Consider the following 52,638-nt stretch of genomic DNA (forward strand, 5'->3'; position numbering starts at 1 on the left):
TTCCAGGAGCGCGGCCTTCGGGTTGCAGTGATCGACCTGGACACCCAGGGCAATGCGAGCTGGACGCTGGCCGGCCACGACTCGGGCTATCCCGCCAGTCGCATGTTCACCGCCGGCGGCGACGAGCTGCGCGCCTGGTTCGCTGGCCGGGAAGATGACGGCCTGGCGCTGATCGCGGCCGACGCCAGCCTGGCGAACCTGGACAAGATGGACTTGGCCCAGGCCGCCGGCGCGCTGCGGGCCAGCATCGAGGCGCTGGGCGAGTTCTTCGACGTGTGCCTGATCGACACGGCCCCTTCCCTTGGCGTTGCCATGACGGCGGCCGTGCTGGCCGCCGACTACATGCTTTCGCCGGTCGAAATGGAGGCGTATAGCTTGCAGGGCATGAAGAAGATGGTTGCCGTCATCGGCAACCTGCGCAAGCAGAACCCGAAGCTGCGCTTCCTCGGCATGGTGCCCAACAAGGTGGACGCGCGGAAGCCGCGCCACGTCAGCAACCTGGCGACCTTGCAGCAGGCATACCCGCAACTGATCTTGCCGTTCAGTGTCGGCGCGCGAGACAGCATCGCGGAGGCGCTGGGCGAGCAGATGCCGGTGTGGAAGATCAAGAAAACCGCCGCGCGCAAGGCCACGCAGGAAGTGCGCGCCCTGGCGGATTACGTGTACACGAAGATGGAGATCGCGCAATGACCAGCGCCGTAAAGACCAACGCCACGAAGAAGGCCCCGCAAGCGGCCGCAGAGAAGCCCAAGGGCGGCGGGCTGGGCCTGGATGGCCTCGGCGACCTGTCGAGCCTGCTGGACGAGCCACAGGCCGCGAATGCGGCCCCTGGCGGCGGCCCCCAGGAGCTGCTGCTTGACCTGATTGACGAAGATCCACACCAGCCGCGCACGGCCGACAATCCCGGCTTCTCGCCGGAGTCCATCGCCGAGATCGGCGAGACGATCAAGGCCCGAGGCGTGAAGTCGCCCATCAGCGTGCGCGAGAACCCGGACGCGCCGGGCCGCTACCTCATCAACCACGGCGCACGGCGCTACCGTGGCTCGAAGTGGGCCGAAAAGACCAGCATCCCGGCCTTCATCGACAACGACTACAACGAGGCCGACCAGGTAATCGAGAACCTGCAACGCAACGAGCTGACGGCCCGCGAGATCGCGGACTTCATCGGCCGCGAGCTGGCGAAGGGCAAGAAGAAGTCGGAGATCGCCAAGGAGATCGGCAAGTCGCCGGCATTCGTCACGCAGCACGTCACGCTGCTGGACTTGCCGGAGCCGATTGCCAGGGCGTTCAACGCTGGCCGCAGCAAGGACGTGACCGTTATCAACGAGCTTGCCACGGCGTACAAGAAGAACCCCGAGGAAGTGCGCGTATGGCTGGAGGACGACAGCCAGGAGCTGACGCGCGGATCGGTCAAGATGCTGCGCGAGTACCTGGAGGACAAGCGCAGCCAGGACGGCGAGCGCGACCCCAACACCGTCGATGCCTTCACCGGCAAGACGGACGGCGAGGCCGAGGGCGACGGCGACGGGCAAGGCCCGGATGATGACGCCAAGAAGAAGGAGCCGAAGGAACCCGACCCGGACAAGCTCAAGAAGGCGATCATCCAGGTCAAGCACGATGACCGCCCTGCCCGCCTGATCCTCAACCGCCGGCCGCCGGCCGAGGGCTGGGCCTGGCTCAAGTACGAGGATGACGGCCAGGAGTTCGAGGCCGACCTTGGCACCGTGCAGCTTGTCGCGCTGCTGGAGGGCTAGACGCCCCTGCACGAGACCCCGCCGACCCCCCACACCCCTGCGCCCCGCCATCGAGCGGGGCTTTTTTTGCCTGCGTGCCCAGCGCCGGGGCCGGCCGCGTTTTAGCCGCTAAAAAAGTTCAGCTAAACCCTTGCGCCTTGTTGTATGTTGTAGTATGCTACACGCTACAACATACAACACCGGCCAAAAGGAGGCCCAATCATGGCAATCACGAAAGAGCAGATATTTGCGGTCGCCGACGACCTGGACGCCGCCGGCCAGAACCCCACCCTGGCGAGCGTGCGCAAGCAGCTCGGCGGCGGGAGCTTCACGACCATTTCCGAGGCGATGAACGAATGGCGGGCGCGCAAGGCCAGCCAGGCGGCCCCGATCCGCGAGCCGGCCCCGGCTTCGATCACCGAGAAGCTGGCCGAGCTGGGCGGCGACTTGTGGGCCGTGGCCCTGGACATGGCGAACAACCGGCTGGCCGCCGAGCGCGAGGCGCTGGAAGCTGTCCGCCAGGAAACCGAGGCCGCGCGCCAGGAGGCCGCAGAGCTGGCCGACCAGCTCACCGTCGAGCTGGACGAGGCCAAGGGTCGTATCGCGGCGCTGGAGGCCGCAGAAGCCACCGCCAAGGCCGAGGCCGAGGCGCTACGCGAGAAGCTGGCAGCGGCCGGCGAGAAAGCGGCCACGGCCGAGGCCCGCGCCGGCGAGCTGCGCACGGAGCTGGATCACGCCCACCAGGAGGCGCGCCAGGTGCGCAGCGAGCGCGACAAGGCCCAGGAGAAAGCGGCGGCCAGCGCCGACCAGGTGGAGGCCCTGCGGGCCGAGCTGGCGGCCGCGAACAGCAAGGCAACCGAGGTCGAGCGCCGCGCCGGCGAGCTGCGGGCCGACCTGGAGCGTGCGAACCAGGCAGCGACCGAGCAGCAGAAGGCCGCCCAGGCGCTGGCCGGTCAGCTTGACCAGGTGCGCGGCGAGCTGGCGAAGGTGCAGGCCAAGGCCGACGCCGCCGACCAGGCGCACCAGGAGCAGCGCAAGCAGATCGCGGCCGAGGCGCACCGCCAGGCCGAGCGACTGACGGCTACTCAGGCCGAGCGCGATGCGGCGCGCAAGGAGGTCAGCCAAGCCCGCGAGGAAGCGGCTACTCTGCGGGGTCGCCTGGAGGCCCTGGAGACCGTCATGGCCGCCGGGAAGGGCAAGGGCAAGGGCGATAGCACGAGAAACGCCTGACGGCTATGCAGATTTTCAATAAAATGTAGCTTTAGTCGTATCTCCCCGGCCCCAAGGACGAGCCGGCCTCGCGTGCCGAGGTCGGCTTTTTTATTGCCGGAGACGGAACACCTAGAAGGCCAAAGGAGGGATTCCAACATTTTGCGAAACACTAACGATAGGAGCGCCCTATGAAACAACGCCTCTTGGTCATGAACGGACAGCGGATCGTTCAGACCGAGCAAGAAGGGGCTTGGGCCAATCAGAAGGTTGATAAGGCGGGCGCGTTAAAGCCTGGCATCTACAACCTATACATGGCCCAGCAGGCCGACAAGAAGCAGACTCATGATGGCGTGATCGTTCATGCCGACAACAATCAGGTGTTCCAGCAGATCGGCAAGAACTTTGTCATGCACGCCCGGTCAGATTTCGATAAAGTACCTGAAATCGGGAGTGCGAAGAGCATCAGCTACAGCGCACAAGGCAAAGCAGTAGTTGCCGCCGAGGCCCCGAAACTCACGCGAGGCCGATCCCGATAGCTTTTAGCGGCTAAAAGGAGGGCCACGCCTTGAGACGACTCACACCCACCGCCGGCCGGGCAGACGCCCGCCGCATTCAGCCGGCATCCGCCGGCTTCACGACCAGCACGACCAGCAGAACCGACGCCACCGGCGACGGCCTGCTGGCTGCTGCCGAGGCCACCGAGGCCGAGCAGCAGGCGGCCTTAGAGGCCGCGCCGCTCGACCAGACCTACCAGGAAGCCCTTGCCCTGTACGTTCAGGCCAAGCACGACCAGGTGGAGCGCATCGAGGATCGCCTTGAAAACCTGATCGACCGGCAGCAAGCGCGCTTGCAGCAGACCCAGGCCAACCAGCCGGGCCTACTGTCCCGGCCGGGCGCGAAACGCGCCTGGCAGAACCAGCAGATGCAGCAGCAGGCGCGCTTGCAGTCCCTGCACGTTCGCCTGGAGGCCGTCCGCGAGATCAAGGAAGGGATGGGCCTGCACTCGCCGAAAGTCGAAGAGCTGGCGACCCGGAAGATGCGCGCCGAGAACCCCGAGCTGGCATCCGATTGGGATGCCATGCGCGAGGCGGCACGCCGGCACCAGGCGCTGCAACGCCGCGAGGAACAGGAGCGCAAGCAGGCGCAGGCCCTGGAGCAGCGACCAGGCCGGTCGCAGAGCTTGGGCCTCACCCGGCCCGTCTAAAGCGAAAGCCCGGCAACTGCCGGGCTTCTTTCTCGAGCCTCGCCGTTTCCGACGATGCAGGCCCGCCGACGGCGGGCATCCTGCAGCATCGTCATTCCCGACGATGCAAGGGGCTGGCCAGCCTCGCCAGTTCCGGCGATGCCGCCGGCGCGGTCGACCATCGCCATTTCTGACGATGAGATCCCGCATCGCCATTTACAGCGATGCCCACAGCGCCAAGGCCGCCGCGAAAACGGCCATGCCGGCGGCGACGATGTTCATGTACGCGACCCGCCGCGCCTCGCGCACCGGGGCCGCGAACTGGACGGCTGCCGCTTCCAACTCGCGGCGCACGGCCTCGGCCGCCGCCTTGCCGCCGTCCTGCATCCCCTTCGCCATTGCCTCTTTGGAGGCCGTCAGGGCCGCGTTGAGCGTCCTTTCGGCCTTCCCCTTGGCGTCATCTCCCCAGCGGTGTGCGATGGCTTCCAGCTCTTCCTTGAAGCGATCCAGGATTTCTTGCTGCGCGGCCTGGCTGTCCTGCATCAAGCGGGTGTTGATCGTCTGGAGAATCAAGATCGGGTCATCGCGGCCCACGGCGATGCCGTGCTTGACCGCGATTTCCCGTATCAGCTCTTCGATCTTGTCGTCGCTCGCCATCAGAGCACCGCCGCGTTGTCGAGCTGCTGGAAGAGCTGCGACTTCACGATCTTGAGCCGCTGCCGCGTCATGATCGTGAGCGCCGAATCGGCCAGGGCCTCATCGAACGTCCGGCGATCCTGGAGCATTTCCGAGAAGTCGCGGCCGTAGGTTTCTTCCTTGAGCGCCGGAATCTGGATGATGGCCGACACGCGCGCCTTGTTGTCGGTGTACGCCTTCATCTTCTCGAAGCCCTTGCCTTCGTGCTCGATAGGCCCCCAGTACGGGTTCAGCCAGACCACGAACACGCATTCGGCCGGGAACTGCCTGGCGAGCGTGCTAAAGCCGTTCAGGGTGTCGAGGAAGGCTTGCCCGCCGGTGACGACCGTATGCACCACAAGTTCGTGCCCCATGTCCTGGAGCAGCGCCGGCACCTGGTTCCCGATCAAGTAGCTGGACAGCGGCACAAACGAGCTGGCCCCGTTGTCGATGATGACGTCGCCCTTGGTCGAGGCGATTTGCTCCACCAGGGCATCGAAGTTCCGGGTGTTGATCTCGTCGCCGTCCATGATGTTCAGACGCTGCACGTTCAGGGCCTTGTACCCCTCGAAGGTGCTGTTGACCGGATCGGTGTCGATGCAAAGCGGCGTCTGCCCTTTGCTCGCCTTGTACTGCGCAATGGTGGCCGCGATCATCGACTTGCCGACGCCGCCCTTGCCCTGCAAGACCATGTGAATTTTCGCCATTACAGTAAATCCTCTTTATTCGGTTTCGGGTTGAAGTTGAAGCCGGCGATCCCTGCCGGCTCGGGTTTCTTCGGCTCGGGTGCCTTCGGCTTCTTCGCCTTCGACCCCCCTTCCTGTTGCGCCGGCTTTCCCCCCTTGGCCTGGTCGGCCGCCGTGGGGGGCACCGGCGCGGGTGCTGCTGGGGCCGCCTTGATGAACCGCTGGACGTGCTTGCGGAACGTCTCGTAGCTGCACTTCACCCGGCCGGTTTCGCGCATGTGCTCGTAGATCGTCGTCACCGCATAGCCCGAGTCCATCGCGGCCTTCACATCCCCACGCACCGCCAGGAACGCGACTGCGGCCGCGTCCTGTCGGCGCTTCTTGGCCGCTCGTTTCTCGATCCACGCGGCCAGCTCGTCGGGGTAGCTGCTTTCTGCCATCGCCTCGCTTCCGTGGTTTGTAAATAGCCGTCATTTTCATGTATCGACCCGTGGAAAGTCTATGTAAAGCGCGTGGATAGCAGCCTGACACCGCTGCATCTAGCGCGCTTTCCAGGCATTGTACGCCTTCATTCGATATATCCGCCATCTTTTCGCGCTGAATGCAGACAGATGCGAAGGTTTCGGTATAGACTTTCCTTGGTGTTATCAACGCCGTAAGGCGGGCAGGATAGGCGAAGTTAGCTAACCGGCGAGCCGGTTATCTATCTTCGCTGTCCCTTATTCGCGCCTGCGGCACTCAACGGGCATCCTGCTCTGCGAGGCGGCCGGCTACCGCCGGCAAGAAACGAGAGACGAACGACATGGGCTACATCAATCCGCTGCTGGAGCTTCCAGCAGGCCGCGAACTCCAGGCGCTGCCGGTGGCCGACCGGCAGCGCCTCGCCCGCGTGCTGCGCGAGCTGCGCACGCAGGCCAACGACGAAGCCGAGAAGGCATGGGCACGCCGCAAGGGGCCGATGGCCGCCTACTGGCGAGCCGTGGCGACCTACGCGCGGCACACGGCGCACGCGCTCAAGGGGTGACGACATGGAAGCCGACGAACAGCCGACAGCGAAGCGGCGGCAGCACCTGCGGGTGCCGGTGTTCCCCGAAGAGAAGGAACTGATCGAGGCGAACGCCAAGAGGGCCGGGGTCAGCGTGGCGCGCTACCTGCGCGACGTGGGCCAGGGCTACCAGATCAAGGGCGTCATGGATTACGAATACGTGCGCGAGCTGGTGCGCGTGAATGGCGACCTTGGCCGGCTGGGCGGCTTGCTCAAGCTATGGCTGACCGACGACCCGCGCACGGCTCGCTTCGGCGACGCGACGATCCTTGCCCTGCTGGGCCGGATTGAAGCCACCCAGGACGAAATGAGCCGCCTCATGAAGTCCGTGGTGCAGCCGAGGGCCGAGCCTTGAGCGTTTTAGCGGCTAAAACGCCGGAGGCCGGCCGATGATCGTCAAGCACGTACCCATGCGCTCGCTGGGCAAGTCCGACTTCGCCGGCCTGGTGAACTACGTCACCGACGCGCAGAGCAAGGATCACCGGCTGGGCCAGGTGCAGATCACGAACTGCGATGCCATGTCGGTACAGGACGCCATCACGGAGGTTCTGGCGACCCAGCACACGAACACGCGGGCCAAGGGCGACAAGACCTATCACCTGATCGTCAGCTTCCGGGCTGGCGAGCAGCCCAGCGCCGACACCTTGCGGGCGATAGAGGAACGAATCTGCGCTGGGCTTGGCTTCGCCGAGCATCAGCGCGTCAGTGCCGTTCATAACGACACGGACAACCTGCACATCCATATCGCCATCAACAAGATTCACCCCACGCGACACACGATGCACGAGCCGTTCGGCCAGCACCGGACGCTGGCCGAACTTTGCACGGCCCTGGAGCGCGACTACGGCCTGGAGCGCGACAACCACGAACCACGCCAGCGCGGGGCCGAGGGCAGGGCGGCCGACATGGAGCGGCACGCCGGCGTGGAAAGCCTGGTCGGCTGGATCAAGCGCGAATGCCTGGACGAGATCAAGGGCGCGCAGTCCTGGCAGGAGCTGCACCAGGTCATGCGCGACAACGGCCTGGAGCTGCGCGAGCGTGCGAACGGCCTTGTGATCGAGGCCGGCGACGGAACGATGGTCAAGGCAAGCACCCTAGCCCGCGACCTTTCCAAGCCGAAGCTGGAGGCGCGGCTTGGCCCGTTCGAGCCTTCGCCCGAACGGCAGACACGAACCAAAGCGAAGCGGCAGTACCAGAAAGACCCGATCCGCTTGCGCGTGAACACCGTCGAGCTGTACGCCCGGTACAAGGCCGAGCAGCAGACCTTGACCGCGACACGTGGGCAGGCGCTGGAGCAGGCCCGCCGCCGCAAGGATCGGCTGGTCGAGGCCGCGAAGCGTTCCAACCGCCTGCGCCGCGCGACGATCAAGGTGGTCGGCGAAAGCCGCACGAACAAGAAGCTGCTGTACGCCCAGGCCAGCAAGGCCCTGCGCGACGAAATCCAGGCGATCAACAAGCAGTACCAGCAAGACCGCCAGGCCCTCTACGACAGCCACAGCCGCCGCACGTGGGCCGACTGGCTCAAGAAGGAAGCGACCCACGGCAACGCCGAGGCGTTGGCTGCCCTGCGCGCCCGAGAGGCCGCGCAGGGCTTGCAAGGCAACACCATCCAGGGCCGGGGCGATGCACGCCCCGGCCACGCCCCGGTGACGGACAACATCACCAAGAAGGGCACGATCATCTTCCGCGCCGGCCTGTCGGCCGTCCGGGACGATGGCGACAAGCTGCAAGTCTCGCGCGAGGCCACGCGCGAGGGCCTGCAAGAAGCTCTACGGCTGGCGATGGAACGCTACGGCAGCCGCATCACCGTCAACGGCACCACGCAATTCAAGGCGCAGGTCATCCGCGCGGCCGTTGATTCCCAGCTACCCATCACGTTCGCCGATCCGGCCCTGGAGAGCCGGCGGCTTGCGCTATTGAAGAAGGAGAACACCCATGAGCGACCCGACCGAACCGAGCGAGCCGACCAGCGACCCGCAGAACATCGAGGACGAGCTGGACGCGGCCCTGGCGGCCCTGGACAGCGAGCCGCTGCCCACGACGACGCTGCCCGACCCGTCGCCATCGCCCGAGCAGGCTTCGGGCGACCAGGTGCCGGGCGAACCGACGCCGCCGGCGTTCACGCCGGAGCCGTCCACCGGAAGCCCGACATTGGACGCATTGGACGAGTCCCGCCGCCCCAAAGCCAGCACCGTTTGCGAACGCTGTCCCAACTCGGTGTGGTTCGCATCGCCGGCGGAAGTGAAGTGCTATTGCCGCGTGATGTTCCTCGTCACCTGGAGCAGCAAGGAACCCAGCCAGATCACCAACTGCGACGGGGAATTTCTCGGCCAGGAACAGGGGTAGCAACCGCGCCGCCGGGCCTTGCTGCGGCGGATAAGTACATCGCGGAACGCGAGGCGAAACGCTCAAAAGGTTTCGATATACCGAAGCACGCGCGATATACTGACGGCGACGGTGCCCTTGCTTTCCAGGGCGTCCGCAACATCGAGGGCCAGGCGCTGGCCCTGTTGAAACGAGGCGATGAGGTCATGGTGATGCCCATTGACCAGGCCACGGCCCGGCGCTTGTCGCGCATCGCGGTCGGCGATGCCGTGACGATCACGCCGAAAGGCTCCATCAAAACGTCGAAAGGAAGGAGTAGATGAAAAAAGCACTGTTGCTTGCCGTTCTCGCGGCGGCCCTGCTGGCCGGCTGCGATAGCAAGCCGACCGGCTCGCCGATGCCCGAGGTCAACGATGCCAATTGCCAGATCGAGGCGATCAAGAGGATCGAGGACAGGGCGACCCGCGAGAGCTTCGCCGGTCTATGCGCGCGCCGTTCGCCTGCTGGCGGTGGCATCGCGCCGACCGAGAACCCGAAGAACTGGCTTGAACTGATCGACAAGAACACCCCGAAGGGGCAGGAGGCGAAGCCATGAAGATCAAGATGAACAACGCCGTGGGGCCGCAGGTTCGCAGCGCAAAGGCAAAGACCCCCAAGCTCTTGCCGATCCTCGGCGGGGTATCCCTGGTCGGCGGCCTCCAGGCCGCGACACAGTTCTTCGCCTACACGTTCCAGTATCACGCGAGCCTCGGGGCCAACCTTGGGCACGTGTACGCGCCCTGGTCGATCCTGAACTGGTCGGCGAAGTGGTACAGCCAGTACCCCGACGAGATCATGCGGGCCGGCAGCATCGGCATGGTGACTGCCACCGTGGGCCTGCTGGGCGTGGCCGTGGCGAAAGTCGTCACGTCCAACAGCTCGAAGGCGAACGAGTACCTGCACGGTTCGGCCCGCTGGGCCGAGAAGAAGGACATTCAGGCCGCCGGCCTGCTGCCGCGCGAGCGGAACGTCCTGGAGATCGTCACCGGCAAGGACGCGCCCACCGCCACCGGCGTCTATGTCGGCGGCTGGCAGGACAAGGACGGCAATTTCTTCTACCTGCGACACAGCGGCCCCGAGCACGTGCTGACCTACGCCCCGACCCGAAGCGGCAAGGGCGTCGGCCTGGTGGTGCCGACCCTGCTTTCGTGGGGCGCAAGCAGCGTCATCACCGACTTGAAGGGCGAGTTGTGGGCACTGACCGCCGGCTGGAGGCAGAAGCACGCCAAGAACAAGGTGCTGCGCTTCGAGCCGGCCAGCAGCTCGGGCGGCGTGTGCTGGAACCCGCTGGATGAAATCCGCGTCGGCACCGAGGCCGAAGTCGGCGACGTGCAGAACCTAGCAACTCTGATAGTTGACCCGGACGGCAAGGGCCTGGATTCGCACTGGCAAAAGACCGCCTTCGCGCTCCTGGTCGGCGTCATCCTGCACGCGCTCTACAAGGCCAGGAACGAGGGCGGCACGGCCACGCTGCCATCGGTCGATGCCATGCTGGCCGACCCGAACCGGGACATTGGCGAGCTATGGATGGAAATGACCACCTACGGGCACGTGGACGGTCAGAACCACCACGCCATCGGATCGGCGGCCCGCGACATGATGGATCGGCCCGAAGAGGAAGCGGGATCGGTGCTGTCCACGGCCAAATCCTATCTGGCCCTGTACCGCGATCCCGTGGTGGCGCGCAACGTGAGCCGGTCGGACTTCCGCATCAAAGACCTGATGCACTCCGACGACCCGGTGAGCCTGTACATCGTCACCCAGCCCAACGACAAGGCCCGCCTGCGGCCGCTGGTGCGCGTCATGGTGAACATGATCGTGCGCCTGCTGGCCGACAAGATGGACTTCGAGAACGGCCGGCCGGTGGCCCACTACAAGCACCGCCTGCTGATGATGCTGGACGAGTTCCCGAGCCTCGGGAAGCTGGAGATCATGCAAGAGTCGCTGGCCTTCGTCGCCGGCTACGGCATCAAGTGCTACCTGATTTGCCAGGACATTAACCAGCTCCGCAGCCGCGAGACGGGCTACGGCCACGACGAAAGCATCACGTCGAACTGCCACGTGCAGAACGCCTACCCGCCCAACCGCGTCGAGACAGCCGAACACCTGTCCCGACTGACCGGGCAGACCACCGTGGTGAAGGAGCAGATCACGACCAGCGGCCGCCGCACGGCGGCCATGCTGGGCCAGGTGTCGCGCACCTACCAGGAAGTGCAGCGCCCCTTGCTGACGCCCGATGAGTGCCTGCGGATGCCGGGGCCAAAGAAGAACGACAAGGGCGAGATCGAGGAAGCCGGCGACATGGTGATCTACGTCGCCGGCTACCCGGCCATCTACGGCAAGCAGCCGCTGTACTTCAAAGACCCGGTGTTTCAGGCGCGGGCCGCGATCCCCGCGCCGAAGGCCACCGACCGGCTGCGTCAGGTTGTCGAGGCAGGGGAGGGCATCACGATATGAGCCGCATCCTGAAACGCATCACGACCGGCGTTGCCATCGCCGGCGTGGCCGCCCTGGTGCTGGCCGCTGGCGGCTATGCCGCCGGTGCCCGCATCAACACCACCAAGAGCATTCCGGTCGGCCTGTACTGGACGAGCAGCGCGCCGGTGGAGAAGGGCGCTTACGTGCTTTGGTGCCCGCCGAAGGTCGGCGTGTTCGATGACGCCAAGGAAAGGGGCTACATCGGGGCCGGGTTCTGCCCTGGCGACTACGGCTACATGATGAAGCGCGTTTTAGCCGCTAAAGACGATGCCGTATCGGTGGCCGATGACGGCGTGCGTGTGAATGGCGAGCTGCTGGCCCACAGCAAGCCGATCCAGGCCGACAAGTCCGGGCGGCCCCTGCCGCGCTTCCAGGCCAGCACCTACACGCTGGGCAGCGCCGAGCTGCTGCTTATGTCGGACGTGAGCGACACGTCTTTCGACGGGCGCTACTTCGGCCCCATCAACCGTTCTCAAGTTCAGACCGTGATCCGTCCGGTCATCACCTGGTAGGGGAGGAAACCACCATGCGACTGTTCATCGCGGAAAAACCATCTGTCGCCAAGGCCATCGCCGGCGAGCTGGGCGTCACCGGCAAGGGCGACGGCTACATCGAATGCGGCGGCGACAAAGTGACCTGGTGCTTCGGGCACATGCTGGAGCAGGCCGACCCGGACGAGTACACGCCCGACGACGTGCCGACCGGGAAATCGGGCAAGAAGCTATGGCGCGTCGATGATCTGCCCATCATCCCGCAGACCTGGATTCTTCACCCGAAGGACGATGCCAAGAAGCAGCTCGCCGTGATCGGCAAGCTGCTGAAAGAGGCCAAGGAGATCGTCAACGCCGGCGACCCCGACCGTGAAGGCCAGTTGCTGGTCGATGAGGTGCTGGAGCACTTCAAGAGCAGCAAGCCGACGCGCCGCTTTTGGGTGTCCGCCCAGGATTCGGTTTCCGTCAAGCGCGGCCTGGCCGCCTTGAAGGACAACACCACGTACAAGGGCTGGGCCGACGCCGCACGCGGCCGGCAGCGGGCCGACTGGCTGATCGGCATGAACCTAAGCCGCGCCTACACCTTGCGGGCGCAGCGCGGCGGTTCCAGGGCCTTGCTGACCGTGGGCCGGGTGCAGACCCCGACGCTGGCCCTGGTCGTGAATCGTGACCGTGAAATCGAGGCTTTCAAGCCGGTGCCGTATCACACGATCCGCGCAGCGATTCAGCACGAAGGCGGCACGTTTATGGCCGCCTGGAAGGCGAAGGAAGATCAAGCCGGCCTGGACAGCGAAGGCCGCCTTGTCGATACCGCCGTCGCCGATGCCCTGGTGGCCGCCGTCAAGGGCCAACCGGGCACCATCGCCACCTACAAGCAGGAAGCCAAGAAGAAGAACCAGCCGCTGGCCTTCGCGCTGTCGGACATTACGGCGCTGGCGTCCGCGCGGTACGGCTACAGCGCCGAGGACGTGCTGAACACCTGCCAGGCGCTCTACGAGACGCACAAGCTGACCAGCTACCCGCGCACCGACTGCGCCTACCTGCCGGAGTCGCAGCACGCCGACGCGCCGCGCGTCCTGGAGGCCGTCAAGCACGTGAACCCCGAGCTGGCCGGCCTGGTCGATGGTGCCGACCCGCGCATCAAGTCCAAGACGTGGGACGACTCGAAGATCACGGCGCACCACGGCATCGTGCCGACCATGCAGAAGGGCAGCAAGGCCGGCTTGAGCGAACGCGAGCGCAACATCTACGAGCTGATCGTCCGCGCCTACCTGGCGCAGTTCTATCCGCTGCACGAGTACATGCAAACCACGGTCGGCGTGGAGATCGCCGGCGAAAACTTCGCCGCGTCCGGCAAGGTGGTCACGCGCAACGGCTGGCGTGACGTGTTCGACCAGGCCGACGAAGAGGACGCCAAGGAAGGCGACGACGAAAACGGCGCGCAGACCCTGCCGGTGATGAAGCAAGGCGACGGTGTGACCTGCACCGAGGCCACCCGGCGCGATGCGAAAACCAAGCCGCCGGCGCGCTTCACCGAAGGCACGCTGATTCGCGCGATGGAGAACATCCACAAGTTCGTGAGCGACCCGGAGCACAAGAAGATGCTGCGCGAAGGCGACGGCATCGGCACGTCCGCCACGCGCGCATCCATCATTTCCGAGCTGAAACGCCGCGCGTTCCTGGAAACCAAGGGCAAGCAGATCGTCAGCACGACGCTGGGCCGCAGCGTCATCGACGCGCTGCCCGAGGTGGTGCGAAGCCCGGTGCTGACCGCCCTTTACGAACGCATGTTGAAGGGCGTCGAGCTGGGCACGGCGGCCCTGGACGCCTTCATCACGAAGCAAGAGCAGTTCATCCGCGACCAGGTGACGAAGGCCAACAGCGGAGCCGTGAGCATCGCCGGCGGCAAGGAAGCCGCGCCGGTGTCGTCCCTGCACAAGTGCATGGCCTGCGGCACCGGCTTGTCGCGGCGGCCCAGCAAGAAGAAGGGGCAATTCTGGTGGGGCTGCGCCAACTTCCCCACGTGCAAGCAGACCTATCCCGACCTGAAAGGTCGGCCCGACTACAGCAAGGGCCGCAACGGCCCCGCTGCCGAGTAACCACCGAGACGAAGGAGCATGACCATGAACCAGCAAACCACCACCCAGGCCGATGACGTGCTGCCCGAGCTGCCCGCCATTGACGACAACGCAGCAGCCGCCGGCGCGCTGCGCGAGAAGCTGACCGACGCGGCCACGCCCGGCTATCAGGCCGAGTTCGACCCGGAGGAAGCGGAACGCGCCGGCGCGTTCGTGGAGGACGCCTTGAGCGAGCAGGACGCCGCCGAGAGCGGCGACGACCTGGCCGCCCTGGCCTCGCAGGGCGACGACCAGGCCCCGGCCTTCATCACCGAGGGCGAGCCGGCGGCCGACCTGCCCGCCTTCGTGGATACGGCCAACGTCCGCAGCCTCTACGACTGGAAGCCGGGCGAGTCGCTGGACGAGGCCATCGCGCGCAAGAAGCCACAGGAGGGCTAACCCATGCCAATCATCCAGGCCGAGGCGCAGGCCGCCACCCTGGCGTTCACCCGAGACTATCCGGGCGCGTTGGAGCTGATCTACCACTTCCGCGAGAGCACCGGCGAGCTGTACGGCCACCGCGCAGCGGAAGTTCCGGCAGACCTCAAGGGCGGCTATCTGTCGAAGGAGCAAATCCACAACGGCCGTTCGTACCGTGGCCGCGTGGACGTGCCCCTTGGGAACATGGACGACGCCGCCGACCTGCTGGTGACATTGCGGCATGAAGTGCTGGGCCACTACGGGGCCAACACCTTCGCGCCGGCCGAGAAGCGCGCCCTGCTGGACGGCATCATCGCCGCCCGCGAACAGCCCGGCATGAAAGACCGCTGGGAGGACATCAACCGCCGCTATGCCGGCACGTCGATGGACGTGCGGGCCGAAGAGGTATGGGCGCTGCATTGCGAAACCCTCGCGCCCGGCCAGCACGTGGGCCAGGCCCACGTGCGCGAGCGCGGCGAGCAGTCATTCATGGAAACCTGCATCGCCCGCGTGAGGCCCATGCAATCCGCCGACCTGCACAACATCGTGTGCATGGTCGCCGATGGCCTTCACGACCGTTCCAGGACGCAGCAGACCTTTCCGCAGATCAACGAACTATTCCGAAGGGATGAAACTATGGAACCGAAGAAGCCATTTCATGAAGTCGTTGCCGAAAAACTGATCGAGCAGCTCAAGGCCGGCACCGCACCGTGGCAACGACCGTGGGAGCCTGGCGAGCCGAACGCCTACTTGCCGATGAACCCGACCACCGGCAAGCGGTACAAGGGCATCAACGCCATTCACTTGATGGCCCAGGGCCGCAGTGATGGCCGTTGGATGACCTACAAGCAGGCCGCCGCCGTGGGCGCGCAGGTACGCAAGGGCGAGAAGGGCACGCCCGTTCAATACTGGAAATTCAGCGAGGAACAGAACAAGGTCGATGAGAGCGGCCGGCCCGTTCTCAACGCGAAGGGCGAGCCGGTCAAGGAAACCGTGCAGCTCGAACGCCCGCGCGTGTTCTTCGCCACGGTGTTCAACGCCGAGCAGATCGACGGCCTGCCGCCGATCCAGAAGAAGGAACAGACCTGGAGCGCCGTCGAGCGCGCCGAGCACATCCTGAAAGCGTCCGGCGCGTCGATCACGCACGCGCCTGGTGATCGCGCCTTCTACCGGCCGGCGACCGACAGCATCCACCTTCCCGACCGGGGCCAGTTCCCCAGCGCCGACAACTACTACGCGACGGCCCTGCACGAGCTGGGCCACTGGACGGGCCACGCCTCGCGGCTTGACCGCGACCTGGCGCACCCGTTCGGGAGCGAGGGTTACGCCAAGGAAGAGCTGCGGGCCGAGATCGCTTCGATGATCTTGGGCGACGAGCTGGGCATCGGCCACGATCCGGGCCAACACGCCGCCTATGTCGGTTCTTGGATCAAGGCGCTGCAAGACGAACCGCTGGAAGTGTTCCGCGCCGCCGCCGACGCCGAGAAGATTCACGATTACGTGCTCGCCTTCGAGCAAAAGCAGGTTCAGGAGCAAGACCAGCAGCAGAGCCAGGCACAGCAGCAGCCGCACGAATTGACCCTGGCGCAGTTTGCCAGCCAGGCGACCGCGCAGGAATTGATGAACCACGGCCGGAAGTGGGAAGTGAGGCACGGCGACTATTCGGCCTTCTCCGATGCCGCCACGGCCGAGGAAGCCATCGCGGACGTGCATCGCGGCGCGGTGAATAACGCCCTATACCTCAACACGCCCGAGAGCCGCAGCGCGAACCTGCCGGGCAGCAGCTTCCCGCCGGCGGCGGTGTTGGCCGAATACCCCGACCTGGTGGAGAAGTTCCCCGACGCGGTGCCCGCGCCCGAGCTGGGCCATCAGCCGGGCGACCAGGTGCAGACCGTGGCCGAGCGCACGGCAAGCCAGTACGAGGCTATGAAGGCCGCCGACGAGGCTTTCCAGCGTGAGCTTGTCCGGGCCTATGGCGAGGACAACGCCGGGGACGCCCGCTACAAGCCTCGCCACGACGATGAAGCCGTGCAGAAGGCCGGCGATGCCTTCGTGGCCGCGTCCGACACTTGGCGCGAAGCCGTGCGGGAGGCCCGCGAAACCGTTGCAAGTCAGGAGGCCAGCATGCAGACACCGGAAGCGCAGAACGAAGCCGTGGCGACCGCCCTGGAGGCGGCCGGCTGGCAGCGTGGCGATGGCATCGCCATCGCGTCCAAGCCCTTCGACACGGTGAACGGCCGCAATGACGCGCTGGCCTTCATCACCGACGGCGACGGGATCAACCGCACCTTGCAGTTCCAGTACACCAGCGAGGGCCGCAACGTCACCGGCGCGGACGGCGTGCTGATCCCGGTCGGCGCGACGGCGGCCCAGGCGGCCGAGCTGGCGACGAGCGCCGCCGCCAGGGCCGAGAAGTCGATTCAGGATTCCTATGGCGTCAGGATCGCGGCCATGCAGCAGGCGGGCAAGCAACAGCAGGACGCCGAGGCGTGGGCCTTGAAGCACGTCGAGCAAGGCACCATCGGGCGCTTGCTCGAAAGCGCGAGCCTGGAGCAGATCGACCGCGCCCTGGACGTGCTGGACAGCATGCAGCCCATGAACACCCAAAACGAGTTCTGGACGCGCCACGAACTGCCCTTCGACCCCGAACCGCTGCAAGACAAGATCAACGCGGCGATGAATGACCTCATCGAGAACCGGCGGCCCGATGCCGTGGTGGCTGCGACCTTCCTTGACCTCAAGACCGGCAACACCAATTCACGCGAGCGCGACCGCCAGGCATTCGACACGGCGGCCGACAACGCGCTGGGCTTCACCCTGCCCCATGACTGGACGGGTGAAGTGCGGGTTGTCGGCGTGATCGAGCGCGACGGCGAATTGCAATCCGCCGCCGTGGGCGACACGCCCGAGGCTTACCACCTGTACGCCCGCAAGGGCGATGCGCAGCCCGGCGAAGATGCGTTTGCCTACCTCACCGCGACCCGCACGCTCGGCGAGGCCGACGAGCTGGCCGACCGCCTGGCGCTGATCGACGCCAACGCCCAAACCGACCAGTACGAGAAAGCCACCCGCGTTGCCCGCGTGCAAGAGGATCGCGTTCGCCGCGATCCGAACAGCACCGACGAGGACATTTCAGCCGCTAAAGAGGCGCGCAAGGCGCTGGAGGCCAGGGCATTCGTTGCGGCCGAGCAAGCCAAGACCAGCCAGCGCGATGCCGAGCAGCCCAAGGCCGCGCAGAGGGCCGCAAGTGGCGAACGCCAGTTCATCAACGTGCCGTTCAAGGAGAAGGACGAGGCCAAGCAGCTCGGAGCGCGCTGGGATCGCAAGGAACAGTCCTGGTACGTGCCGGCGGGAGTGGATGCGGCCCCCTTCGCCAAGTGGGCACAGGGAGCCGCTACGGCGGCCGTGGAGCCTCGCAAGGCCCAAGAGGCTCCGCAAGCCCATGCCGGCGGCCAGAAGGCCGCCACGGCCCCGCAGGAGGCCCGCCAGTACCTCGCCGTGCCATACGAACAGCGCAACGCCGCCAAGGCCGCCGGTGCGCTTTGGGACAAGGCCGCGAAGTCCTGGTATGCCGGCCCGCGTGCCGACATGGCGAAGCTGGAGCGGTGGAAGCCCGAGAACGTGCAGGCCCAGCAGGGGCCAGCGATGACGCCAAGGGAAGAGTTCGCCGAGGCCATGCGCAGCGCCGGCCTGTTCACCGGCAGCAACGCCCAGGGCGATCACCCGATCATGGACGGCAAGCGGCATCGCGTGCCGGTCGAGGGTGGCAAGAAGGGCGCGCTCGATGGCTTCTATGTCGGCCACCTGGACGGCCACCCGGCCGGCCGGATCATCAACAACAAGACCGGCACGGACATTACCTGGAAGAGCAAGGGTTACGCCTTGAGCGACCAGGAGAAGGCCAAGCTCCAGGCCGAGGCGGCCGAGAAGCTGGCCCAGCGTGCGGCCGAGCAAGACAAGCTCCAGGAAGCCACCGCGCAGCGCGTAGGCCGCCAGATGGCCGACCTGGTGCCGGTCGAGCAGCCGACGCCCTACCTGCAAGCCAAGGGCATCGAGGCCCACGCCGGCGTGTTCACCGACCGCGAGGGCCAGAAAACCTACATCCCCGCCTTCGACGCGGACGGCAAGCAGTGGACGATGCAGTACATCCAGGAGGACGGCACCAAACGGTTCGCCAAGGACAGCAAGAAGGAAGGATGCTTCCACCCGGTTGGCGGCATGGATGCGCTGGCCGCAGCGCCGGCGCTGGTGATCTCCGAGGGCTACGCCACGGCGGCGAGCCTGGCCGAAGGGCTGGGGCATGCCACCGTGGCCGCGTTCGACTCGGGCAACCTGCCGCACGTGGCCCGCGCCCTGCGCGAGAAGTTCCCCGACAAGCCCATCGTGATCGCCGGCGACGACGACAAGGCCCAGGAGATCGAGCGCGGCCACAACCCCGGCCGCGCCAAGGCCGAGGAAGCCGCGAAGGCCGTAGGCGGCAAGGCCATCTTCCCGATCTTCGCGCCGGGCGAGCAGCAGGCGAACCCCAAGGGCTTCACCGACTTCAACGACCTGGCGAACAAGAGCGAGCTGGGCCGCGATGGCCTCAAGCGCCAGGTCGGCGCGGCCGTGGGCCAGGTGCTGATCGAGGAAGGCCGCCGGCAACAGCAGGAGCAGCGCCAGGAGCGTGCGGAGAAGCAACAGCAGCAGCCGGAACGCCCTCGCCGCGCTGCACGCATCGGCTAAAGTCCGGGAAGGCTGCAACCACACAGCGCGGTTTCCTCCCTCCCTGACCGCCGGCAGTCATCGCCGCCTCGCACCCCGAGGCGGCTTTTTTTTGCTCGAGCATCGCCGCATCCGACGATGCCACCAGGCCCGCGCACGTCGAGCTGCAGCATCGCCATTTCCGGCGATGGCGGCCGCCCTGCCCGCCTGGAGCTCGCATCGCCATTTCTGACGATGAGATCCACAGCGGCCATTTAGACCCGGCAAAAACGACCCGGCCAAGATAATGTCGTTTTCAGAAGGCGACTGCACGAAATATCAGGAGTCGGCTGCACTGCCAGAACTGGCCGCCTGCAAGGCAGCGTAGAGAGCGGTTTTTCCTACCTTGAGGCGTGCGGCGGCCTCGCGGACATTCAAGCCGTTGGCGACAAGCTCCCGCGCTCGTTGCAACTTGTCGGCAGTGACAACCGGCTTGCGTCCGCCTTTGCGCCCGCGTGCGGCGGCAGCGGTCAACCCGGCCTTGGTGCGCTCGCGGATCAGGTCGCGCTCGAACTGGCCCAGCGCACCGAACACATGGAAGATGAGCCGTCCGCCCGGCGTGGTGGTGTCGATGTTTTCAGTCAACGAGCGGAAGCCGACGCCCCGTGCTTCCAGCTTGCCGACCGTCTCAATCAGGTGCGGCAGGGAGCGGCCAAGCCGATCCAGCCGCCAGACGACCAGCACATCGCCATCGCGCAGATAAGCCAGCGCATCGGCCAAGCCGGGCCGGTCTGCCTTGGCCCCGGATGCCGTGTCCTCGAAAACCCGTTCGCAGCCTGCATTGCGCAGCGCATCCGTCTGCAAGGCGGTGTCCTGTTCCGCCGTCGATACCCGCGCATAGCCGATGAGTGCCATTTCCGCCCATTTGTCCGTTATACCGTCCGCCTATCTTATTGTCCGTCATCCCGTTGCGCAAGATGTTTTCGGACAGGTGTCCGGTTTGGCCGCCTAATGATCGTTTGGCGGACAAGGCGACTGGCATCAGCCGAACAGCTCGCTATGGGAGCCAAGCCGCGCCAGTCGCAGGGTGTCGGCGTCGGACTTGCGGTAGATCAGCAGCAGGTCGGGCTTGATGTGGCATTCGCGGTAGCCCGCCCAATCGCCGGAAAGATCGTGGTCGCGGTATCGCACATCCAGGGGCTGATCGGTCGCCAGCGCGACCAGAACCGGCTTGAGGTCATCATTCGTGCAGCGGACTCCTGATACTGTTCGTTCAATAGACGACTGCACAACAGCCTTCAAACCGCGTTGTCTGGTGCAGTCGTCTTCTGAAAATGACAAGGGCATGGCGTGTCGCAAAACTTAGGATTTATGCGACGTGATAGCGATTTTTTGGATACACAATTGTGTATCCATGCGATACTGTCGCCTTATGTCGAGCAAAGACGTTGGCCTCCGTATCCGTGTTGAAAAGGAACTCCGAGAGGCGTTCCAAGGGGCCTGTCTGGCTGAAAACCGGAAGGCGTCGGAAGTGCTGCGCGAGTTCATGCAGGCGTTCGCCGACAGGCACCAAGGCGGCTTACAACCGGATATGTTCGCGGCACCGGCAGCCAGAAAGCCACGTCAATCAACCAAGAGAAAAGCGATATGAGCCAATTCAATTCTTTGGAAATGTGCGCAGGGGCAGGGGGCCAGGCGCTCGGCCTGGAAATGGCTGGCTTCGATCATGCGGCCCTGGTCGAACTGGAACCGGCCGCTTGCGCCACGCTGCGGCTGAACCGTCCCGCCTGGAACGTCATTGAGGACGATTTGCGCCGCTTCGATGGCCGCCCCTATCAAGGCATCGACCTGGTAGCCGGTGGCGTGCCATGCCCGCCGTTCTCCAAGGCAGGAAAGCAGCTCGGTGCGAAGGATGAGCGCGACTTGTTCCCCGAAGCTATCCGCCTGGTCGATGAGTGCCGCCCGCAAGCCGTGATGCTGGAAAACGTGCGTGGCCTGCTCGATGCCGTCTTTGACGACTACCGGAACAAGGTAGAAAAGCAGCTCAAGAAATTGGGCTATGTGCCCGGCTGGCGGCTGTTCAACGCCTCGGATTACGGCGTGTCACAACTGCGCCCGCGCGTGGTGTTCGTCGGCATCCGCAAAGACCTGGCTAGCGGCTTCTCCTGGCCGGAACCGCTGCCAAACAACCCGCCGACCGTGGGCGAGCTGCTGCACGATCTCATGGCCGCGAATGGCTGGCGCGGCGCTGACCGCTGGCGAGAACAAGCAAATGCCATTGCACCTACGCTGGTTGGCGGCTCCAAAAAACATGGCGGGCCTGACCTTGGGCCGACCCGCGCAAAACGTGCCTGGGCCGCGCTAGGCGTCGATGGCATGGGCCTGTGGGACGATGCACCGCCCCGCGACTTTGTGGGTATGCCGCGCCTGACGCCGCGCATGACGGCCCGCATTCAAGGCTTCCCCGATGATTGGCAATTCTCCGGCCGCAAGACAGCCGCCTATCGCCAGATCGGCAACGCCTTCCCGCCACCAGTGGCCGCCGCCGTGGCCCGGCAAATCTTCGCCGCTCTGTCCGTCCAGCGCATCTACAAGGTGGCGTGATGAGTGCAGAGGCCGATTTCCTCGAAGCCCGCAAGGCGTTCCATGCTTCGCTGCTGCAAACAACGCTGACCATCAACAGCGCGGGAGTGGTGAGCAACGCCGACAGCAGCAACACCACAAGCAAGGCGATTGCCAAGGGCATTGCCGATCTGCTCAAGGCCGAAACCATTGGCGAGCGCATCGCGGGCCAGACTTCGGGCAACCAGTTTGAAGGCACCTGCGCGGCCTTCGTGCGTGAAACCTTCCTAAAGCTCGGCCACCTTCGCCCCGGAACCTGGGATGTGCATCAAGTCTCCGGGCGCAACCGCCTGGAAATTGCCCGTTATGAGCAATACGCGCATCTGGTCGCGCTCGACCGGGCCGCCAAGGCCGATGCCGAACTGGCGGCCGCCCTGGGCAGCGACTACACCATCACGCCGGATATTGTGGTGGTGCGCGACACCGAGGACGACAGCGCCATCAATGCGCCCGCGTTCTTGGTCGATGACAACGTGACCACGCTTGCCAGCCTGCGCAAGAAAAACGGCGGCCTGCCGCTGCTGCACGCCAGCATTTCATGCAAATGGACGATTCGCAGCGACCGGGCGCAGAACGCCCGTTCCGAAGCGTTGAACCTGGTGCGCAACCGCAAGGGCCGCCTGCCTCATGTGGTGGTCGTCACGGCCGAACCGACACCAAGCCGCCTTGCTTCTATCGCCCTGGGAACCGGGGACATTGATTGCGTTTATCACTTTGCCCTGTATGAGCTGCAAGCCACGGTAGAAGCCTTGGGCATGACAGACGCGGCCGACATGCTGGCCGTGATGGTCGATGGCAAGCGCCTGAAAGACATTTCCGATTTGCCGCTGGATTTGGCCGTATGAACCAGGTCGCCACCATCAGCGCCGCCGTTCCTGCTGACGTGAAAGCCGAAGCTGCCGCCGTCGCGGCAGCGCACGGCATGAGCCTGGCCGCCCTGGTGCGCGAGCTGGTGGCCCGCGTGGCCGCCCGCGAAGCTGAAACGCTGGCCTGGCTCGATGAGGCCCGCCGATGAGCCGCGCGCGCTACACGCTCGATGAGCTGCTGGCCGAATCCGACTATTCGCAGCCGCTACCGCCCGAAGAACGGGAATGGGTCGATGCGCCAGCCGTTGGCCGCGAGTGGCCAGCCTGCGAAACCTTGGAAGGCGAGGAGCTGGCCAGCATCGCCATTTCCGGCGATGGCGGCCGCCGCGGTGGATCTCATCGCCATTCCTGACGATGCAGGCCCGGACGTGAAAAGGGCGGCCAACTGGCCGCCCTTTTCATTACTGGTTGTGCCTTACCTGGTGGCGTTGAAGTCGGCCATCTTCAACTGCGCAAGGGCCGATTCCGCCTGTAGCTTGCCCAGCGCGGCCGCCTCGCGGGCGCGGGCTACTGCAAGCGACACCGCCAGCAGCTCGCGGCGTTCGGCCGTCACGGGTTCGCGTAGCTCGGCCTCGATGCTGTCCATCGTGTTCTGCGTCCGGCTTGCCGTGGCCTGGTAGGCGTCATAGGCGGCCTGCACCGGGGCCATGATCGAAAAGCGGGCGGCGGCGGCAGGGAGTCGAGCTGGCGAAGAGCGCCGGCCGCTTCACCGGCCGCAAGCCGAACACGAAGGTGCATGATCGGATCGTGGCCCTGCGCACGGCAGGCCACAGCATCCCGGAGACGGCCAGGCTGGCCGGATGCAGCGAAAGCCAGGTCAAGCGGGTGTGGGCGATGAGCCAGGAGCAGTCTCATACAAGTGCGAAAACGGTTCCTCGCTGATGCCTAGAGCCGCGCGTTTTCGGCGCACCATCCATTCCGGGATTCCAAAGCGGTCGGCAAGATAGTGGTCGAACCGCTTTCCAAGCTCTGCCAGTAGCTCAGGCGGCCATTGCATGTTCTCAAACGCGCGATCTTCTTTTTCCTGTTTTCTGGCGCTAACCTGATCCGCGAACGATGGGATGCCAAGCTCTTTTCTACGGGCCTTGACGGCCTGCGGGTCGATGTTTCCGAGCGCGGCTGCTGTTTCGGTATCGGGCATGCTTCCCAGCATGGCGTCTTGCTCTGCTGTCCAGGTTGCCGGAGCTATCGCATAGGTAGGTTTACAGGCTGCGATGCCGTGTCGCTCACGATGCTTTTTAACTTGAGCAATGGGAACGCCCCACAACGCGGCTAATTCACGATCCGGTTTTGTGCCGAGCTGGGCGCGACGCTCTTCCCAAAATTGAGGGGGTGCGATGAAGGTCATAGTCAATCTCCTGTTTCGTCCATTTTGTAGATCGACCGAGCGGCGATCTACCGAATAATTGGCCGTTTTGGTTGACACCTACTCGGCAGCTTCCAGCTCGCGCAGGCATTCCATGATGGCGGCCCGCTCCAGCGGGTCGAGCTTGGCGAGCTTCGCTTGCCAGCGGGCTTTCTTCCGCTTGATGCGCTCGCGCTCGCGGAAGTTGCTGCCCAGGTAGCGCAGATCGTGCAGGGCGTCCGGCTCCGGGTAGTTCATCCAGAGCCGTTCAATGGCGATGCCGCCGCGCGTCATCGCGTTGAACTCGATGGTGCGCCAGGTCGCCAGGGGCGAGCTGTCGTAGATCGGAGAGTCGTAGCCCGACACCATCACAGCACAGGGCAGGCCGGCCAACACGTCGAGCAGCCGCACGTGGTCGGCGTCGTCGTACTCGTGCCGGTACAGCTTGCCGCCGCGCCGGCTGTCCATCACATAGGGCGGATCGACATAGACGAACTCGCGGCCGGTGAAGGCGTGGCCTTCCAGCCAGGCCACCGAGTCGCCGCAATGCAGCTCCAGGCCGGGCATTTCGCGCTGCTGCCACGCCTGGATCACCTCGCGGTCAATGTCGATCCCGATGCTACGCGCAGCCGGGCGCTTGCGCTCCAGGATGTTCCCGCCGCCCAGGTGCGTTTCGATGTACGTGTCGTGAGGCGGGATGTTGTTGATGATCGTCTGGTAGACGCCGGCACCGCCCTTGCCGCCGGGGTATCTCATGGCCTTCTTCCTGGAGTAAATCGGGGACTTGGCCAGCATCGTCAGAAATGGCGATGCTGTCAAGGGAAGCCGGCCGGGCCTGCATCGTCAGAGACGACGATGCCGAGCTGCTGGAGCGACCTGCAGCACCGCCAAAAATGGCGATGCCGGATCGCTCAGTAGGTGGGGATGTAGACCACCTCAATGTCCACGCGCTGGTTCTCGCGCCGGCCCTCGGCCGTCGAGTTGTCGGCCACGAAGTCGGCGGCCGATGCGAAGTTCACCATGATCTTGAGCGGCGAGACGCCGCGCGCCACCAGGTACGACCTGGCCGACAGGGCACGGCGCAGTGCAAGGGCCTCGTCGGCCGCGCTAGGCCGTAGCGTGCTGGTGCGCCCGCTGATGTAGATGATTGCCGCATTCCTGGCGTCGGCCAGCAGCTCCAGGGCCTCGGGCGTCGGCTGGAACGTCGCGCTGCTGTCGGGGAAGGACACCGACACGCCCGACTTGATCGGCGTGCCGAAGTTGCCGGCGTCGCCGGCGGCCAGTGCGCTTTGCGCGCTGACCAGGAACGCCAGGGAGAGGGCCAGAAGAACGGGTTTTCGCATGGGGCAGGACTCCAATCAGAAGAACAGGTAGCCGGCCTTGCTCATGGGGATGCGGATCAACCAGAGCGCGGCCAGGTGCAGCGGGTAATAGGCGTAGAAGGCCCAGCGCAGGCGCGGCAGGCGCACGTCCACACGCGAGGCCAGGAAGAGCACCGGCAGGGCCGCCAAGGCCCACAGGTTGCGATTGATGAACCACAGGGCCGCGCAGGCCAGCACCGCGACCGCCGCGGCCGCCCAGCTCGGCCGCCGCGTGTACGACCACACCGCCAGGCCGAAGGCCACGGCCGGCCACCAATATTCGACCGAGCTGCCGCCGACCAGGAACACCACGCCGGCGGCCGCCAGGTGCAGCTTGCCGCCACGTTCGACCAGGTAGGCCGTTGCCGTGACGACCAGCAGCGTGAACATCACGTTGAGCGGCCACCAACCGGCGTACAGGCCGCCGAGGGCCACGAAGGGCACCGAGGCCAGCGCGCCGAACACCGCCAGGCGTGACATGGTGCGGCCGTAAACGCCGCGTTCGAGCGTGCCCGGCCGGGCCAGGTTGTAGGCCAGGACGAACACGAAAAGAGGGAGCGCCACGCGGCCGGCCTCGAACAGCACCGGCAGCGTCGCGTTAAACAGGTACTTGTTGACGTGATCGCCGGTCATCAAGGCCAGGGCGAGCCACTTCAACGCTTCGACGGTTCCATCAGGAACCCGCAGAGCCTTCATCAGCGCCGGCCCCCGCGAATCGCGTAGGCGCGCAGCACCAGGAAGATGATGTAGAGCGCCGGCAGCGAAAGCACGAACGCGATGGGCTTGCCAATCCATGCTGGCAGCGCCCACAGCAGCAGCCCGAAGGCGAAGATCGGGCCAAGGCCCAACAGAAGCAAATCGAGCTGGTTCTTGGCCTGTCCTTCTGCCCACTTGCAATAGGCTTGAAGCACCCGGCCGAAGCCCAGCGTGTACCGCATCATGAAGGCGTGGAATTTGTCCATGTTTAGCCGCTAAATCGGAAGGGCCGGCCTACTCGGCCGACCCCTCGCGTGAAGTGTTGAAAGACACCGTGCGAGGCACATAGCCGGCCATCGTCACGCTGCGAGCTGCTGCGGCCGCCGGGGCGGCCTGCCGGGGTGCTGGTGCCGGCCTGGCCGCCGGCGTGGCTTGCTGGGCCACGGTGGCCGCCTGGCTCGGCATCGAGGGCGTGGCACCAGCCTTCGTCACGTCGAGCGTGACGAACCGGGCTTCGAGCCAATCGGCCCACTTCGATGCCTTGCGCATCAAGTCGGCCCGATACACCGCGTTGTACTGCGGCGTGCGCGAGTGGTAATTCGCCGCCTTCGTCCAAAGATCGCCCTTGTCGTTGCGGATGTGCATCCGCAGCCGCCAGGCGGCCAGGTCGAACGAGTAGCAGCCAGCGGCCGCCACATCGTTCGCCGTGATGCCGTACCGGGCCAGGTCGCCCAGGTACGCGGTGTTGAACTGCATCGGGCCAACGTCATGCGTGCCATTCGAGTTGCGCACCCACTGGCCCGGCTTGCCGCCCTCTTTCTCGGCGACGGCCAACACAATGTTGACCGGCACCTCGTACTTCACGGCGGCCGAGATCGAGCAGACGACGCGCTCCTGGAGCTGCGGCGGCAGATCGGCGAAGAACGGCATGCCCTCCCCTCCCTCAGTTCAGCCAGGACTGACGGCGGCGCTCTTCGTCCTCGCGCCGGATGCGTTCGTTGTACTCGGCCAGGGCGCGGTCATAGTCCCGCGCTTCGACCCAATAGCCGCCCCGCTCTGGCGTTCCGACATAGCGCGGCAGTGTGCCGCTGCTGGTGAAGTCGGTGTAGGCGTGGCCGGTGTAGGCCGCGCAGAAGTCGGGCATCTGGTTGCTGATGTACGTGCGGCCGTCATCGCCGCCCGTCCAAACCAGCATGGTCGAGTTCAGCGACTGCGCATCGCAGCGGCCGGCACCTTGCGAGATCGCCGACACGAGCGACTGCATCTGCGGCGTCTGGTTGGCGACCGGGCAGAGCTGGAGGAAGTTCGCGCGTGCGCGGATCGTGTCGGAGAGCTTGCGCTTCGTGATGTTGAAGTACCGCGACAGCGAAGGTGTGCATTCGCTCGGGCGCGTGCCCGACGACAGGCACAGGATCGCCTCGCAGGCCAGGCGCGTGTCGCCGGTCAGCACGTCTTGCGCGCTGGCCGGGCCGGCGGTCGATCCGAGGGCCACCACGAGGGCGGCCAGGGCAAACAGTTTTTTCTTCATGATGGACTCTCCTTGGTTACGCAGTTGTGCCGTCGCGGCCTTGCTCGCGGTTGGCGAACGCGGCTACTTCGGACTCGGGATCGGCATCGGCTGGGCCGCCTGCCAGGCTGTTGTCGCCGAAGCTCGGCGCGGGCTGCTGGTCGGGCACGTCGATGTTCTCGGCCGTGCCGCTTCCTTGCGCCTTGATCGCGGCGGCGATCTTTCCGCCGGTGGTGTCGGCGATCCGTTCGGCTGCGGCTTCGCGCAGGCTCGCGGCCTTGGCCTTGGCAACATCGGCGGTTCCCTTCGCCAAGTTCGCGCCGGCGTCGGCCGCGATGCGGCCGGCCGTGCCGAGCGCCGAGGCGGCCGACGCGAGCAAGCCGGGGCCGGTGCTGCCCGGCGCGGCCTGCTGGCCGCCCTGCTGCCCCTGCCCTGCCCCGCCGGCGGGCTTGGGTTCGTTCTTGGCGGCCTTGTCCGCACCGTTGCCGGTGCTGGCGGTCGAGCCGCTGCCCTGGCCGCCGGCGCCGGCCTTGTCGCCGCCCTTCTCGCCACCCTTCGAGCTGCCCGAGCTGCTGCCGGTCGAGGTGCTACCGCCACCCGACGACGAGCCGCCACCGGAGCCGCCGCTAAAGCCCGCAGCCTGCGCGAAGGGCGTGCCGCCGGTGCCGGCGTCGCCACCGCCACCGCCTGAACCACCGCCCGAGCTGCCGCCACCAGAGAAGGCCGACATCACGTCCGTGCCTGCCGACACGTTCTCATTGGCCTTCGAGAAGGCGGCCATGACGGCCGAGGCACCGCCGGCGGCCGAGGCCGCGCCGGCGGCCAGAGCTGCGCCGCCAGTGGCGGCCGCTGCTGCTGCCATGCCTGCGGCACCCAGCGCAGCGCCTGCACCGAACTGACCGATGCCGGCACCGCCCACGCTCGCGCCGGTGATGATCCCGGCGATGAGCGGCGGAATCTTGTTGGTCAACGCCAGAAGGATGATGACGACGATCAGCATCACGCCCATTTCCTTGAGGCTGATGCCGGCGCTCATGCGCGCGTAGTAGTCATCGAGGAAGGTCTTGCCGATGCCCACCAGGAGCACCATTGCGAAGAGCTGCGCGGCCACGCCCAGGACGACCTTGTAGTAGTTGATCGCCATGTCGGAAGTCCAACGCGAACCACCGAAGCCGAGGAAGAACACGCCGCCGTAGGCCAGCACCCAGCCCGACGCGAGCAGCAGGAGCATGTTGACGCCGACCAGGGCCAGGATGACCAGGATCGCCACGGCCATGAGGATGCCGGCCATGCTGTCCACCGGCGACCACACCGAGGACTGATCCATCACCTTGTCGAAGATCGCAAAGCCCACGTCCACGATGCCCGAGGGCGATAGCGCATTGCCCAGGCCCGTCGCGTTGCCGGCGAGCTGCCGCAACGACGCATAGATGGACGATGCGAAGTTAGGGCCGTTGGTCAGCGCCCACCAGAAGAAGCCGGTAAAGATCGTGAAGCGGACGAACTCCGCGAAGAACTCGCCAATGTCGGCCTTGCGCAAGGCCATCATGCCGAACGTCCAGACCATCGAGATCACAACCAGCGTCCAGAAGAGCCAGGTTGCGGCCGTGGTGATGACACCGGCCCAGCCGCTCGCGGCGGCCTGGTAGCGATCCAGCACGCTATCGAACACGCCGGCGTTGTCGATGGCCGCGTGGGCATCGACCGCGAAGAACGCCAGCCAGACGAACAGCGGCAGGGCGAGGGTTTTTAGATTGGCTGGCATTCTCATCGTCAGCACCTCACCATTCGCGTTTCGGGCTGGGCTTGAACTCCCCACCACGACGCAAGCACAGCGACGAGAAAGCCTGCTGGACGCCCTTGTCCTCGATCTTGGCGATGTTCTCGGGCTTGCAGTTCTCGTCGTTCACTTCCGGCATGGGGGCCGTGGCCGGCTTGTTGTCGCAGCCGGCGACCAAGGCCGCCACGAGGGCGGCCGAGGCCAAGGACAGAGCCTTGATTGCTTTCATGAATCCCCCTTACCAGGTGCGCGCCGGGCTGGCCCGGTAGCTGCCCTGGCGCAGTTGTGCGGCCGCTGCCGCCTGCTGGGCTTCCTTGTCGGCGTCGGCCTGCATCTTGGTTGCCACCGCGTTCTGCTGCGCGATCAACAGGCCGCGAATCTGCAAGAGCTGGTTGGCCTGCTGGCTGGCGAGCTGGTTGGCGTAGCCGATGGCCTGCATCTGCCCGGTTGCGCCCTGCGCCGAGGACTGGAGCCGCTGCAACGTCGCCGCGTCGGCGGTCAGGTTGTCTTGCTGCTTGTCGAGGCCCTTGAACAAGGCATCGTTGGCCTTCTTCTGCGACTCGCTGGCGAGCTGCTGCACGTTCTTCATGGCCGTCCACTCGGCGGCCGAGCAGCCGGTAGCCGAGAAGCACGGCGACCCCTTGTAGTAGTTCACGTCCTGGAACTTGCCGATGTAGCTGTCCAGGCTGCCGAGCTGGTTCTTGTAGTAGTTCAGCGTGTTGGTCGCATTCATCAACCCGTTGATGGTCGATTGCGCCTGATCCCAGATATACGCGGCCGGGGCCATCGTGTTCTGGAGCTGGTTTTGATACTGCTGGAGCTGGGTGCTGTACTGCTCAATTTGCTTGAGCGTTTGGGCCACCGATTCGATAGCCGTCATGATGTTCTGCGACAGGTTGGTGCCGTCGATGACGGGGATACCAGCCTCCACAGGCGTGACCATCAACGTGCTCGAAACAGCGACGACGAGGGCCAATTTAGCGGCTAAAAACTTCTGCTTCATGGTGCTCTCCTATGGCGTTAGTAGTCGAAGGAACGGTAGGGCTTGGAAAACGTCATGTCCTTCGTAACCACGACGTTGAAGCGATAGCCGGGCCGGATTTCCAGCGTGGGCGAAATGCTCAGGTTCTTGGCGATGAGCTGCGCCGTGACTTGGCCGAGCTGCTGGCCGAGGGCTTCGCTTAGGGCACTGCTGGCGCTCGGTGCGCCGTAGGTGTTTTGGGCCTGGTTCTGGCGTTGGCTGTAGGTGATGCCAGCCGTCACCCCGGACATGAGGAAGGCCGAACCGAACAGGCGCACATAGTGGTTGTTCACCTGATCGTTGAAGCCCGCGTACCCGGCGCTGTCCGCGCCCGGCATCGCGCCAATGTCCATCGCCTTGCCATCGGGGAACACGATGCGCTGCCACGCGACCAGCACGCGCGCCTGGCCGTAGGCCACATCGCTCGAATACGAGCCGACGAGCCGCGAGCCTTGCGGGATCAACAGATGCTTGCCGGTCGGCGTGTCGTACACGTCCTGCGCGACCTGGGCCATGATTTGGCCCGGCAGATCGGAGTTGATGCCCGAAATGAGCGTGGCCGGCACCACGAAGCCGGCGCGCAGCTCGAACGGCGTGCGCGGCGCTTCCGGCTGCGAATCCAGCTTCCAGCGGTCGCCCTGCCCACCCTGGCCGAACTGCGCCATGCTGTTGCGCCCGCCGCCGCTGGTCGAGGTTTGCAGGAGCTGCGGCGCACCGCCCGCGCCCATGCCGCCGGCGGCCGGGGCCGCGCTGCCACCGACGCCCATGCCGCGAATCTGCGCCAGGCGCGCTTGATAGGCGGCGGTCGGATCGTTGCTGCGCTGCGCGTCGATTTGCTGCTGCACCGCTGCGATGCGGTTCAGCATTTCATCGCGCGTCTGCGGCGTGCTGGTGTAGGTGCTCGGGCCACCAGGCGCGGAGCCGTTGCTACGCGGAGCATCCACGCGCACGGTGGTCTTGGCTTTCACGGCCTCGCCGAACATCTGCATCTTCGCCATGCGGATGCGCTGGGCCTCGTCGTCGTTCACCGGCTGGCCGGGGTTGCCAGGGTTCGCCGGCGGGGCCGGCGGCGCGTCCGGGTTGGACGGCCGCGCGATCTCCAGGGGGGCCGAGGCGGGGCCGGTCGGCATGTCGGGCACCTTGAGCGGGCTTGCCGGCTCGATCAAGCCGCCGGTCTTGTCGCCCGCGATCTCCTTGGCGAACATCGACGTGCTGCCGGCCTTCTCCTTCGGGCCATCCGCCGGCGCGTTCTGCTTGGCCGCGCGATCCGCCGCGACCAGGGCCATGACCAGCACGAACGACAGCAGGACGCCGCCGAGGATGTACATGGGCATGTTGTTGACGCGACGGACGCCCGCCTTCTTGGACACTTCGCCAGGCGAAGCGTCAGGTGCCATCTGATCGGCGTTTTCAGTCATGGCGTCACTCCTTGCGCACCCAGTACCCGGCCGGCGCGAACGTGCCGTTTTGCGCCAGGTACGGGCGGGTGATGGATTGGTTGCCGACCATCAAGGTCAGGCGGTACAGGTTCGAGTCGCCGGCCTGGTCGAGCACATAGCGCAGCGGCAGGCCGCCCGGCGCGGCCGTGGTGGCCGGTGCGCTCGGCTGCGATGCGGCCGAGGCCGGGGCCTGCGCGGAAGCGCCGGCCGGGGCGAACTCCAGGAGGGCATAGCCCTTGTCGCGCAGCGACTTGACCAGGGCCTGGCCGAACGGGTCGGGCGTCGGCTGTTGCAGCTCCAGGCGCGTGCGCGCCGGCGCGTACAGCGTGGCGAGCTGCTGCACCGCGTCGGCGGCGAGCTTCTGCTGATCGAGCGCGGCCGACTGGACGAAGTTGCCGTACTGGCCGGTGGTGGCGCAGCCGCCGAGGCCCAGGGCGAGGGCGAGCAGCGCGAGAGAGACGATCTTGCGCATGGTCACTTCCTCCGGCTGATGGTCACGCGGTCTTGGCTGCTGCCAACACCGGCAATCAGGATCGCGCGGTCAAACACCGTGTCCACGATGTAGCGATTGCCCTGCACGCGGTAATTGACCAACACCGTTTCGTCGTCGGTGAACAGGCCGCCCTCTTTGCGCACGACCAGGAGCGTCGGCGCTTCGGTCTGCTGCATCGTGCCGGGCATTTCGATGATGGTCTTGCGGCCATCGTTGTAGACGCGCACAGGCTTCCAGCTCGCCGACCCGGACAGCTCATAGTCGAACGAGAGATCGCCCAGGTACTCGCCGGTGGCCGGCAGGGTGTTGTCGGTGCGTTCCTGCTTCTCGCGGCGCTGGATCGCGTCCCACTTGGCTTGCGCTTCCTCGGGGTACGTGAACGAGACTTGCGGCATGTACTCGGTGCGATGCGAGCGCAGGCGGAAGTGGTAGCTGCGGCGGTTCGTGGTCACGACCAGGCTGGTTTCGAGGCCCACGTCCATCGGCTTGATGATGAGGTGCTGAACCTCGGTCGCACCGCTGCCGGTGATGGCCGGCTCGACCGTCCACCGGGCCGTGTCGCCCAGGTTGATCGAGTTCACCTGTTCGCCGGCCTGCAAGGCCACGTCGCACACCTGGAGCACCGCGCAAACGATGCTCGGCTGCTGCGCGCCGTACACGAACTTGATGGCACCGCCCGAGCCGGCCACCGGCTTGATGCCGGTCGCCGACCCCGCTTCCCACCGCTTGGCGATGGCGAGCGCCGCGCGCTCTTGAGCGGTCAGCGTCGGGTTGGTCTTGTTGAAATACTTGTCGGCAATGTCGTCGCCAGGGGCGGCCAGGGCCAGGGAGGGCACCGCCACAGCAGCGCCCACGATCAAAGCGGAGAGGGTTTTCTTCATGGTGGATGACCTCGAATTCATTGGATGCGGGACCAGGAGTAATCACGCACGTAGATGCTCAACGGGTTGTTCCTCAGTTGCTCATCGGTGGTGTTGGGCGTGACCTCGGCGATGTAGGTAGTCACGAGCGCGCGCCAGGTGACGGGCTGGCCTTTCAGCGTGCCTTGGCGGTCGCGGGTGGTTTCCACCCACTCGACTTGCCAGGTGTCGGGCGTCTGCGGGATGACGGTCTTGATCTCGACGCTGACCATTTCCTTCTCGGCGCGCTTGAACGGGCTGGAGTCGGGCGTGCCGTTCAGCCACTCATTCATCTTTGGCGTCGCCGGATCGTTCGGGGCGAGCATCGAGTACGCCTTGAACACGCACTTGCGCTGCATAGCCACGTCAGGCGACACCATGCGCGCGCAGCTCATCCAGTCCGCGACAGCGGCATGGATGACGCGCGGATCGGCCTTCCCGGCGGCCTGCACCGGGCCGGCGGCCACGGTCTGGCCCAGCTTGTCCACCTCGACCACGTAGGGGATGAACTTCGACTGGCTGCCGATGTGGATCACGCCGCCAACGCCGGCCAGCGCGATCAACAGCGACAGGATGCCGATCACCTGCCAGGTCTGGCGCTGCGAGACGACGCCGCCCACGTGATCGTTCCAGGTGCGACGCGCGGCCAGGTAGGGGTTCTCGGCCTCGCCCGAGCGGCGACCGCCGGCGAGCGGTTCCTTCGAGCGGCGCGGATCGCGCGGCTCGGAGGGGTTGGCGGGCTTCTTGAAGATCAAGCCCTTGAGGGTGTCGGCGATGCTCATGCGGCCTCCAGGTAGTCGTTGAGATTCAGCCCACGGCCGGCCAGCCACTCATGCACCCATTCGTGGCCGAACTTGGCTTCGAGGCTCTTGATGGTGGCGACCGATTCCTTGTCGGACGCGCCGACGAAGGCCAGGGCCATCGGCCCCAGGGCAAGGTCATAGAGACGGCGGCCGTTCTCCGACACGTAGTAGTACTGACGCTTCGGAATGGCGGTCGCCAGGATTTCGATCTGCCGCGCGTTGAGGCCCATGCGGCGATAGAGCGCCGAGGTGTCCTCGTCCCTGGCGTAGACGTTGGGCAGGAAAATCTTGGTCGCGGTCGATTCCACGATCACGTCCAAGATGCCCGAGTTGGCCGCGTCCGAAAGGCTTTGCGTAGCCATCAGCACAAGGCAGTTGGCCTTGCGCAGCACCTTGAGCCATTCCCTGATCTTGGCGCGGAACGCCGGGTGGCCCAGCATCAACCAGGCTTCGTCCAGGATGATGACGGAGGGCTGGCCTTTCAGTGCGCGCTCGATGCGGCGGAACAGGTAGAGCAGCACCGGGAGCGCGAACTTCTCGCCCAGGTTCATCAGCTCTTCGATCTCGAACACCGTGAAGTCGGACAGCGACAGGCCGTCCTCTTCGGCATCGAGCAAGTGGCCCATCGAGCCGTCCACCGTGTACTGCCTGATCGCCTCGCGGATCGCCGCGTCCTGGATCGTCACCGAGAACTCGGAGAGCGTTCGCGCGCCGCTGGCGTGCATGCTCATGATCGCGTTGCCGATCTCGTTGCGCTGCGCCGGCGTGGTGTTGACACCGTTCAACGTCAGGATGGTGTCGATCCATTCCATCGCCCAGGCCCGATCCCCCTTCGTTTCGAGGAACTGGAGCGGGCAGAAGGCCAGCCGGTCATCGTCGGCGGCCACCGTGAAGTGCAGGCCGCTCTTGCCCTTCGTGGCCGCACGAATGCCGGCCGCGAGCGGGTACATCGACATGCCCTTGTCGAAGGCGTAGATCGACATGCCGGCGTAGCGACGGAGCTGCGCGGCGATGATCCCCAGGTGCGTCGATTTGCCCGCGCCGGTCGGGCCGAACATGAAGGTGTGGCCCAGGTCGCGCACGTGCAGGTTCAGGCGGAACGGCGTAGCGCCCACCGTCACGCAGTGCATGAGCGCCGGCGACAGCGGCGGGTACATCGGGCACGGAGCCGTGGCGCTGCCCGTCCAGATGGAGCTTGTCGGCAGCAGGTCGGCCAGGTTCATCGTGTTGATGAGCGGCCGACGCACGTTCTCGACACCGTGGCCGGGCAAGCTGCCCAGGTACGCATCGAGCGTGTTGATCGTCTCGATACGGGCCGCGAAGGCCAGGCGGTTGACTGCCTTCTCGACCAGGAGCGCGGAGGCCGCCAGGCGCTCCCGATCCTCGTCCATCAGCACGACCACGCTGGTGTAGTAGCCGGCCGCCACCAAGCCGCTGTTGACCTCGGCGATGGCCGCCTCGGCGTCGCCGACCATCGCGGCCGCGTCCTGGTTGATGGAGCCGGTATTCGTGTTGAACACCTGATCGAAGAAGCCGCGAATCTTCTGCTTCCACTTCTTGCGGAACTTGTCCAGGTGCTTCAAGGACTCGTGCTGATCCATGAAGATGAAGCGGCTCGACCAGCGGTATTCGCTGGGCAGCTCGGCCAGGGCAGAGAGCACCCCAGGCGTTGACTCCAAGGGGAAGCCTTCGATGGCGACCACCTGGATGAACTTGCGCCCGATCTTGGGCACCACGCCGCCCCACAGCTCTTGCCCGCCGATGACCGCATCGAGGTACATCGGATTGCTGGGCAGCATGACCGGGTGATGCAGGCCCGTCACGCAGAACTGCAACCAGCTCAGGAAGTCATCGTGCGTGACCTCCCTGCCCTCTTCCGAGACGACCTTCTGGCCGCGCAGGCGCGTCAGCTTGACCGCCGAGGACAGGCGAGATTCCAGGCTGGTGATCTCGCGCTTGAACTGCGCGATAAGGCCCGTGGTGCGCGCCGTATGGTCGGGAGCCACCGCATCGTCATCGAACATGAGTTCGACAAACTTGCGCTGGGCCAGCACCGGCGGGAACCACGTGACGGTCAGGACAAAGTAGCCCTCGAACATCGCGCCCAGGCCCTCGAACAAGCGCCGGCGTTCCTCGTCAATGGCCGAGGACACAGAGTCGGGGAACGACGAGACGCCGCGCTCCGAGTAGTTCGGCGCAGGCCGACGCACAGCATCGACATGCACCATCCAGCCGTTCCCCAGGCCCGCCAGGGCCTGGTTGATGCGGAACGACACCATTTCCCGCTGTTCCTCGGTGCTGCTGGCGTTGTCATCCCCCTTGTACAGCCATGCGGCCATGAAGGAGCCGTTCTTACCCACGATCACGCCGTCATCGACCACGGCGGCGTAATTGAGCAGATCGGCCAGGCCGGCATCCTTGGCGCGATGCTTCTTGAGCTTCAGCTCGGCATCGACGGCCCGGATGCGGGCAAAGAGGATGAGCAACAGAACCGCACCGAGCACAGCAATGGCAATTGCGATTGCTTCGATCATTTGTATTGCTTCCCTTGACTCGGCGTGTTGTCACGGAAGGGCGTGCTGCGAGCCGGGTAGTACGGCTTGTACCGGCGGTGCCGCAGGTACACGTGTCGCAGCTTCGGATCGGCTTTCGCCATGAGGCGCAGCGCGAAGAGCGCGCCGAACCACAAGGCGATGCCGAACACCGTTGCCCTCACTTCTTGGGCGCTGAAAATCAGCGCGCCGGCCAGCAGGCCCGAGAACATCACCAGCTCACGATCCCCGCCCATGAACAGGTTTTCTCGGTTGCCGGCCCTACGGATGGGGATCGCGCGCAGAGCCATGATTTACCCCGCGATGTGGCCGCGTTCGGCCCAGCGCATGACGGCCTCACCGGGGAAGCCGGCCACGTCCAGCGCGGCAACCTTGACCTGGTGCAGCGCGCCATCGGTCAGGGCGGCGATTTCCGCGCCACGGCCGAAGAACGTGCTCATCATGTTCTGCGCACCGACCAGCAGGGCCATGACCAGGACGATGAAGATCAACGTGCGGAAGAAGCCGTTGAGTTCACCGCCGAAGATCAGGATGCCGCCGGCGACCACGATGCCGATGATCGACAGCGCGAAGGCCACCGGGCCGGTGACGGAGTTGCGGAGGTTGGTCAGCCAGCTTTCATAAGGCAGCGAACCGCCGGTGCCTTCGGAGGCGAAGGCGGGGTGCGGGGCCAGCATCATGAACGCCAGGAGGGCGAACAGGCCCAGGTAGAACATGGCGCTGCGGTTGAAGCGGAACGCCGACAGAGAGGCTTGCATTGGTCTAACTCCTTAAAGGGACTTGGTGATGTACTGGCCGTTGACGTAGCCGGAAACCTCAAGGATTTCCTGCACACGACGCGAGCCGTCCGGGGTTTTGGCGATGTGAACAACGACATGAACCGCCGCGCCTATCAGCGGTTCAATTTCGGATGGAGCCGACTTATTCCGGGAAACAAGCGACTTCAAACGAACTAGGCCCTCTTGCGCGCTATCGGCGTGGAGGGTGGCTGCACCGCCTGGGTGGCCGGTGTTCCAGGCGTCAAGCAGGTCAAGTGCTTCTTCGCCACGGACTTCGCCGACCAGGATTCGGTCGGGGCGCATACGGAGGGTGGTTTTCAGCAGCATCGTCATGCTCACTTCGATGCTGGTGTGGTACTGGACGTAGTTCTCGGCGGTGCATTGAATCTCGCCGGTGTCCTCGATGATGATGAAACGCTCCAAGGGATCGTTATCAACCATCGCTTGGATGATGGCGTTCACGAGGGTGGTCTTGCCGGAACTGGTGCCACCAATGACGAGGATGTTTTTGTGAGCCGCAGCAGCGCGCTCGATGGCCTGCTTTTGGGCCTCGGTCATGATCCCGCGCTCGACGTATTGAGCCAGCGTGAAAACGGCGATGGCCTTCTTGCGGATCGCAAAGGTCGGGCCGGTGACGACCGGGCCGAGCTGGCCCGCGAAGCGCGAGCCATCAATGGGAAACTCGCCTTCGAGTAGTGGGCTGTCCCGCTTGACTTCCTTGCCGTGGTAGCCGGCCACTGTTTCGATGATGGCCTGCGCTTGTGCGCGGCGAAGGGTGCCGATGCAACGCAGCCGCTTGCCCTGGCTTTCAAGCCAGAGCTTGCCGTCCGCGTTGAGCAGAATTTCTTGCGTCTTGGGATCGTGCAGAGCCTCAAGAAGCGTCGGCCCCATGTCCCGTTCGAGCTTCTTTCGCGCTCGCGTTTTGATGCTGTCGTGTTCGGTGTCTTGGTCGCTCATGTCGTATGCCTGTATGCCGTTGCGTTCTGCGCATTCTACACAGGTTCATACGATATACCGAACTAATTTCGACCGCAACACCGAAGCGCACAAGGGCGACTTCGGCCGCGACGTTGCGTCGCGGATTGCAGGGACGAAAGAGGCGACAACGCGGCGCATGCTCCGTGCGCCCTCGCGCCGAACCCGTGGCGTTTGCGTTATGGGTGTTGTCCGGGGGTTGAGCCACCCCGGCGGGCTTTAGCGGCTAAAACTTGGCTGGCTCTTGTGGCTCAGTTCCGTGCCGCCCCCCTTCCCTTCTCACATCCTGGCGTCAACTCCCTCTAAGTTTCTTCCGTGCCGCTTCGCCCCACTTCTTGACGATGAACGCCTGGTGCTCGGGCAGCACAGCCGCCACGCGCTCGAAGCCTGGCGGGAGGCTTCGCGGTGCCTTGCCACCGGCTAGGGCGTCAAGGGCTTCTTTGTCCAGGTCGGTCGATTCAAGCAGGAGCGGCAGGGGAGTTTCAAGGGCCTGCGCAATGTCCTCCATCACCTTTAGGGAGGGGTTGGCTTTGCCAGTAGTGAGATCGGACAGGAAGGAGATCGAAACCCCCGACCTGTCCGATAGCTCCTTTTTCGTCATGTGGCGCTCATCGAGCAGCCGGAGCACGTTCGTGAAGAAGATGTAGTTATACAAAGGCGTCGCCTTGCGCGTGGGCCGCTCAAATTTTAGCGGCTAAAGTCCTTGACCTCGGAATTAGGTTTAGCTAAACTCTAGGCTTCATCACAGCCTGGAGAGCTACGCATGAGCCATAACCAATTCCAGTTTATCGGCAATCTTACCCGTGATACCGATGTTCGCCATAGCGAAAACAGCGTCCGCGCCGTTTTCGACCTGGCCGTGAACCGCGTATGGCGCGACCGCGCCGGCGAGAAGAAGGAGCAAACCGACTTCTTCCGCATCAAGTCATTCGCCGGCCTGGCCGAGAACGCGGGCAAGTACCTTGGCAAAGGCTCCAAGGTGTTCGTCCAGGGCCGCATTGAGCCGACGAAGTTCGAGAAGGAGGGCCAGACCGAATACGGCTTCGACTTCATCGCCGACGTGATCGAGTACCTGGACACCAAGGAACCCGGCGGCAAATGAGAAACGCGCCCGGCCAAGGCCGGGCGTTATGCTAGGAGGACGAAGATATGCCGGACAGTTTCGACGAGCAGGGCTATCGCCGCAAGCTCATCGAAGGCGGGTTGAGTGAGGCCGACGCGACGGCGCTTGCCCGCCGCTACGCGGCCGAGCGCACCACGCAGGCCGGCACCGCTGGCGGGGCTTTCCGCCCCGCCGGTTCCCTCTTCGAGCTGCCGGACGGGCCGGCAGCGCCGGAGCCGCCGCCACCGCCGCCCAGCGCGGCCGTGGCGCGCTCCGAACAGATGGCGGCCGAGTCGGCCGAACTGGCGCGGACTATGGGCCTTCCGCCCGAGCCGCGCACCGTGGTCAATGCCCTGGCCGAGAAAGTCAGCGGCGTGACCGCCGAACGGAGAACGCAGCAGATGGCGACCAAGAAAACGACCGAGAAGCCGGCCGGTGCCACCGGCGAGCTGGCCGCCCAGGTCAGCCAGGCCAAGCAGGCCGCCTTGCTCAAGCACACGAAGCAGCAGATCAAGGACATGCAGCTTTCCTTGTTCGACCTCGCGCCGTGGCCCGACCACATGCGCGCGATGCCCAACGACTTCGGCCGGTCGGCGATCTTCACGACCAGGAACAAGAAGGTGCCCCGCGCCGCCTTGCAGCGCGAGCCGATCTACCACATCAGCAAGGACGTGGAGATCACCTTTACCGGCGTCGAGCTGCGCGCCGACAGCGACGAGCTGGTGTTTGCCCAGGTGCTCGAATACGCGAAGCGCACGCCGCTGGGCGAGCCGGTCACGTTCACGTTCTACGAGATTTGCCAGGACTTGGGCTGGTCGATCAATGGCCGCTACTACAAGCAGGCCGAGGACTGCCTTTCGCGGCTGCAAGCGTCCGCGATGCAGTTCTCGTCCCAGCGGCTGGGCCGCCTGGAATCCGTGTCCCTGATCCGGCGCTTCCGCATCCTGGATCGCGGCAAGCGCACGTCGCGCTGCCAGGTCGAGATCGACACTGAAATGGTGGTGCTCTTCGCCGGCGACCACTACACGAAATTCGTGTGGGAGAAGTACCGCAAGCTGTCGCCCACCGCCCGGCGGATGTTCGACTACTTTGCCACCCACCGGGAGCCGTACCCGCTCAAGCTGGAGACGTTCCGGCTCATGTGCGGCTCTGATTCCACCCGGCCGAAGAAGTGGCGCGAACAGGTCAGCGAGGCGTGCGACGAGCTGCGCAGAAACGGTCTGGTGGACAGCGCCTGGATCAACGATGACCTGGTGCATTGCAAGCGATGAACGCCGCCCTGCCCCCGGAGAGCCGCCCGAGATCGAGGCGGCTTTTTTTCTCGAGCATCGCCACTTCTGGCGAGGGAGTAAAAAAGCGTGAAATCGAGAGCCCAGACGGCCGGTAAGTGACGCTCCTATGCCCTGAGCAATTCTTGTTACCCAAACCGGGGAGCCCGCAGAATTCGGAAAAAATCGTACGCTAAGGTTTTCCGGGCAACCGTAGCGGCCTGAACTTCCCGTCCTCCAGCCTGCGGCTCTGCCGCCAGACGTAATCGCCGGTCAGGTTGATGTGTTCCCAGCCCAGCGGCGACAGGTATTGCAGCAACTCACCGTTCACCGGCTTGCCGACCTCGACCAACCCCTGAGTGGCGCGCTCCAGGTACACCGTGTTCCACAACACAATGGCGGCCGTCACCAGGTTCAGGCCGCTGGCCCGGTAGCGCTGCTGCTCGAAGCTCCGATCCCTGATCTCGCCGAGGCGGTTAAAGAACACCGCCCTGGCCAGGGAGTTGCGCGCTTCACCCTTGTTCAGTCCAGCATGCACTGTTGATTTCCATGCAAACCTGACCCACCATTTCCATCGAATCTTGACCCACCCTTGTTCGTGAACTTCACGCTCACGTTGTGGATAAGTTCTTGGTCGCCTTCTCCTTCTTGGTGGTGTGTGGTGGTTGCTGTGCGGAGCTGTTCTTGAACCTGTAGCTGTCGTTGCCGGTTTCCAGAATATGGCAGTGATGCGTAAGCCGGTCCAGCAATGCCGTAGTCATCTTCGCATCCCCGAACACACTGGCCCATTCGCTGAAGCTCAGGTTGGTGGTGATCACGACGCTGGTGCGCTCGTACAGCTTGGACAGCAGGTGGAACAGCAAGGCGCCTCCTGACGTACTGAACGGCAGGTAGCCCAGCTCATCCAGGATCACCATATCGGCATAGGCCAGGCGGTGGGCCAACTGTCCGGGCTTGCCGTTGGCCTTCTCCTCCTCCAACGCATTGACCAGCTCCACCGTGGAGAAGAACCGCACCCTGCGGTGATGGTGCTCAATGGCTTGCACTCCGAGGGCTGTGGCAATGTGGGTCTTGCCCGTACCCGGTCCACCCACCAGCACCACGTTGTTGGCGTTCTCCAAGAATTCGCAGCGGTGCAGCTGGCGCACCAGTGCCTCGTTCACCTCGCTGTGGCTGAAGTCAAAGCCCGCCATGTCCCGGTACGCAGGGAACCTGGCCACCTTCAATTGGTAAGCCACTGAGCGCACCTCCCGCTCGGCGGTCTCGGCCTTGAGCAGTTGGGACAGGATGGGCTGTGCTGCGTCGAAGGCCGGCGCACCTTGCTCGGCCAGTTCCGCAACCGCCTGGGCCATGCCGTGCATCTTGAGCTCGCGCAGCATGATCACGATGGAAGCGATGGCAGGGTCATGACGCATAGCGCACCTCCCTCAATTGGTCGTAGCGAAGCACATTGGCCTGGGGTTCCACCGCCAGCTTGAGAGCCTGGGGCGAGGTGACCGGTGCTGGAGCGGGCTTGCCGTCCAGCAGGCGGTGGAGCACGTTCAGGATGTGGGTCTTGCTGGCAGCTCCCGACTCTATGGCCAGCTCCACTGCGGCGAGCACAGCTTGTTCATCGTGGTGCAGCACCAGTGCCAGAACCTCCACCATCTCCCGGTCGCCGCCGGGTTGCTTGAGCAAGGTGGCCTGCAGGCGCTTGAAGGCGGGCGGCAACTCCAGGAACGGCGCGCCATTGCGCAAGGCCCCGGGCTTGCGCTGCAACACCGCCAGGTAGTGGCGCCAGTCGTAGACGGTCTGTCCCGCACCATGGTGGTTGCGTTCGATCAGGCGCCGGTGCTCGCAGACGATCTGGCCTTCGGCCGCGACCACTAGGCGATCCGCGTAGACCCGCAGGCTCACCGGCCGATTGGCATACGGCGCTGGTACGCTGTAGCGATTGCGCTCGAAGTGGACCAGGCAGGTGGGCGAGACCCGCTTTGTGTGCTCCACAAAGCCATCGAAGGTCCTGGGCACCGGCATCAAGGCAGCCCGCTCCGCGGCCCAGACGTCCGCGACGGTGCCCGGCAGCTTGCCATGCTCGATCTCATTCCATAAGGCCACGCAGCGCTCCTCAAGCCAGGCATTGAGCTCCGTCAGGCCACGGAATGGCGGAACGACCTGCCACAGGCGATGACGGGCATCGCGCACATTCTTCTCCACCTGGCCCTTCTCCCAGCCGGAGGCAGGGTTGCAGAACTCGGCCTCGAACAGGAAGTGACTGACCATGGCCGCAAAGCGCGCATTGACGTCGCGTTCCTTGCCACGGCGCACCCGGTCTACAGCGGTGCGCATGTTGTCGTAGATGCCACGGCGGGGCACACCGCCCAGGACTGCGAATGCATGGTTGTGGGCATCGAACAGCATCTCGTGCGTCTGCAGCGGATAGGCGCGCAGGTAGAACGCTCGGCTGTGGCTGAGCTTGAAGTGGGCTACCTGCAGCTTGGTGCGCACTCCGGCCAGCACTGCCCAGTCTTCGCTCCAGTCGAACTGGAAGGCCTCGCCCGGGCCGAAGGCCAGGGGAACGAAGGTGCCGCGGCCGGTGGTCTGCTGGGCCACCACGCGCTGCTCTTGCCAGAGACGGGCAAAGGCGGCAACCCGGTTGTAGGAGCCGGTATAGCCCAGGGCCTGCAGATCGGCGTGCATCTGCTTGACGGTGCGCCGCTGCTTACGGGATCGGCCTGCTTCTGTCTTGAGCCAGCCCGAGAGCTTCAAGGCAAAGGGATCGAGCCCGGAACGGCTGACCCGCTTGGGGTAGCGCGGCTCGGCCTCGCCTGCTCGCAGGTACTTGCGGATGGTGTTGCGCGAGACGCCCGTGCGGCGGGCGATCTCCCTGATGGACAGCTGCTCTCGCAGGGCCCAGCGCCTGATGACACTCAGTGTTGCCACGTCTATCACTCCTGGTCTCCTGCTGCTCAAAGAAGCAGCAGGTTAGGGTTAGTACGTGGGTCAGGTTTAGATGGAAATCCTGGGGGTCAGTGGGTCACTTCTGCGTGGAAATCAACAGGCGGTCCTGGATCGCTGGTCGAACCGCCGCCAGGTCATTCCACCGTAAGCGGCTGCCCATCCCACCTTGAACGCCGCGTCCAACTGCGCACGATTGCTGTCCATCAAAGTTAGATGGACAGCAAATGGATGATTACCGCAATGCCCCGCGCCGCCGCCACGACGTGGAGTTCAAGGTTGAAGTGGTGCGTGCCTGCGGCGAGCCGGGCGCATCGGTGGCGGCAGTGGCTCTGAGGTACGGACTGAATGCCAACCTGGTGCGCCAGTGGGTGCGTGGCCGCGGCTTCAAGCGAGGCGGCGCCCTGGTGGCGGTAGCTGCTGCTGCGCAGCCGAGTGCACAGCGCTTTGTCCCGCTCGCGTTGCCGAAGTCGGCTGCAGCGACGCCGGCGCAGGCCTCACCCACTGGCGACATCCGCGTCGCGATCCGCCGCGCCGCATTGCACGTCGATGTGAGCTGGCCGCAGTCGGGCGGGGCCGACTGCGCTGCGTGGCTGCGCGAGCTGCTGCGATGATCCGCATCGACGCGATGTGGCTCGCCTGCGCGCCGATCGACATGCGAGCCGGTGCCGATCGCCTGCTGGCCGCGGTGGTGCAGGCGTTCGGCGCTGCGCAGGCGCACCACGGCTACCTGTTCGCCAACAACCGCGCGACGCGGGTGAAGCTGCTCGTGCACGACGGCTTCGGCGTGTGGTGTGCCTCGCGCCGGCTGAACCAGGGCCGCTTCCAGTGGCCCGCCCCCGGCTCCACGGCGCCGATGTCATTGAGCCGCGAACAGTTCGATGCGCTTGTGCTGGGCCTGCCCTGGCAGCGCCTGGCGCAGATGCAGCGCATCTCTCACGTCTGAGGCACTCGCGCGCGTTCGGGGCAATGCGCACATGCCCCGATGCGCGGCATTCACATGGCCGCGCACAATCCACTTCCAGATGGTGGACCTCACGCAACTGCGAGCCGAAGACCTCGAGGACCTGCCGTCCGAGGCACTCACCCAGCTGGCCGCCCGCCTGCTCGCGCAGGTGAACGCGCAGGCCGGCGAGCTGCGCCAGCACGAGCAGCGCGCCGAGCGCTACGAGCGCGAGATCAAGTTCAAGGACGCGAAGCTCGAGCGCATCACCTTCGAGCTCGCCCGCCACAAGGCCTGGAAGTTCGGTGCGAAGACCGAGCGCATGAACGCGATGCAGCGCCAGATGTTCGAGGACACCGGCGCCGAGGATGAGGCCGACCTGCAGGCGCAGCTCGATGCGATCAGGGCCGCGCAGGGCAAAGCGCCGAGCGCCGACACACAGAAGCGAGCGCCGCGGCGCGAGAAGCTGGCCGAGCACCTGCGGCGCATCGAGCATCGCCACGAGCCGGCGGATACCACCTGCGGGTGCGGCCAGCCGATGCAGCGCATGGGTGAAGACGTGAGCGAGCGGCTGGACATCATCCCGGCCGAATTCATCGTGCACCGGCACGTGCGCGGCAAGTGGGTGTGCCGCTGCTGCCAGACCCTGGTGCAGGAGCCGGTGGCCCCGCACGTCGTTGACAAGGGCCAGCCCACCGCGGGGCTGGTCGCCCACACCCTGGTGTCGCGCTTCGTGGACCACGTGCCGTACTACAGGCAAGAGCAGATCAACGCCCGCTCGGGCGTGCACACGCCTCGATCGACGTTGGCGGGCTGGGCCGGAGCGGGCGGCGCGGCGCTGGCGCCGCTGTACGAGGCATTGCGCGAATTCGTGCTCAAGGCCAAAGTGCTGCACGCTGACGAGACGCCGGTGGCGATGCTCGACCCCGGCGCGGGCAAGACCCGCAAGGCGTACGTGTGGGCGTATGCGCGAGGCGCCTTCGATGCGCTACCGGCGGTGGTCTACGACTTCGCGCCGGGGCGTGCAGCGCGCCATCCGATCGACTTCCTCGGACGCTGGTCGGGAACGCTCACCTGCGACGACTACGCGGGCTACGGTTCGGTGTTCAAGCTGCACGGGCGCGTCGAGGCCGGATGCCTCGCGCACGCACGGCGCAAGTTCGACGAGCTGGCCAAGTCGGGCGCAAGCCCGATCGCGGCGCAGGCGCTGCAGCGCTTCGCGTGGCTCTACCGCATCGAGCAGGAGGTGAGCGGCGCAAGCAGCGCCCAGCGCCTGGCGGCACGGCGCGAGCGAAGCGCCCCGCTGTGGGAGCAATTGCACCTGTGGCTGCGGCAAGAGCGCGGCAAGGTGCCCGACGGCGGCGGTATCGCTGCGGCGATCGACTACAGCCTGCGAAGGTGGCAGGCACTGGGGCGCTTCCTGCACGATGGAGACGTCGCCATCGACAACAACCACATCGAGAACCTGATGCGGCCTTGGGCGATGGGGCGCAAGGCGTGGCTCTTCGCCGGCAGCGAACTCGCCGGCCAGCGCGCCGCGATGGTCATGAGCTTGGTGCAGTCGGCGCGACTGAGCGGGCATGAGCCGTGGGCGTACCTGAAGGACGTGCTCGAACGATTGCTCGAATATCCGAATCATCGGATCGACGAGTTGCTGCCGCATCGCTGGACGCCAAACGTCGCCTGACGCCGGCCTCGATGAAGAATATCGAGGCTTTGATCGACGAAGGCGGCCACATCTCGATCGGCGCCCTGGAAACGTATGAATGCGTCGCCGTCGCCAGCGATCACCACAACAGTCTGGCCATGCTGGTACGCCGGGATGGCGAGACCCTCGCAGCGTTGGTGAAGCGCCTCGACAAAGCAATCGCATTGGCGTGGAGCGACGAAGTGTTCACCGACGAGGTCAACCCGGCGAACTGACACCAAGTTCGTCGTCAAGACGGCATCGCTGGTCGCTTACATTCCACCGGAACTGATCGGGAAGATTGCGCCCACCAGGCTGGAGAGCATCAACTTGCGGGGTGTGTTTCGCTTCCCGGTTGACCGCTATGCTGACCAAATCCTGCCTTCGCGGCCAAATGCATCGATAACTGGCACCAATGGATGAAACCGACCACGGTTTGACGCCACGAATCGCAGATTTGAAAGTGAACAGGAAAGTCAATGAAATCAACGATCTACCAACACCACCTCCGCGCCAGTGCTAGCTTTTCGTACCGTCACTTATTGCACTGAAAACGAGGAGACCCCTCACCGGGCCGGTGGCCCTCGCCGCTGGGCTTTGCGGCCCTGACGGGCCTTCCTGGCCCGTTTCCGGGGCCTTCCCTGCCCTGCCCCACCGGCGCGGCCGTTGTGGACAGTTCCGAGACAAGTCGGCCGGCTCCGGCCGGCGCAGCCCTGACGTTGACACTTGAGGGGCAGCGGGGCCGGCGCGATGTTGACACTTCGGGGGCAGCGGCCGATTTCGGCCTGGTCGAGCCGTCCAGGCGGCCGCCGAGGCGGCCTAAGTGCCTGATCGGCATGGAGTTATCCACCGAAGTTGTGGATAACCCTGTTAGGAACCCTGCCCCGGTATTGACACTTGAGGGGCGGCCCTACTGACACTTGAGGGGCGCGGTTCTTGACACTTGAGGGGCAGCGTATTGACACATGGGGGGCTTATCCATTGACACTTGAGGGGCGGCCTCTTCGCGCTTTTCCTTGGCGTGACAACGGTTTACGCGCGTTTTTCGGTCATGCTAACCAGGTTTTTAACCGTCTTTATAACCTTTTTATATAACCAGGTAGTTTTAACCAGAGGCTGGCGAAAAAAACGGCAACACGGCCCAAGCTACCGCGCAGCATGACCGGCCGCCGAAGGGGGGAAACCCCCCTTCTCGATCCCACCCGGCCGCAAGCGGCCTCCCATCCCCCCAGGGGCTACGCCCCTCGGCCGCCTTGCGGCCTCACCCCACAATGGAGCGCCTTCGGCGCTACGGCTTAGGAGAGCCAGGCGCAAGCGCCTGGCGGAAGGCAGTAAGTTCGAGAGCTTGCGAGGGGGCAAAGCCCCCTCACACTCCCCAACCAGGTCGCCGCGGTTCGACCGGCCGCGCGATCCTCAAGCATCGCAGCAGCTCCACCGCCGCAGGTTTTACGCCAAGGAAGGGGGTCGGCCAGCTCGGCCGGTGGCGCGGAAAGCGCCCCTCAAGTGTCAATGAAACGTGAGACGCGGGGCCAGGCCCGCGCCGATCACAAGCCGAGTTCGGAGTGAGAGCCGAGGCGCACCAGGCGCAGCGTGTCGGCGTCGGGCTTCTGGTAGATCAGCACCAGGTCGGGCTTGACGTGGCAATCCCGGTGATCCTTCCAGTCCCCGGTCAGCGCGTGGTCGCGGTGCCGAGGTTCCAGCGGCTGGTCGTCGGCGAGCGCGACCAGGACGGGCACCAGGTCGGCGTCGAGCGTGGCCCGGTGCTGCCCTTTCGCCTCGCGCTTGTAGTCGCGCTTGAACTGGCCGGTGCGCTCAATCTGCCGCATGCAGATCGGCCATCAGATCGTTGACGGTGGCGAAGCGCGGCAGCTTGCCCTTGCGGGCTTCCTTCATCGCCTCGATGGTGGTGGCGTTCGGAATCAGCGGCTCGAAGGGCAGCGCCTTGTCCTGGGCCACCTTCGTGAGCAGCAGCCGCACCGCGTCGGACACGGTAAGGCCCATCGCGGCCAGGACGGCCGCCGCTTCTTCCTTGATCGCGCCGTCGATGCGCGTTTGTACGAGCTGGTTTGCAGCCATGATTGGTTCTCCGGTTGGGTTCGTGAATTACATTGTAATGCACGCCAAGGGAAAGGGCAAGGTTTAGCGGCTAAAACGTTTAGCTAAAGTGCTTGACGATTAGGACATTTTGCCCTAATATAGCACTTGAAGGCCGGGCATTTCGCCCAGGTCAACTACCGGAGAAAGTCCGATGAACACCCAAGAGCAACCCGTTACCGCTTCCCTGGTCGCCGAGGCCCAGCGCCTCGACTTCCTGCCCGCCTACTTCGGCCCGCGTCTGATGATGCGCGGCGAGGCCCTGGTGTATGCCTGGCTTCGCCGGCTCTGCGAACGCTACAGCGGCGCGTATTGGCACTACTACACCTTGTCGGACGGCGGTTTTTACATGGCCCCCGACCTGGCCGACCGCCTGGAGATCGAGGTGGACGGCAACGGCTTCCGAGGCGAGTTGTCGGCCGACGCCGCCGGCATTGTCGCAACCCTGTTCGCGCTGGGTCAGCTCGCGGCCGAGGCCGCCGACACGGACGCCGGCGATGCCCTGATCGACCGCTATCACTTCCTGCGCGGCTTCGCAGCCAGCCACGCCGAGGCGGCCGCGATCTACCGGGCTATTGACTGATGAGGGGCGGCCCCGGCTTCGGCCGGGGCTTCCAGGAGGCGACCATGACCAGGAACAACGCTCCCCAGGCACCGACGAACAGCTACGCGACGGACGGCAAGTGCCACAACGCCGAGCCGGGCACCTACGGCCACGAATGCGGCAAGCCGGCCGCATGGATCGGCACGAACCACAAGGGGTTCAGCTCGGGATTCTGCGACGACTGCAAGCGCCACGGCTACGAAGCCCGCGACGTGATCGCGTGGCGGCGTGCTGACACTTGAGGGGCCGGCCGATGGCGAAGAAACGCAAGACGCCGGCCCAGCCGGGCCAGGACTGGAACGCGCCGGCGGCCGAGCTGCTGGCCGAGCTGCCCACCGACCGCGACGAGCTGCTGGCCGCCGCCGTGGCGGCCGTGGTGGAGATCGACGCGGCGATCATGCGCGGTGACGGTGCGGCCGCCGAGGCGGCCAGCGACCGATACGAGGCCGTCATCTGGAAGATGAACGGCGGAACGCACGTGGGCAGCATGGCCGACCACGACGCGCCCGGCCAGGTCATCGAGCGCCATTGCGCGGCGGTGCCTGGCGACGTGCCCTTGTGGGGCCAGCGCGGCCAGTTCCTGGTCGCGGATGGCGACATGCGCGCCCTGGTGGAGTACGAGGCCGGCTACGGCGGGCCGCTGGGTGCCCACTTCCAGTTCCACGTCATCGACCTGGACAGGCCGTTTATCTCCGAAACGGGCTACCGCTCGCACTTCGACACGGCGCAGGGCGCATGACGGTGGACGAGGTTGCGCGCGGCATCCTGGCTGCGCAGCGAGCCGAGAAGAAGGGGTCGTCTCAGAATTCGGAAAATAAAGCACGCTAGCGGTTGATCTGTCAGGTTGAAGCCTGAGAGGCCGAGCGCAGATCGTCAGAAAAGGCGAAAAACGATCCTAATCTGACGCAACATAGGTGGGGTGCCTGACGCCCGGTTGAGGCGTACTTCAACTGGACACCATTCCAGAAAGACCAAGCATGGCATGGCCTGCCGCTGTCTTACCGTGCTTTATTTCCCGTTTTCTCTATCGACCCCAAGAAGCGCCCGGTGATGGTCGAGGCCAGCTACCGCGACCGCCTGGCCGATGCTCCCCTGCCCGCTTGGCTGGCCGGCTTGGAGCCGCCGGCGCGGCGCGCACCGGCGACCGTCCTGGTGCCGCCGGGGTTCGTCCTGGTCGATGTGGTGCTGCCCTCGCATCGGGCCTTCATCGCCAGGCGCTGGGCGGCCGAGGCCGCGACCAGGATCAAGGCGGCCAGGGCCGCCGGGTTGGACGCCAAGGGAAAAATCACCGGCGCAGGCCCGGAGCGAGATCCCGCATCGCCAGAAACGACGATGACCTGCAGCATCGTCAAAGCCGACGATGCCGAGCCGGGCGAGGGCGGGCCTGTATCGCCGGAAACAACGATGCCGCGAGCGAGCGCGGCAACCTGCAGCATCGCCAGGAATGGCGATGGAGGCCCGGCCGACCTGGTGGAGTTCAAGCCCGGCCAGCGGTGCGAGATCGTGAGCGTCCATCACCCGGTTTTCGACCGCTACATCGGCAAGCGCATCATCATCGTGAAGGTGCATCCCGACACCCGCCAGGTGTGGGCGCACGACGACAGGCCGGTAACGTACAAGACCAATCGCGCAGGCCGGCGCGTGGTCGATTCAGACCCGAGCTGCATCCAGTCGATCTACGGCTTCGACCAGTTGCGGCTTATCACTTGACCAGGAGAACGAACAAATGACGAACGACGCCAATATCCGGCTGGAGTGCTTGAAGCCGGCCGAACGCTGGGCGCAACCGACCGGCGAGGAAGTCCGAGAGGTGCTGCGCCTGGCCGGGTTCAGCGGCAGCAAGGCCGCGAAGGCGCTGGGGCTGGGCGCGAAGGGCGACCGCACGATCCGCCGCTGGATCGGCGAGGACACCCCGATTCCCTATGCGGCATGGGCGATCCTGTGCGACCAGGCCGGGCTGGGCGTGATCTGGAAAGAGGATTGACGCCAAGGGAAAGGTTTTAGCGGCTAAAGTTTAGCCTTCGGATTCCGGTAAAGCGAAAAAAGTTTAGCTAAAGTGCTTGACAGGTTAGGGCATTTTGCCCTAATATAGCACTTGAAGGCCGGGCACATTGCCCAGGTCAACTACCGGAGAAAGTCCGATGAGCGACAACAAGATCATGCCCTGGATTGACGAGCTGGAGGGCGCGGCAGCGACCGACTTCCCGGCCCGCCGTGACGAGATCGCGGCCATGATGGCCGAGGCGGCCGAGCTGGTGTGCAAAGCCGAGGAACTGCGCGGCAAGGCGTACTTCGCCGGATGCTCCCTGGAGGGGCAGGCCAAGGGCCATTGGTCGATGGAAGCCGTCGAGCAGGCCAAGCGCCGGGCCGGCTGGTAAGAGCACATGGCCCGGTCGGCAACGGCCGGGCCTATCGAGGACGCCAAGAAGGAGTATTGCGTGAGCCGAGGCAAGATCAAGGGCGGCCCCAGGTGGAGGAACGCCCCGGAGTGATCCGGGGCGCTTGGCCTGGTGCTGGCACACCGTAACCATGCTTCCGAGTGGGAGCACCCAGCATTCAACACGTAAGCGCGTGGAGGGTCAAGCTATGTCCAACATCATCAAGTTCCCCAAGGAGATCGAGCAGCCCGCCGCGCCCGCGCCGGTGGAGCCTGCCGCCGCGTCTGCTGCCCCCAACAAGGCCCCCGGTGCTGGCCTGCTGGCCGGCCTGGTCAAGTTCGTATGGGTGGCGACCGTGCTGGTCTGGCCGATCCTCAAGTGGGTGCTGTCGATTGCCACCTTCTTCCAGTTCGTGCGGATGCTCTACCACTGGAACACGCCTGGCGTGTATGCCGGTTGGTCGTTCCTGGCGTACTTCGCGGTGCTGACCGCGATCACCTACTTCGTTTCGATCTACAAGCCGAAGGGGCTTTGACATGAAAAAACAGACCCTACCCTACCCGCCGGGATTCGTGGAGCCGAACACCGGCCGGGTGGCCGTCCTGGTGCGCGAGTACGCGGCCAGCGACTTGAACGGCGATGCGCCGGCCTATTGGTACAGCGCGCAATCCGAGGAATGGGGCCTTGACCCCTGGCGACTGGTGGAAGGCGTCGATCCGCACACCGCCGGCGGTCAGTTCGACGTGTGCTTTGCCAACGGTTCGAGCCGCACGGTCGGCCCGCTGATGACGTTCTTCATGAGTGCCGCTGACGCGGCCAGGTTGAACGCCAAGGAAGGAGATCATGCGCCCATTTTTAGCCGCTAAAAGGCTTGACGCGGGTGGCAAGTTTAGCTAAACTTCTGCACATGGTCGGCGGCTGGCACCGCCTTTTGTTCAACAACCGGGTGTGGAGTTTATATGGGTGTTCTCCATGAAGAAACGGCTAACCGAAGCCCAATTTCAGGCGGCGATCAAGGGCCTGGAGATCGGGCAGCAGACCATCGACATAGCGCGCGGCGTGCTGGTCGAGGGAAGGCCCCAGGCCGAGTTTGTGGCCTCGCTGGGGCTGTCCAAGGGGGCGGTGTCGCAAGCGGTCAGCCGCGTGTGGGCAGCAGCGGGGGGAGTGCTCCCCGAGGGATTCGAGCGGGTGACGGCGGTACTGCCGGAGCATCAAGCGTTCATCGTCAAGCGTTGGGAAGCCGACGCCAAGGGAAAGAGGAAACAGGAACCCAACTCATGAAAACACTGGTCACGGCAATTCAGAAAGGCGGCCAAGGCAAGACGTTCGCAACCTGCCACCTGGCATTCGACTTCCAGGAGCGCGGCCTTCGGGTTGCAGTGATCGACCTGGACACCCAG

64 protein-coding genes and 1 pseudogene are annotated in these 52,638 nt (G+C 65.2%); 35 read left to right on the top strand and 30 right to left on the bottom strand.

Features of this window, described 5'->3' with window-relative positions; genetic code table 11:
* The 5 genes from BRO63_RS04020 to BRO63_RS04040 all read left to right on the top strand — a co-directional run.
* Positions 1–690, top strand: a 690-nt coding sequence (locus BRO63_RS04020; RefSeq protein ID WP_218824082.1) for a ParA family protein, incomplete at its 5' end; no start/stop codon positions are given.
* Positions 687–1,754: a transcriptional repressor gene korB gene (locus tag BRO63_RS04025; protein WP_088138644.1), complete on the top strand. Its 1,068-nt coding sequence runs from the start codon at positions 687–689 to the stop codon at positions 1,752–1,754. The genes BRO63_RS04020 and BRO63_RS04025, both read left to right, overlap by 4 nt.
* A 201-nt stretch (positions 1,755–1,955) precedes the next feature.
* Complete coding sequence (locus BRO63_RS04030) at positions 1,956–2,963, top strand: DNA-binding protein (RefSeq protein ID WP_011798726.1); 1,008 nt, start codon at positions 1,956–1,958, stop codon at positions 2,961–2,963.
* Between the two features lie 170 nt (positions 2,964–3,133).
* Positions 3,134–3,481, top strand: a complete 348-nt coding sequence (kfrB, locus tag BRO63_RS04035; RefSeq protein ID WP_011798727.1) for an IncP plasmid survival protein KfrB — start codon at positions 3,134–3,136, stop codon at positions 3,479–3,481.
* A 29-nt stretch (positions 3,482–3,510) separates the two neighbouring features.
* Positions 3,511–4,149, top strand: coding sequence for an IncP plasmid survival protein KfrC family protein (locus BRO63_RS04040; protein ID WP_011798728.1), 639 nt, complete (start codon positions 3,511–3,513; stop codon positions 4,147–4,149).
* A 195-nt stretch (positions 4,150–4,344) separates the two neighbouring features.
* Here the strand turns inward: BRO63_RS04040 and BRO63_RS04045 are convergent, their stop codons facing one another.
* From BRO63_RS04045 to BRO63_RS04055, 3 genes are read right to left on the bottom strand one after another with little or no spacing between them, the layout of a single operon-like run.
* Positions 4,345–4,785, bottom strand: a complete 441-nt coding sequence (locus BRO63_RS04045) for a conjugal transfer protein TraM (protein WP_011304099.1) — start codon at positions 4,783–4,785, stop codon at positions 4,345–4,347.
* A complete protein-coding gene (locus BRO63_RS04050; RefSeq protein ID WP_011304098.1) occupies positions 4,785–5,510 on the bottom strand; it encodes a nucleotide-binding protein in 726 nt (241 codons plus the stop codon). The genes BRO63_RS04045 and BRO63_RS04050 overlap by 1 nt, the downstream gene beginning before the upstream one ends.
* A complete protein-coding gene (locus BRO63_RS04055) occupies positions 5,510–5,929 on the bottom strand; it encodes a TraK family protein (protein ID WP_011798729.1) in 420 nt (139 codons plus the stop codon). Before BRO63_RS04055 ends, BRO63_RS04050 begins: the two co-directional genes overlap by 1 nt.
* Positions 5,930–6,291: 362 nt before the next feature.
* Here BRO63_RS04055 and BRO63_RS04060 point away from each other — a divergent pair, with 362 nt between their 5' ends.
* Genes BRO63_RS04060 through BRO63_RS04100 form a run of 9 tightly spaced genes read left to right on the top strand, consistent with a single transcriptional unit; the run spans position 6,292 to position 19,129 of the window.
* On the top strand, positions 6,292–6,513 hold the full coding sequence (locus BRO63_RS04060; RefSeq protein WP_011798730.1) for a hypothetical protein: 222 nt from the start codon (positions 6,292–6,294) through the stop codon (positions 6,511–6,513).
* A 4-nt stretch (positions 6,514–6,517) separates the two neighbouring features.
* Complete coding sequence (gene traJ / locus BRO63_RS04065; RefSeq protein ID WP_011013290.1) at positions 6,518–6,889, top strand: conjugal transfer transcriptional regulator TraJ; 372 nt, start codon at positions 6,518–6,520, stop codon at positions 6,887–6,889.
* Positions 6,890–6,923: 34 nt separating this feature from the next.
* A complete protein-coding gene (traI, locus tag BRO63_RS04070; protein WP_011798731.1) occupies positions 6,924–9,182 on the top strand; it encodes a TraI/MobA(P) family conjugative relaxase in 2,259 nt (752 codons plus the stop codon).
* The gene (gene trbK / locus BRO63_RS04075) at positions 9,179–9,454 is read left to right on the top strand and encodes an entry exclusion lipoprotein TrbK (protein ID WP_011798732.1); all 276 of its coding nucleotides are present in this window, start codon (positions 9,179–9,181) and stop codon (positions 9,452–9,454) included. Before traI ends, trbK (BRO63_RS04075) begins: the two co-directional genes overlap by 4 nt.
* The gene (locus BRO63_RS04080) at positions 9,451–11,355 is read left to right on the top strand and encodes a type IV secretory system conjugative DNA transfer family protein (RefSeq protein ID WP_011798733.1); all 1,905 of its coding nucleotides are present in this window, start codon (positions 9,451–9,453) and stop codon (positions 11,353–11,355) included. Before trbK (BRO63_RS04075) ends, BRO63_RS04080 begins: the two co-directional genes overlap by 4 nt.
* Positions 11,352–11,888 (top strand): conjugative transfer signal peptidase TraF, encoded by a 537-nt coding sequence (gene traF / locus BRO63_RS04085; RefSeq protein WP_011304092.1) that lies wholly within the window; start codon positions 11,352–11,354, stop codon positions 11,886–11,888. The genes BRO63_RS04080 and traF overlap by 4 nt, the downstream gene beginning before the upstream one ends.
* A 14-nt stretch (positions 11,889–11,902) precedes the next feature.
* Entirely contained in the window at positions 11,903–13,966 is a 2,064-nt protein-coding gene (locus tag BRO63_RS04090) for a DNA topoisomerase III (RefSeq protein ID WP_088138645.1), read from the top strand.
* Between the two features lie 24 nt (positions 13,967–13,990).
* Positions 13,991–14,383 carry a hypothetical protein gene (locus BRO63_RS04095; RefSeq protein ID WP_011798735.1) on the top strand — a complete coding sequence of 131 codons (393 nt, stop codon included), beginning with the start codon at positions 13,991–13,993 and terminating at the stop codon, positions 14,381–14,383.
* A 3-nt stretch (positions 14,384–14,386) separates the two neighbouring features.
* Complete coding sequence (locus BRO63_RS04100; RefSeq protein WP_011798687.1) at positions 14,387–19,129, top strand: zincin-like metallopeptidase domain-containing protein; 4,743 nt, start codon at positions 14,387–14,389, stop codon at positions 19,127–19,129.
* A 297-nt stretch (positions 19,130–19,426) separates the two neighbouring features.
* Here BRO63_RS04100 and BRO63_RS04105 read toward each other — a convergent pair whose 3' ends face one another.
* Positions 19,427–20,002: a recombinase family protein gene (locus BRO63_RS04105; RefSeq protein ID WP_001173919.1), complete on the bottom strand. Its 576-nt coding sequence runs from the start codon at positions 20,000–20,002 to the stop codon at positions 19,427–19,429.
* Positions 20,003–20,128: 126 nt separating this feature from the next.
* Positions 20,129–20,434 carry a type II toxin-antitoxin system YafQ family toxin gene (locus BRO63_RS04110; RefSeq protein ID WP_011798688.1) on the bottom strand — a complete coding sequence of 102 codons (306 nt, stop codon included), beginning with the start codon at positions 20,432–20,434 and terminating at the stop codon, positions 20,129–20,131.
* A 300-nt stretch (positions 20,435–20,734) separates the two neighbouring features.
* Between BRO63_RS04110 and BRO63_RS04120 the strand changes: the two genes are divergently transcribed.
* The 4 genes from BRO63_RS04120 to BRO63_RS04130 are packed head-to-tail and all read left to right on the top strand — an operon-like array spanning position 20,735 to position 22,927.
* Complete coding sequence (locus BRO63_RS04120) at positions 20,735–21,691, top strand: DNA cytosine methyltransferase (RefSeq protein ID WP_011798690.1); 957 nt, start codon at positions 20,735–20,737, stop codon at positions 21,689–21,691.
* Positions 21,691–22,554: an NgoMIV family type II restriction endonuclease gene (locus BRO63_RS04125; protein ID WP_011798691.1), complete on the top strand. Its 864-nt coding sequence runs from the start codon at positions 21,691–21,693 to the stop codon at positions 22,552–22,554. The genes BRO63_RS04120 and BRO63_RS04125 overlap by 1 nt, the downstream gene beginning before the upstream one ends.
* A complete protein-coding gene (locus BRO63_RS34135) occupies positions 22,551–22,724 on the top strand; it encodes a hypothetical protein (protein ID WP_172734609.1) in 174 nt (57 codons plus the stop codon). Before BRO63_RS04125 ends, BRO63_RS34135 begins: the two co-directional genes overlap by 4 nt.
* The gene (locus BRO63_RS04130; protein WP_011798692.1) at positions 22,721–22,927 is read left to right on the top strand and encodes a hypothetical protein; all 207 of its coding nucleotides are present in this window, start codon (positions 22,721–22,723) and stop codon (positions 22,925–22,927) included. Before BRO63_RS34135 ends, BRO63_RS04130 begins: the two co-directional genes overlap by 4 nt.
* A gap of 63 nt (positions 22,928–22,990) precedes the next feature.
* Here BRO63_RS04130 and BRO63_RS04135 read toward each other — a convergent pair whose 3' ends face one another.
* Complete coding sequence (locus tag BRO63_RS04135; RefSeq protein WP_011798693.1) at positions 22,991–23,224, bottom strand: hypothetical protein; 234 nt, start codon at positions 23,222–23,224, stop codon at positions 22,991–22,993.
* Between the two features lie 98 nt (positions 23,225–23,322).
* On the opposite strand from BRO63_RS04135, the gene BRO63_RS04140 reads away from it, so the two are divergent.
* Positions 23,323–23,457: a helix-turn-helix domain-containing protein gene (locus BRO63_RS04140; protein ID WP_256943234.1), complete on the top strand. Its 135-nt coding sequence runs from the start codon at positions 23,323–23,325 to the stop codon at positions 23,455–23,457.
* Here the strand turns inward: BRO63_RS04140 and BRO63_RS04145 are convergent.
* From BRO63_RS04145 to BRO63_RS04235, 19 genes are all read right to left on the bottom strand, one after another.
* Positions 23,393–23,923 (bottom strand): hypothetical protein, encoded by a 531-nt coding sequence (locus BRO63_RS04145; RefSeq protein WP_011798694.1) that lies wholly within the window; start codon positions 23,921–23,923, stop codon positions 23,393–23,395. The genes BRO63_RS04140 and BRO63_RS04145 overlap by 65 nt on opposite strands.
* A gap of 78 nt (positions 23,924–24,001) precedes the next feature.
* On the bottom strand, positions 24,002–24,676 hold the full coding sequence (locus BRO63_RS04150) for a class I SAM-dependent methyltransferase (RefSeq protein ID WP_011798695.1): 675 nt from the start codon (positions 24,674–24,676) through the stop codon (positions 24,002–24,004).
* A gap of 155 nt (positions 24,677–24,831) precedes the next feature.
* A complete protein-coding gene (locus BRO63_RS04155) occupies positions 24,832–25,263 on the bottom strand; it encodes an OmpA family protein (RefSeq protein ID WP_001665065.1) in 432 nt (143 codons plus the stop codon).
* Positions 25,264–25,278: 15 nt separating this feature from the next.
* Positions 25,279–25,938, bottom strand: a complete 660-nt coding sequence (locus BRO63_RS04160) for a TraX family protein (RefSeq protein WP_256943235.1) — start codon at positions 25,936–25,938, stop codon at positions 25,279–25,281.
* Positions 25,939–25,976: 38 nt separating this feature from the next.
* Positions 25,977–26,243: a hypothetical protein gene (locus tag BRO63_RS04165; RefSeq protein ID WP_011798697.1), complete on the bottom strand. Its 267-nt coding sequence runs from the start codon at positions 26,241–26,243 to the stop codon at positions 25,977–25,979.
* 28 nt (positions 26,244–26,271) lie between these two features.
* The gene (locus tag BRO63_RS04170) at positions 26,272–26,907 is read right to left on the bottom strand and encodes a transglycosylase SLT domain-containing protein (protein ID WP_011798698.1); all 636 of its coding nucleotides are present in this window, start codon (positions 26,905–26,907) and stop codon (positions 26,272–26,274) included.
* 13 nt (positions 26,908–26,920) lie between these two features.
* Entirely contained in the window at positions 26,921–27,505 is a 585-nt protein-coding gene (locus BRO63_RS04175; protein ID WP_011798699.1) for a TrbM/KikA/MpfK family conjugal transfer protein, read from the bottom strand.
* 16 nt (positions 27,506–27,521) lie between these two features.
* On the bottom strand, positions 27,522–29,255 hold the full coding sequence (gene trbL / locus BRO63_RS04180; RefSeq protein WP_011798700.1) for a P-type conjugative transfer protein TrbL: 1,734 nt from the start codon (positions 29,253–29,255) through the stop codon (positions 27,522–27,524).
* Positions 29,256–29,265: 10 nt separating this feature from the next.
* A complete protein-coding gene (gene trbK / locus BRO63_RS04185) occupies positions 29,266–29,493 on the bottom strand; it encodes an entry exclusion lipoprotein TrbK (protein ID WP_011798701.1) in 228 nt (75 codons plus the stop codon).
* A 9-nt stretch (positions 29,494–29,502) separates the two neighbouring features.
* Positions 29,503–30,267 (bottom strand): P-type conjugative transfer protein TrbJ, encoded by a 765-nt coding sequence (gene trbJ, locus BRO63_RS04190; protein ID WP_011798702.1) that lies wholly within the window; start codon positions 30,265–30,267, stop codon positions 29,503–29,505.
* 17 nt (positions 30,268–30,284) lie between these two features.
* Positions 30,285–31,703, bottom strand: coding sequence for a TrbI/VirB10 family protein (locus BRO63_RS04195; RefSeq protein WP_011798703.1), 1,419 nt, complete (start codon positions 31,701–31,703; stop codon positions 30,285–30,287).
* 4 nt (positions 31,704–31,707) lie between these two features.
* On the bottom strand, positions 31,708–32,196 hold the full coding sequence (locus BRO63_RS04200) for a conjugal transfer protein TrbH (RefSeq protein ID WP_011798704.1): 489 nt from the start codon (positions 32,194–32,196) through the stop codon (positions 31,708–31,710).
* A gap of 2 nt (positions 32,197–32,198) precedes the next feature.
* Positions 32,199–33,098, bottom strand: a complete 900-nt coding sequence (gene trbG / locus BRO63_RS04205; protein ID WP_000753228.1) for a P-type conjugative transfer protein TrbG — start codon at positions 33,096–33,098, stop codon at positions 32,199–32,201.
* Between the two features lie 17 nt (positions 33,099–33,115).
* On the bottom strand, positions 33,116–33,898 hold the full coding sequence (locus BRO63_RS04210) for a conjugal transfer protein TrbF (RefSeq protein WP_011798705.1): 783 nt from the start codon (positions 33,896–33,898) through the stop codon (positions 33,116–33,118).
* Positions 33,895–36,453 (bottom strand): VirB4 family type IV secretion/conjugal transfer ATPase, encoded by a 2,559-nt coding sequence (locus BRO63_RS04215; RefSeq protein WP_011798706.1) that lies wholly within the window; start codon positions 36,451–36,453, stop codon positions 33,895–33,897. Before BRO63_RS04215 ends, BRO63_RS04210 begins: the two co-directional genes overlap by 4 nt.
* Positions 36,450–36,761 (bottom strand): conjugal transfer protein TrbD, encoded by a 312-nt coding sequence (locus tag BRO63_RS04220; protein ID WP_001207961.1) that lies wholly within the window; start codon positions 36,759–36,761, stop codon positions 36,450–36,452. The genes BRO63_RS04215 and BRO63_RS04220 overlap by 4 nt, the downstream gene beginning before the upstream one ends.
* A gap of 3 nt (positions 36,762–36,764) precedes the next feature.
* Positions 36,765–37,229: a conjugal transfer system pilin TrbC gene (trbC, locus tag BRO63_RS04225; RefSeq protein WP_011222079.1), complete on the bottom strand. Its 465-nt coding sequence runs from the start codon at positions 37,227–37,229 to the stop codon at positions 36,765–36,767.
* 12 nt (positions 37,230–37,241) lie between these two features.
* A complete protein-coding gene (gene trbB, locus BRO63_RS04230; protein WP_011798707.1) occupies positions 37,242–38,207 on the bottom strand; it encodes a P-type conjugative transfer ATPase TrbB in 966 nt (321 codons plus the stop codon).
* Positions 38,208–38,517: 310 nt separating this feature from the next.
* Positions 38,518–38,880 (bottom strand): transcriptional regulator, encoded by a 363-nt coding sequence (locus BRO63_RS04235; RefSeq protein WP_000283041.1) that lies wholly within the window; start codon positions 38,878–38,880, stop codon positions 38,518–38,520.
* Positions 38,881–38,988: 108 nt separating this feature from the next.
* Between BRO63_RS04235 and BRO63_RS04240 the strand changes: the two genes are divergently transcribed.
* Positions 38,989–39,327, top strand: coding sequence for a single-stranded DNA-binding protein (locus BRO63_RS04240; RefSeq protein ID WP_011798708.1), 339 nt, complete (start codon positions 38,989–38,991; stop codon positions 39,325–39,327).
* A 47-nt stretch (positions 39,328–39,374) separates the two neighbouring features.
* Positions 39,375–40,598: a plasmid replication initiator TrfA gene (trfA, locus tag BRO63_RS04245; protein WP_088138646.1), complete on the top strand. Its 1,224-nt coding sequence runs from the start codon at positions 39,375–39,377 to the stop codon at positions 40,596–40,598.
* Between the two features lie 190 nt (positions 40,599–40,788).
* Here trfA and BRO63_RS34645 read toward each other — a convergent pair.
* From BRO63_RS34645 to istA, 3 genes and pseudogenes are all read right to left on the bottom strand, one after another.
* Positions 40,789–41,136 (bottom strand): annotated as a pseudogene (locus tag BRO63_RS34645) (Tn3 family transposase); the annotation flags it as partial.
* A gap of 70 nt (positions 41,137–41,206) precedes the next feature.
* Positions 41,207–42,010, bottom strand: coding sequence for an IS21-like element ISThsp10 family helper ATPase IstB (gene istB, locus BRO63_RS04255; protein ID WP_088138647.1), 804 nt, complete (start codon positions 42,008–42,010; stop codon positions 41,207–41,209).
* On the bottom strand, positions 42,000–43,526 hold the full coding sequence (istA, locus tag BRO63_RS04260; RefSeq protein ID WP_032491591.1) for an IS21-like element ISAlsp1 family transposase: 1,527 nt from the start codon (positions 43,524–43,526) through the stop codon (positions 42,000–42,002). The genes istB and istA overlap by 11 nt, the downstream gene beginning before the upstream one ends.
* A gap of 233 nt (positions 43,527–43,759) precedes the next feature.
* Between istA and tnpA the strand changes: the two genes are divergently transcribed.
* From tnpA to BRO63_RS04280, 4 genes are all read left to right on the top strand, one after another.
* Positions 43,760–44,146, top strand: a complete 387-nt coding sequence (tnpA, locus tag BRO63_RS04265) for an IS66-like element accessory protein TnpA (RefSeq protein WP_088138648.1) — start codon at positions 43,760–43,762, stop codon at positions 44,144–44,146.
* The gene (gene tnpB / locus BRO63_RS04270; RefSeq protein ID WP_088138649.1) at positions 44,143–44,478 is read left to right on the top strand and encodes an IS66 family insertion sequence element accessory protein TnpB; all 336 of its coding nucleotides are present in this window, start codon (positions 44,143–44,145) and stop codon (positions 44,476–44,478) included. Before tnpA ends, tnpB begins: the two co-directional genes overlap by 4 nt.
* Positions 44,479–44,557: 79 nt before the next feature.
* The gene (tnpC, locus tag BRO63_RS04275) at positions 44,558–46,162 is read left to right on the top strand and encodes an IS66 family transposase (protein ID WP_088138650.1); all 1,605 of its coding nucleotides are present in this window, start codon (positions 44,558–44,560) and stop codon (positions 46,160–46,162) included.
* 11 nt (positions 46,163–46,173) lie between these two features.
* On the top strand, positions 46,174–46,398 hold the full coding sequence (locus tag BRO63_RS04280) for a hypothetical protein (RefSeq protein ID WP_088138651.1): 225 nt from the start codon (positions 46,174–46,176) through the stop codon (positions 46,396–46,398).
* Between the two features lie 1,308 nt (positions 46,399–47,706).
* On the opposite strand, the gene BRO63_RS04295 is transcribed toward BRO63_RS04280, so the two are convergent.
* Positions 47,707–47,988: a type II toxin-antitoxin system YafQ family toxin gene (locus tag BRO63_RS04295; protein WP_011114071.1), complete on the bottom strand. Its 282-nt coding sequence runs from the start codon at positions 47,986–47,988 to the stop codon at positions 47,707–47,709.
* Positions 47,975–48,238, bottom strand: a complete 264-nt coding sequence (locus BRO63_RS04300) for a type II toxin-antitoxin system RelB/DinJ family antitoxin (RefSeq protein ID WP_011114070.1) — start codon at positions 48,236–48,238, stop codon at positions 47,975–47,977. Before BRO63_RS04300 ends, BRO63_RS04295 begins: the two co-directional genes overlap by 14 nt.
* A 172-nt stretch (positions 48,239–48,410) precedes the next feature.
* Here BRO63_RS04300 and BRO63_RS04305 point away from each other — a divergent pair, with 172 nt between their 5' ends.
* From BRO63_RS04305 to BRO63_RS04350, 10 genes are all read left to right on the top strand, one after another.
* On the top strand, positions 48,411–48,839 hold the full coding sequence (locus BRO63_RS04305; RefSeq protein WP_011114069.1) for an antirestriction protein: 429 nt from the start codon (positions 48,411–48,413) through the stop codon (positions 48,837–48,839).
* 44 nt (positions 48,840–48,883) lie between these two features.
* Positions 48,884–49,102 (top strand): hypothetical protein, encoded by a 219-nt coding sequence (locus tag BRO63_RS04310; RefSeq protein WP_012478187.1) that lies wholly within the window; start codon positions 48,884–48,886, stop codon positions 49,100–49,102.
* An 11-nt stretch (positions 49,103–49,113) separates the two neighbouring features.
* Positions 49,114–49,599 (top strand): hypothetical protein, encoded by a 486-nt coding sequence (locus BRO63_RS04315; protein ID WP_256943236.1) that lies wholly within the window; start codon positions 49,114–49,116, stop codon positions 49,597–49,599.
* Positions 49,600–49,910: 311 nt separating this feature from the next.
* On the top strand, positions 49,911–50,570 hold the full coding sequence (locus BRO63_RS04320; RefSeq protein WP_256943237.1) for a hypothetical protein: 660 nt from the start codon (positions 49,911–49,913) through the stop codon (positions 50,568–50,570).
* 16 nt (positions 50,571–50,586) lie between these two features.
* A complete protein-coding gene (korC, locus tag BRO63_RS04325) occupies positions 50,587–50,844 on the top strand; it encodes a transcriptional repressor KorC (RefSeq protein WP_011114067.1) in 258 nt (85 codons plus the stop codon).
* 157 nt (positions 50,845–51,001) lie between these two features.
* Positions 51,002–51,238 (top strand): stable inheritance protein KleA, encoded by a 237-nt coding sequence (gene kleA / locus BRO63_RS04330; protein WP_011114066.1) that lies wholly within the window; start codon positions 51,002–51,004, stop codon positions 51,236–51,238.
* A gap of 208 nt (positions 51,239–51,446) precedes the next feature.
* Positions 51,447–51,773, top strand: a complete 327-nt coding sequence (kleE, locus tag BRO63_RS04335; protein WP_011114065.1) for a KleE stable inheritance protein — start codon at positions 51,447–51,449, stop codon at positions 51,771–51,773.
* A gap of 1 nt (position 51,774) precedes the next feature.
* Positions 51,775–52,104, top strand: a complete 330-nt coding sequence (locus tag BRO63_RS04340) for a DUF2761 domain-containing protein (protein ID WP_088138652.1) — start codon at positions 51,775–51,777, stop codon at positions 52,102–52,104.
* A 106-nt stretch (positions 52,105–52,210) separates the two neighbouring features.
* Positions 52,211–52,519, top strand: coding sequence for a transcriptional regulator KorA (locus tag BRO63_RS04345; protein WP_041836477.1), 309 nt, complete (start codon positions 52,211–52,213; stop codon positions 52,517–52,519).
* Positions 52,516–52,638: ParA family protein (locus BRO63_RS04350; RefSeq protein ID WP_143219442.1), on the top strand; the 123-nt coding region annotated here is incomplete at its 3' end. The genes BRO63_RS04345 and BRO63_RS04350, both read left to right, overlap by 4 nt.

Origin of the sequence: Achromobacter xylosoxidans (assembly GCF_002192695.1) — a bacterium.
GTDB classification, from domain to species: domain Bacteria; phylum Pseudomonadota; class Gammaproteobacteria; order Burkholderiales; family Burkholderiaceae_B; genus Achromobacter; species Achromobacter xylosoxidans_C.

Bases quoted from the DNA above. Each gene is read 5' to 3' on its own strand.
- BRO63_RS04025 (WP_088138644.1), top strand. From the start codon at position 687: ATGACCAGCGCCGTAAAGACCAACGCCACGAAGAAGGCCCCGCAAGCG.
- BRO63_RS04030 (WP_011798726.1), top strand. From the start codon at position 1,956: ATGGCAATCACGAAAGAGCAGATATTTGCGGTCGCCGACGACCTGGAC.
- kfrB (WP_011798727.1), top strand. From the start codon at position 3,134: ATGAAACAACGCCTCTTGGTCATGAACGGACAGCGGATCGTTCAGACC.
- BRO63_RS04045 (WP_011304099.1), bottom strand. From the start codon at position 4,785: ATGGCGAGCGACGACAAGATCGAAGAGCTGATACGGGAAATCGCGGTC.
- BRO63_RS04050 (WP_011304098.1), bottom strand. From the start codon at position 5,510: ATGGCGAAAATTCACATGGTCTTGCAGGGCAAGGGCGGCGTCGGCAAG.
- BRO63_RS04055 (WP_011798729.1), bottom strand. From the start codon at position 5,929: ATGGCAGAAAGCAGCTACCCCGACGAGCTGGCCGCGTGGATCGAGAAA.
- BRO63_RS04060 (WP_011798730.1), top strand. From the start codon at position 6,292: ATGGGCTACATCAATCCGCTGCTGGAGCTTCCAGCAGGCCGCGAACTC.
- traJ (WP_011013290.1), top strand. From the start codon at position 6,518: ATGGAAGCCGACGAACAGCCGACAGCGAAGCGGCGGCAGCACCTGCGG.
- traI (WP_011798731.1), top strand. From the start codon at position 6,924: ATGATCGTCAAGCACGTACCCATGCGCTCGCTGGGCAAGTCCGACTTC.
- trbK (WP_011798732.1), top strand. From the start codon at position 9,179: ATGAAAAAAGCACTGTTGCTTGCCGTTCTCGCGGCGGCCCTGCTGGCC.
- BRO63_RS04080 (WP_011798733.1), top strand. From the start codon at position 9,451: ATGAAGATCAAGATGAACAACGCCGTGGGGCCGCAGGTTCGCAGCGCA.
- traF (WP_011304092.1), top strand. From the start codon at position 11,352: ATGAGCCGCATCCTGAAACGCATCACGACCGGCGTTGCCATCGCCGGC.
- BRO63_RS04090 (WP_088138645.1), top strand. From the start codon at position 11,903: ATGCGACTGTTCATCGCGGAAAAACCATCTGTCGCCAAGGCCATCGCC.
- BRO63_RS04095 (WP_011798735.1), top strand. From the start codon at position 13,991: ATGAACCAGCAAACCACCACCCAGGCCGATGACGTGCTGCCCGAGCTG.
- BRO63_RS04100 (WP_011798687.1), top strand. From the start codon at position 14,387: ATGCCAATCATCCAGGCCGAGGCGCAGGCCGCCACCCTGGCGTTCACC.
- BRO63_RS04105 (WP_001173919.1), bottom strand. From the start codon at position 20,002: ATGGCACTCATCGGCTATGCGCGGGTATCGACGGCGGAACAGGACACC.
- BRO63_RS04110 (WP_011798688.1), bottom strand. From the start codon at position 20,434: ATGCCCTTGTCATTTTCAGAAGACGACTGCACCAGACAACGCGGTTTG.
- BRO63_RS04120 (WP_011798690.1), top strand. From the start codon at position 20,735: ATGAGCCAATTCAATTCTTTGGAAATGTGCGCAGGGGCAGGGGGCCAG.
- BRO63_RS04125 (WP_011798691.1), top strand. From the start codon at position 21,691: ATGAGTGCAGAGGCCGATTTCCTCGAAGCCCGCAAGGCGTTCCATGCT.
- BRO63_RS34135 (WP_172734609.1), top strand. From the start codon at position 22,551: ATGAACCAGGTCGCCACCATCAGCGCCGCCGTTCCTGCTGACGTGAAA.
- BRO63_RS04130 (WP_011798692.1), top strand. From the start codon at position 22,721: ATGAGCCGCGCGCGCTACACGCTCGATGAGCTGCTGGCCGAATCCGAC.
- BRO63_RS04135 (WP_011798693.1), bottom strand. From the start codon at position 23,224: ATGGCCCCGGTGCAGGCCGCCTATGACGCCTACCAGGCCACGGCAAGC.
- BRO63_RS04145 (WP_011798694.1), bottom strand. From the start codon at position 23,923: ATGACCTTCATCGCACCCCCTCAATTTTGGGAAGAGCGTCGCGCCCAG.
- BRO63_RS04150 (WP_011798695.1), bottom strand. From the start codon at position 24,676: ATGAGATACCCCGGCGGCAAGGGCGGTGCCGGCGTCTACCAGACGATC.
- BRO63_RS04155 (WP_001665065.1), bottom strand. From the start codon at position 25,263: ATGCGAAAACCCGTTCTTCTGGCCCTCTCCCTGGCGTTCCTGGTCAGC.
- BRO63_RS04165 (WP_011798697.1), bottom strand. From the start codon at position 26,243: ATGGACAAATTCCACGCCTTCATGATGCGGTACACGCTGGGCTTCGGC.
- BRO63_RS04170 (WP_011798698.1), bottom strand. From the start codon at position 26,907: ATGCCGTTCTTCGCCGATCTGCCGCCGCAGCTCCAGGAGCGCGTCGTC.
- BRO63_RS04175 (WP_011798699.1), bottom strand. From the start codon at position 27,505: ATGAAGAAAAAACTGTTTGCCCTGGCCGCCCTCGTGGTGGCCCTCGGA.
- trbL (WP_011798700.1), bottom strand. From the start codon at position 29,255: ATGAGAATGCCAGCCAATCTAAAAACCCTCGCCCTGCCGCTGTTCGTC.
- trbK (WP_011798701.1), bottom strand. From the start codon at position 29,493: ATGAAAGCAATCAAGGCTCTGTCCTTGGCCTCGGCCGCCCTCGTGGCG.
- trbJ (WP_011798702.1), bottom strand. From the start codon at position 30,267: ATGAAGCAGAAGTTTTTAGCCGCTAAATTGGCCCTCGTCGTCGCTGTT.
- BRO63_RS04195 (WP_011798703.1), bottom strand. From the start codon at position 31,703: ATGACTGAAAACGCCGATCAGATGGCACCTGACGCTTCGCCTGGCGAA.
- BRO63_RS04200 (WP_011798704.1), bottom strand. From the start codon at position 32,196: ATGCGCAAGATCGTCTCTCTCGCGCTGCTCGCCCTCGCCCTGGGCCTC.
- trbG (WP_000753228.1), bottom strand. From the start codon at position 33,098: ATGAAGAAAACCCTCTCCGCTTTGATCGTGGGCGCTGCTGTGGCGGTG.
- BRO63_RS04210 (WP_011798705.1), bottom strand. From the start codon at position 33,898: ATGAGCATCGCCGACACCCTCAAGGGCTTGATCTTCAAGAAGCCCGCC.
- BRO63_RS04215 (WP_011798706.1), bottom strand. From the start codon at position 36,453: ATGATCGAAGCAATCGCAATTGCCATTGCTGTGCTCGGTGCGGTTCTG.
- BRO63_RS04220 (WP_001207961.1), bottom strand. From the start codon at position 36,761: ATGGCTCTGCGCGCGATCCCCATCCGTAGGGCCGGCAACCGAGAAAAC.
- trbC (WP_011222079.1), bottom strand. From the start codon at position 37,229: ATGCAAGCCTCTCTGTCGGCGTTCCGCTTCAACCGCAGCGCCATGTTC.
- trbB (WP_011798707.1), bottom strand. From the start codon at position 38,207: ATGAGCGACCAAGACACCGAACACGACAGCATCAAAACGCGAGCGCGA.
- BRO63_RS04240 (WP_011798708.1), top strand. From the start codon at position 38,989: ATGAGCCATAACCAATTCCAGTTTATCGGCAATCTTACCCGTGATACC.
- trfA (WP_088138646.1), top strand. From the start codon at position 39,375: ATGCCGGACAGTTTCGACGAGCAGGGCTATCGCCGCAAGCTCATCGAA.
- istB (WP_088138647.1), bottom strand. From the start codon at position 42,010: ATGCGTCATGACCCTGCCATCGCTTCCATCGTGATCATGCTGCGCGAG.
- tnpA (WP_088138648.1), top strand. From the start codon at position 43,760: ATGGATGATTACCGCAATGCCCCGCGCCGCCGCCACGACGTGGAGTTC.
- tnpB (WP_088138649.1), top strand. From the start codon at position 44,143: ATGATCCGCATCGACGCGATGTGGCTCGCCTGCGCGCCGATCGACATG.
- tnpC (WP_088138650.1), top strand. From the start codon at position 44,558: ATGGTGGACCTCACGCAACTGCGAGCCGAAGACCTCGAGGACCTGCCG.
- BRO63_RS04280 (WP_088138651.1), top strand. From the start codon at position 46,174: ATGAAGAATATCGAGGCTTTGATCGACGAAGGCGGCCACATCTCGATC.
- BRO63_RS04295 (WP_011114071.1), bottom strand. From the start codon at position 47,988: ATGCGGCAGATTGAGCGCACCGGCCAGTTCAAGCGCGACTACAAGCGC.
- BRO63_RS04300 (WP_011114070.1), bottom strand. From the start codon at position 48,238: ATGGCTGCAAACCAGCTCGTACAAACGCGCATCGACGGCGCGATCAAG.
- BRO63_RS04305 (WP_011114069.1), top strand. From the start codon at position 48,411: ATGAACACCCAAGAGCAACCCGTTACCGCTTCCCTGGTCGCCGAGGCC.
- BRO63_RS04310 (WP_012478187.1), top strand. From the start codon at position 48,884: ATGACCAGGAACAACGCTCCCCAGGCACCGACGAACAGCTACGCGACG.
- BRO63_RS04315 (WP_256943236.1), top strand. From the start codon at position 49,114: ATGGCGAAGAAACGCAAGACGCCGGCCCAGCCGGGCCAGGACTGGAAC.
- BRO63_RS04320 (WP_256943237.1), top strand. From the start codon at position 49,911: ATGGTCGAGGCCAGCTACCGCGACCGCCTGGCCGATGCTCCCCTGCCC.
- korC (WP_011114067.1), top strand. From the start codon at position 50,587: ATGACGAACGACGCCAATATCCGGCTGGAGTGCTTGAAGCCGGCCGAA.
- kleA (WP_011114066.1), top strand. From the start codon at position 51,002: ATGAGCGACAACAAGATCATGCCCTGGATTGACGAGCTGGAGGGCGCG.
- kleE (WP_011114065.1), top strand. From the start codon at position 51,447: ATGTCCAACATCATCAAGTTCCCCAAGGAGATCGAGCAGCCCGCCGCG.
- BRO63_RS04340 (WP_088138652.1), top strand. From the start codon at position 51,775: ATGAAAAAACAGACCCTACCCTACCCGCCGGGATTCGTGGAGCCGAAC.
- BRO63_RS04345 (WP_041836477.1), top strand. From the start codon at position 52,211: ATGAAGAAACGGCTAACCGAAGCCCAATTTCAGGCGGCGATCAAGGGC.